The following is a 49960-nucleotide window of genomic DNA, read 5'->3' as shown; positions in this document are numbered from 1 at the left end:
CCCCCCCCCCCACGCCAGCCTGGCCGGCGGCCTGCAGGCCGGACCCGACATGGGCGGTCTGGACGTGCTGTCCTCCCTTGGCTCGGCCGTCGACTCCTCCGCCGTTGACCTCACCCCGCCGGACACCCCCGAGTTCCGCTGGCTGATGTCCTCGGACGTCTGCAAGCACTGCACGAACGCCGGTTGCCTGGACGTGTGCCCCACCGGAGCGCTGTTCCGGACCGAGCACGGCACCGTGGTGGTCCAGGACGATGTCTGCAACGGCTGCGGCACCTGCGTGGCCGGCTGCCCGTTCGGCGTGATCGAGCGCCGCAAGGACGGCATCGCCCAACCCAAGACGGACCGGTCGCCCGCACCGGGCGTGCACGCCGAGACGCCCTGGGCGGGGGATGGCAAGAACGAGAAGAACCAGAAGAAGGCCGCGAAGAAGGCCTCCAAGGAGCCGAAGGCCGCCAAGCCTAAGAAGAACAAGAACTCCGGCGTCGCGCAGAAGTGCACGCTCTGCTATGACCGCATGACGGATGGGCAGACCCCCGCGTGCGCCCAGGCCTGCCCCACCACCTCCATTCGCTATGGCGAGCGGGAGGACATGGTCGCCTCCGCCCAGGATCGCGTGGCTCAGCTCCACGCCCAGGGCCGCACGGAGGCCCGCCTCTACGGCGCGAATCCGAAGGACGGGGTCGGCGGCACCGGTTCCGTGTTCCTGTTGCTGGACGAGCCCGAGGTCTACGGCCTGCCACCGGACCCGAGGGTGCCCACCCGGGATCTGCCGCGGATGTACGCCCGCGCCGGGATCGCCATGGCGGGGATGGTCGCCGCCGCGGGACTGGCGTTCCTCGGTGGAGGTCGCCGGTGACGACCTCCGAGTTCGACAGCTACCGGCCGCCGGAGGAACCCCGCCGGCGCCGGCGTCGTGACCGCCCGGGAGGCCAGCAGAAGGCGGACGGCCGGGACAGCACGGGTAGTCCGGGGCAGGGCAACCGCCGGCGCCGCAGTGGTCTGGCCCCCTCCACCTCGGACGGTGGCCGCGAGATGGCCATGGTGCCCGAGCCGCAGTTCAGCGACACCTCCGCCCACTCCTACTACGGCCGGCCCATCGTCAAGGCACCGCCGTGGGACGAACGCGTCGCCGCGTATCTCGTGTGCGGCGGCATTGCCGGGGGATCCTCCCTGCTGGCCTTCGGTGCCCAGCTGACCGGTCGCGAGGTGCTGCGCCGGAACACGCGCATCACCGCGCTGGCCGCGGCCGGCGTCGGGGCCGTGGCCCTGGTGGCGGACCTCGGGCGCCCCGAACGGTTCTACAACATGATGCGGACGGTGAAGCTGTCCTCGCCGATGAGCCTGGGCTCCTGGGTGCTGGCCGGCTTCAGCACCGGTGCCGGGGTGGCCGCGGCGGCGGACGTGGACCGGATGCTGGGGGAGAAGCTGCCCCTGGGACCGTTGCGCGGGATGCTGCGGGCCGTCGAGGGACCGGCCGGCGGACTGGCCGCGCTGCTCGGGGCCCCGCTGGCCGGGTACACGGCGGTGCTGCTCTCGGACACGGCCATGCCCACCTGGAACGACGCGAAGGATGATCTGCCGTTCGTGTTCGTCAGTTCCGCCTCCATCGCCGCCTCCGGGATGGCCATGATCACGACGCCGGTGCGCGAGACGGCGCCCGCCCGGGCTCTCGCAGTCCTCGGCGTGGTGGCCGATGTGGTGGCCACCCGCTTCATGGAGGCCCGGATGGACCCGGTCGCGGTGGAGCCCCTGGAGACCGGCCGGCCCGGGATGCTGATGACCTGGAGCGAGCGGCTGGCGATCGCCGGCGGCATCGGCACCCTGTTGGGCGGTCGGCACCGCGTGGTGGCTGCCCTGTCCGGTGCCGCCCTGGTGACCGCCTCCGCGTTCACGCGCTTCGGGGTGTTCTATGCCGGCAAGGACTCCGCCCGGGATCCGAGGTACACGGTTGAGCCGCAGAAGCGCCGCCTGGCCGCCCGCCGTCGGGCCGGCATCACGGACGACTCGATCACGACCGTCCGCTAGCCGCCGTTCCTTCGATTCACCGGTGTCAAGGCGTACGGTGTTCCACATCACGCCATCTGTCCTCGTCACCGCAAGGAATCCCATGGTCACCAAAGACCCCACCAGCAGGCTCAACGCCCGCGTCATCGGCATCTGCATCGCCGCTGCGCTCGGCGGCTTCCTGTTCGGCTTCGACACCTCGGTCATCAACGGCGCCGTCGATGCCCTGTCCGAACAGTTCTCGCTCGGGGCGGGGCTGACCGGTTTCGCCGTGTCCTCGGCCCTGATCGGCTGTGCCGTGGGCGCCTGGTTCGCCGGGCCCGTGGCCAACCGGCTCGGCCGCGTCCCGGTGATGCTGCTGGCCTCCGTGTTGTTCCTGGTGTCCGCGATCGGCTCCGGACTGGCCTTCGGCGTCGGGGACCTGATCGTCTGGCGCGTGATCGGGGGCCTGGGCGTGGGAGCGGCCTCGGTGATCGCCCCGGCCTACATCGCCGAGGTCAGCCCCGCCGGGGTCCGCGGCCGCCTGGGCTCGCTCCAGCAACTGGCCATCGTCACCGGCATCTTCGTGGCCCTGCTCTCCGATGCGCTGTTCGCCAACCTGGCCGGGGGCGCCGCCGAACCGTTCTGGTGGGGGCTGGAGGCCTGGCGGTGGATGTTCATTGCGGAGGCCGTCCCGGCGGTCCTCTACGGGATCTTCGCCTTCCGGCTGCCCGAGTCGCCGCGATTCCTGGTGGCGCGGGGAAAGCTGGATCAGGCCGCCCAGGTGCTCTACGACTTCACCGGGGTGGAACAGGTCAACCTGAAGATCCAGGAGATCAAGAGCACCCTGGACTCGGAGAAGCGGGAGTCCCTGCGGGACCTGGCCGGATCCCTGATGGGCCTGAAACCGATCGTGTGGGTCGGCATCGCCCTCTCGGTGTTCCAGCAGTTCGTGGGCATCAACGTGATCTTCTACTACTCCACCACGCTCTGGCGCTCCGTCGGGTTCGAGGAATCCGATGCCCTGACCGTCTCGGTGATCACCTCGGTGACGAACATCGTGGTGACGATCATCGCGATCCTGTTGGTGGACCGGGTCGGCCGGCGGCCCATGCTGCTCGTGGGTTCCCTGGGCATGGCGGTCTCCCTGGCCCTGATGGCCGTGGCGTTCTCCTTCGCGACCACCACCACGGCCCCCGACGGCACCACCAGCGCCGAGCTCGGCGGAGCCTGGGCGACCGTGGCCCTGGTGGCGGCCAACGCGTTCGTGGTGTTCTTCGGGGCCACCTGGGGACCTCTCGTCTGGGTGCTGCTGGGGGAGATGTTCCCCAACCGGATCCGCGCCGGTGCCCTGGCGGTGGCGGCCGCAGCCCAATGGGCGGCCAACTTCGCGGTGTCCACCACGTTCCCGATGCTGGCGGATGCCGGTCTGAGTCTGGCCTATGGCCTCTATGCGGCGATGGCCGCGCTGTCCTTCATCTTCGTGTGGTGGTTCGTGACGGAGACCAAGGGCAGGGAGCTGGAGGAGATGACCGACTCGGTCATCTCACGGCGATCCCGGACCCGCTCACCGTCTCCCCGATGACCGGGTAGCCCGGCACCTCACCGACCACGAGCAGGCCGCCCGAGGTCTGAGCATCCGCCAGCAGCAGCAGGTCGTCCTCGGTGATGCCGGCCCCGGCGGTGAGATGCGGCCGCACCCAGTCCAGGTTGCGGCGCGTGCCGCCGGAGACGTAGCCGTCCCGCAGCGCCTCGGCGGCCCCCTCGATCAGGGGCACGGCGGCGCGGTCGATCACGGCACCGACGCCGGAGGCCCGGGCCATCTTGTGCAGGTGTCCGAGCAGTCCGAAGCCGGTGACGTCCGTGGCGGCGGTGCGGCCCGCGGCCAGGGCGGCCGCGGCGGCCTCCCGGTTCAGGGAGGTCATCGACTCGATCGCGGCCGGGGAGGGCTCGCCGGTCTGCTTCACCCGGTTGTTCAACAGCCCGACGCCGATCGGTTTGGTGAGGGTGATCGGCAGGCCGGGCTGCGCGGCGTCGTTGCGCAGCAGCCGGTCCGGATGGGCGGTGCCGGTCACGGCCATGCCGTAGATCGGTTCGGGGTTGTCGATGGTGTGGCCACCGATGACGGGCGTGCCGGCGAGCCGGGCCACGTCCAGGCCACCCCGGAGCACCTCGGTCAGGACCTCCATGGGCAGCACGCCCCGGGGCCAGCCCACGTGGTTGATCGAGACGACGGGGGTGCCGCCCATCGCGTAGATGTCTGACAGTGCATTGGCGGCGGCGATCCGGCCCCAGTCGTAGGCGTCGTCCACCATGGGGGTGAAGAAGTCCGCGGTGGACAGGACGGCGAGCCCGTCCCGGAGGAGCACCGCCGCGGCATCGTCACCGTCGTCCAGTCCCACGATGACGCCCGGATTCGTCTGACCGCCGAGCCCACGGACGGCCTCCTCCAACTCACCCGGCGGGATCTTGCACGCGCAGCCGCCGCCGTGGCCGTACTGGGTGAGCCGGATCTGGTGGATGTCGTCACGAGTGGTGGGGTTGGGCTCCATGGCCACACCCTAGTCCGCCGCCCGGTGCGTTGCTCAGGCCGCTGACCGGCCCGCCGTGGATCTGCTGGTAGTTTCAGGGACGGAAGCGTCTGTGTCCTGGTGGTCACCCCGGTCTTCAAAACCGGTGAGACCGAGTATCTCGGTCTGGCGGGTTCGATTCCCGTCCGCTTCCGCCAACGTCACCGCCCGCCCACCCGCCCGCACGGGCCGGCCGAGCACCATGACCGCAGGGCGGTACCGGAAGGAGAACCCGTGACCGCTGAACCACCGGGGCGCGCGGAGGATCCCCGGCGCCGGATCCCGCGCACGGACACCCTGTTCGCGCTGCCCGAGGTCGTCGACGCGCGGTCCCGCCTCAGCGAGGCCGTTCTCCGCTCCCTGATCACGCAGGCCCAGTCCCGCGCCCGGAGCGGGGAGATCACCCCGGAAGACGTGCCGCCGGCCGTTCGCGCCGCCGTCGCCTCCCGCACCGCCACCACCCTCCGGCCGGTCCTCAACGCCACCGGCGTGGTGGTCCACACGAACCTGGGCCGGGCCCCGCTGTCCCGGGCTGCCGTGGAGGCGCTCGTCGCGTCCAGCGGATACGTGGACGTGGAGCTGGACCTGGCCAGCGGCCAGCGGTCGAAACGCGGCACCGGCACCCGGGAGGCCCTGCTGGCCGCTCTCCCGGCTGCGGTCCACGAGGCCGTGCCGGAGAATCTGGACGCGCTCGTCGTCAACAACGGGGCCGCGGCCCTCGTCCTGGCCACCACGGCCCTCGCCGGGACCGGGGAGCTCATCGTCAGCCGAGGCGAGCTCGTGGAGATCGGGGCCGGCTTCCGGCTGCCGGACCTCATCGCCTCCACCGGCGCCCTGTTGCGCGAGGTCGGCACCACCAACCGCACCCACCGGGCCGACTACGCCGACGCCATCGGTCCACGGACCACCGGCCTGCTCAAGGTCCACCCCAGCAATTTCCGCGTCGACGGCTTCACCTCCTCCGTGGCGGTCGAGGATCTGCGCACGCTGGCGGACGAGGCGGCTATCGACCGCGACGACGGGCTGCCCGTGCCCCTCATCGTGGACGTCGGCAGCGGCCTCCTCACCCCGGACCCCCTGCTGCCGGACGAGCCGGACCTGGCCGGCGCCCTGACGGCGGGAGCCGACGTCGTGATCGCGAGCGGAGACAAGCTGCTCGGCGGGCCGCAGGCCGGGATCCTCCTGGGTCGCAGCCGCACCATCCAGCGGCTGGCCACCCACCCGCTCGCCCGCGCCCTGCGGGCGGACAAGCTGACCCTCGCCGCGTTGGAGGCCACCCTCACCGCCGGTCCCAGCCCGGTCGACCGGTCGCTGCACGCGGACCCCGCGCGCCTGCGCGAGCGCGCCGATCACCTCGCTGCCGCCGTCAGCGCATCGGTCGTGAGGCACGAGGGCCGCGTCGGGGGAGGGGGCGCCCCGGGCGTCCCCCTGCCCGGCTGGGCGGTCCGTCTCCCCGAGGACCTGGCACCGCTGCTGCGCACCGGGGAACCCGCCGTGCTGCCCCGCGTCCATGACGGCGCGTGCCTGGTGGACCTGCGCTGTATCCCCGAGCCCGACGACGGCCGGCTGGCCGACGCCGTCCGCGCCGCCCAGGCACGGCTCGCCAGCACGAGCGACCCCACCGGCACCGGCAGCACCGCCAGCGCCGGTAGCACCAGCGATAGGCCCGACCGGCACGACGGACCCGGGCACTGAGATGTACGTCGTCGCCACCGCCGGGCACGTGGACCACGGCAAGTCCACCCTCGTCCGCGCCCTGACCGGCATGGAGCCGGACCGCTGGGCCGAGGAGAAGCGCCGGGGCCTGACCATCGACCTCGGATTCGCCTGGACCACCCTGCCCTCGGGCGAGGACGTGGCCTTCGTGGACGTCCCGGGCCACGAGCGCTTTCTCGGCAACATGCTGGCCGGCCTCGGCCCGGCCCCTGCGGTCTGCTTCATCGTCGCGGCCGACGAGGGCTGGCAGGCCCAGTCCGCTGACCACCGGGACGCCATCGCGGCCCTCGGGATCGAGCACGGTCTCATCGTGATCACCAAGGCGGACCGCGCCGCGGAGCGGGTGGACTCCGTGCTGGCGCAGACCCGCGCCGAGCTCGCCGGGACCTCGCTGGCCGGGGCGCCGGCCGTCGTCGTGTCAGCGCTGTCCGGAGCCGGGCTGGAGGAGCTGCGGCGTCAGCTGGGCCGGGTGCTGGCAGACCTTCCCGCGCCCGCGATGGCGGGGCGCGTCCGGTTCTGGGTGGACCGCTCGTTCACCGTCAAGGGAGCCGGCGCCGTGGTGACCGGCACTCTGACGGCCGGGACGCTGGCCGAGAACGAGCGCCTCGAGGTGCTCGGCGCCGACTCCCCGCGTGCCGTCTCGGTGCGTGCCCTGCACAGCCGAAATCGCCCGCACGCCTCGATCGGTCCGACCCAGCGCGTTGCCGTGAACCTGCGTGGCACCACCGCCGAGGAGGTCCACCGGGGGGACGCCCTGGTGACGCCCGGAGCCTGGCCGGTGGCCGGCGCCGTGGACATCCGGCGCACCACCGGCACCGATCTCACCGAGGCGCCCGGGCGGCTGCTCGTGCACGTCGGCACCGCGACGGTGCCCGCTCGTGTGCGGCCCTTCAACGCACGTCACGCCCGGCTCACGTTCGAGCGGACCCTCCCGCTGGTGCCGGGGGACCGGCTCGTACTGCGCGACCCCGGCAGCCGTGCGGTGTTCGGCGGCGCCCGGGTGCTGGACGTGGATCCGCCGGTGCTCACTCGGCGCGGGGCCGGCACCCGGCACACGGCCTACCTCGAGACGGTGCCCGACGGCGGCGACGCCCGTCTTGAGGTCATGCGCCGGGGCGCGGTGCGAAGGGCATTCCTCCAGCGACTCGGCCTGGTGCCCCCGGAGGCGAGGCCGACGCAGGAGGGGACGCCGGGGGAGCGAACGACACGTCAGGGCGGGATTCCGGCCGACGTCCGGGTCTACGGCGACTGGTGGGTGCACGCACCCGTGGTGGACCGATGGGCCGTGCGACTGCGGGAGGCCGTGGAGGCGCTGGCGGACAGTGACCCCCTGGCCGCCGGGCTGAGCCGCGGTGCTGCGGCCGCTCAGCTGGACGCAGACGGGGACGGCAATCTCCTCGACGCCGTGATCGCTGAGGCGGGGCTGGAGCACCGGGACGGCTACGTCTGCCGGCCCGGTCTCCGCGCGGGTCTGGGCCCGGCGGAACAGGCCATCGCCGCCCTCGAGCGCCGTCTCGCGGCACGCCCCTTCGACGCGCCCGAGGGGCACGACCTCACCGCCCTCAACCTCGGCGCCAAGGAGCTGGCTGCCGCCGAACGCGCCGGCCGGCTCCTGCGGCTGGACGGGTCGGTCGTCCTGCTGCCCACCGCACCGGTCCTGGCCATGCGCGAACTGGCCCGGCTCGATCAGCCCTTCACCACCAGCCAGGCCCGTCAGGCACTGGGAACCTCCCGTCGGGTGGCGATCCCGGTGCTCGAGCACCTCGACTCCCGCGGCTGGACCCGTCGCGTGGACGGCCAATACCGCGAAGTGGTTCGGTAAGGCAAGCTCTGGTCGCCTGCTAGCGTGCACTGGAGTTATCTGGTCGGCAACGGTGAGGGGTACTGATGGAAGCGACAACGGTTGGGCTGGCGATCCTCCTGCTGGGAGTGCTCGCACTGGTGGGGATGCTGGTGCGCTCCACGTGGAAGGTGAGCCAGAAGCTGTTCCTGCCGGTGTCCATCATTGCGGGGTTCATCGGCCTGCTGCTCGGTCCCCAGATCCTGGGTCGCCTCGCGGGGTGGGCCGGTCTGCCGGCGTTGGAAGAGGGTGGGCTGTTCGGGGCAGGGGTCCTGGACATCTGGGGCGAACTGCCCGGCCTGCTCATCAGCGTCGTCTTCGCCACCCTGTTCCTCGGCACGCGCATCCCGTCGCCGCGGCGTGCAGTCCGCCTTCTCGGCCCCCAACTCTCCCTGGGCGTCACCTTCGCCAGTGGCCAGTACGTCATCGGCATCCTGCTGGTGGTCCTCCTGCTGGGTCCCGTCTTCGGCGTGAGCCCGATGTTCGGGGCCCTGATCGAGATCGGCTTCGAGGGCGGTCACGGGACGGCTGCCGGGATGGCCCCGGTCATGGCGGAGCTCGGCTTCGCGGAGGGCGGCGACCTGGCCCTGGCGATGGCGACCGTCGGCATCGTGTCCGGCGTCATCATCGGCGTGATCGCCGTCAACTGGGCCGCCCGCAGCGGCCGGTCCGCCGTCTTGGACGCCGCCGCCGAGATGTCCGCCTCGGAGCGCCGCGGCATCCATCCGAAGGGCGAACGCCCCTCTGGATCGACTCTGACGACCCGTGGATCGGCGATCGAGTCGATGACCTTCCACATCGGCATTGTGGCCGGGGCCATCCTCATCGGACAGGTGCTCCTTTCCGGCCTGCAGGCCCTTGAAGGAGCGCTGTGGGCGGACGTCGTGGAGATTTTCGCCTACGTGCCGCTGTTCCCGCTGGCGATGCTCGGCGGCGTCATCATCCAGGTCTTCGTGGACCGCTTCGACAAGGCGGAGATGATCGACCGCGGCATGATGGAGCGCATCCAGGGGATGTCCCTCGATGTGCTCATCATCGCCGCCCTGGCCACGTTGTCCTTGGACGCCATCGCGAGCAATCTCGAGCCCTTCATGATCCTCGCGGCAGCGGGTGTCGCCTGGAACGTCCTGGTCTTCTTCGTGTTCGCACCGCGGTATCTGCGCAGCTTCTGGTTTGAGCGCGGCGTCAGTGACTTCGGCCAGTCCATGGGGGTCACGGCCACGGGGCTGATGCTGTTGCGCATGGCCGACCCGGAGGCCAAGAGCCCCGCCTACGAGGCCTTCGGCTACAAGCAGCTGGTCTTCGAGCCGTTCTTCGGCGGGGGCATCATCACGGCTGCGTCCATTCCGCTGCTCGTGCAGTTCGGCCCGTACCCGCTCCTGGTCGGCATGCTGGTCCTCCTGCTCATCGCGATGCTGTCCGGATTCTTCTACTTCGGGCGACGGCCGGCCTTCGACGTGGGGAAAGCGGGTGCGTCGACGGGTCGAGAGACTCAGCCGACGGACTCAGCCGTCTAACCAGGCCGGTTCAGCCGCTCATGAGAGTTGGAGTCAGCCGAGCGGTGGGCGCCCGGTAGACTCTCCGGGGCGCAAATCCGTTGGCGCCACCGCGCACTCGTGCATCCCATCACGCCGTCGCATCGGCACCTGAACTCGAGGTCATCACCGCCGTGCTCCTGAACCCCGTCGTCGTCTCCGTCCTGGTGCTCGCCGCCCTGAGCCTGGCCCGGGTCAACGTCATCGTCGCGTTGCTCATCGCCGCCCTGGTGGCCGGGCTGATGTCCGGGCTGTCGGTCGAGGACACCGTGTCCACCCTGGTCGATGGTCTCGGCGGGCAGGGTGAGACGGCGCTGAGTTACATCCTCTTGGGCATCCTCTCGGTCATGGTCGCCCGCTCGGGCATCACCGAGAAGCTCATCCGCTGGATCCTGCCGAAATTGCGTGGCAAGCGTGCCATGACGCTGTTCGGGATTGCCGGGTTGGCGTGCCTCTCCCAGAACCTGGTCCCGGTCCACATCGCCTTCATCCCGATCCTGATCCCACCGCTGCTGACGGTGTTCAACCGGATGAAGATGGACCGCCGGGCCGTGGCCACGGCCCTGACCTTCGGGCTGAAGGCGCCCTACATGCTGATCCCGCTCGGTTTCGGCCTGATCTTCCAGAACATCATCCTGGACGAGATGGCCGCCTACGGCATGGACGTCGAACTCTCCCAGATCTCCCTGGCCATGGCCATCCCGGTGGCCGGCATGCTGGTCGGCCTGGTCATCGCGATCCTGGTGACCTACCGCCGTCCGCGCGAGTACCGGGATGCGACCACCGGCCTCGGTGCGGCCCTCTTCGGATCCGCCGGCGAGTCCGGTGGCCTGGCCGGCGCGGGAGCCGGTGCTGAGACAAGTGCCCGGGTCCGTGCCGAGAGCACCGGCTGGACCCGTCAGCACATCGTGGTGCTGATCGCCCTGGCGGTCACCCTGGTGCTCCAGATCGTCTTCGGCTCGCTGGTCATCGCCGCGCTGGGCGGCGTGCTGGTCATCTTCGTGTTCCGCGGCGAGCGCTGGCGGACCTCCGACGAGCTCGCCCACGGTGGCGTGACCATGATGGGCACCATCGCCTTCATCATGCTCGTGGCCTCCGGCTACTCCTCCGTGCTGACCGAGACCGGGGCCGTGGACGATCTGGTCAGCTCCGCGAGCGGCTGGATCGGGGACAGCCAGCTGCTGGCCGCCGTGGTGATGATGGTCGTCGGCCTGCTCGTGACCATCGGCATCGGCTCCTCCTTCGGCACCATCCCGATCCTGGCGGCGATCTTCGTGCCGCTGTGCGCCGCCGTCGGCTTCAGCCCCCTGGCCACCGCGGCACTGGTGGGCGCGGCCGGGGCCATCGGCGACGCCGGCTCACCCGCCTCGGACTCAACCCTCGGCCCGACCTCCGGCCTGAATGTGGACGGCCAGCACCACCACATCTGGGACACCTGCGTGCCCACGTTCCTGCACTTCAACGTCCCGCTGTTCTTCGGCGGCATCATCGCCGCGATGGTGCTGTAGGGCGGAAGGGGAGGACTGGTCCGCAGACATCGTGGCCCTCACCGCTCTCGGTGAGGGCCAGCCGGCCAGGGACCAGCACCCTTGGGCCGTGGATCAGCACCCTTGGCCGGTACCTTCCCGCCTGCCATAGTGGTCGCATGAAATCCGCCATGGAGTCAGACGGGGGGCGCGGGCGCCTCGAAGTCATCACCGGCCCGATGTTCGCCGGCAAGTCCGAAGAACTCATGCGCCGGGTCCGCCGTGCCACGATCGCCGGGCTGACGGTCATGGTGGTCAACCACACGCTGGATGCGCGACGGGGCGCCGGCACCGTGTCTTCGCACGCCGGCGGTGCCCTCCCGGCGACGTCGGTCAGCAGTGCGGCCGCGGTGCGTGACCTGGTGAACGGGCCCTCCGGATCAGCTGCCGGACCGGTACGTCCCCTCGACCTGCTCGCCATCGACGAGGCTCAGTTCTTCGGAGCGGACCTGGTGCCGGTGGTCGTCGAGCTGGCGGAGCGAGGCGTCACCGTGGTGGTGTCCGGCCTCTGCCTGACCTTCGACGGCCAGCCCTTCGAGCCCCTCCCGGAACTCATGGCCGGTGCCGAACAGGTGACCAAGTTGCTGGCGGTATGCGCGGTATGCGGAGCCGACGCGGCCTTCCACCGGCGCGTCGCCGGGCGCGGCACGGCCGGGTCGCCGAGCGCGGAGGATCGAGTACTCGGAACTGACACGGCTGCGCCTGGCCCCGAGACCACGGTTCCGGTCGCGGGGGAAGGTGCGGGTGCCGGCGTCGGGAATTCCCTGGAGACCACCGCCGAGCATGTGGGCGGGGCGGGACAATACCAGGCCCGCTGCCGCCGGCACCGCTGAGACGTCCTTGCGGCGCCGAACGCCAAGGTTTCGTTCAGAAAACCCTGACACCGTGGCTTGAATGAGTTTTGTCCGCAGAGCCACGTCCACCACGCTCGGCAAGATCCTCTCGTTCTTCGGGGTGAGCGCGCTCGCAGGACTCCTCGTGGCGGGGCTGTTCCTGCCGCTGGCCGTCACCGGCGGTGCCACGGCGTCTACGGGTTCGGACATGATCGAGCAGTTCCCGGCGGAGCTGCGGGAGGAGCCCGTCAGCGTGCCCTCCCGCATCCTCGCCGAGGACGGCACGGAGCTGGCCACGTTCTATGCGGAGAACCGCCAGCCGGTCGAGTTGGATGAGATCAGCCAGGACATGCAGGACGCGATCATCGCGATCGAGGACGAGCGGTTCTACGAGCACGGCGGGGTGGATCCGCAGGGCATCGGGCGCGCACTGGTCACCAACGCGTCCTCCGGTTCCCAGCAGGGTGCCTCCACCATCACACAGCAGTACGTCAACAACATGCTCATCAATGCGGACATGCTCCGGGGTGAGGAGCGGCTGACGATCTCGGGCACGAAGACCTATGCGGACAAGCTCAAGGAGATGAAGCTGGCGGTCTCGGCGGAGCAGCAGATGTCCAAGGAGGACATCCTGGAGGGATACCTCAACCTCGTGCTGTTCGGCGGCCGCACGTACGGTGTCGAGGCCGCCGCGCAGTACTACTGGGGCATTCCCGCCGCAGAGTTGGACATCGCCCAAGCGGCCACCCTCGCCGGGGTGGTGAAGTCCCCGAACGGCTACAACCCGGAGACGAACCCCGAGGCGTCGGTGGGGCGGCGCAACATCGTGCTGAACTCCATGTTGGCCCAGGGCAAGATCACCGAGCAGGAGCACGAGGAGGCGACCAGCGCGGAGCTCGGCCTGGATATCCACCAAGAGGCCACGGGCTGCATCTCCGCCTCCCAGGCCCCGTACTTCTGTGACTACGTGCACCGTGAGATCCTCGCGAGCGAGGCCTTCGGGCCAGACGTCGAGTCCCGCGAGCAGTTGCTGAACCGCGGCGGCCTGGAGATCACCACCACGCTGGACTCCGGCCTGCAGGACCAGGCTCAGCAGTCCGTGGAGAAGACGGCCCCCGCCGGGGACGCCTCGGGTGCCGGTGCCTCCCTCGTGACGGTGGAGCCGGGGACCGGCAACATCAAGGCGATGGCACAGAACACCAACTACTCGCCGGAGGAGAGCGAGGACGCCGGCAACACCGTGCTGAACTTCAACGTGGACGCGGCCCAGGGGGGCGGCAACGGCTTCCAGGGCGGCTCTTCGCTCAAACCCTATGTGGCGGCGTCCTGGCTCGAGAGCGGCCGGTCCATGTATGACATGGTGGACGCCTCCCAGGACCACTGGCCCCAGGGATCCGAGTTCAAGGCCTCCTGCCAGGAGGGGGGCTCGATCTCCATTCCCGATGAGGGCGGCTGGAAGGTCAACAACGTCATCGACAACATGAAGCGGGAGATGACCGCGGACTTCGGCCTCTACTGGTCCACCAACACCGTCATGGTCAACATGGCCGAGGAGCTGGACCTGTGTGACGTCACGGACCTGACCACGCGCCTCGGCGTGCACCGCGCGGACGACGGCGAGGCCCTGAACCCCGCCAACCCGTCCTTCATCCTCGGTGCCGAGGAGTTCGCACCCATGACGCAGGCCGCCGCCTACGCGGCCTTCGCGAATGACGGCCAGTACTGCGCCCCGCGCTCCCTGGTCTCCGTCACGGACGCCAGCGGCAAGGAGTACGACGTCGGCGCACCGGAATGCGACCAGGCGCTCGATCCCGAGGTGGTCGCCCAACTGAACGAGACACTCACCAACATCGCCCAGCGCACCGCGGATGAGACCGGTCAGACCGAGACCGTAGAGCAGGCGCCGATGGGCGGGAAGACCGGCACCAACAACGCACAGTCCTCCACCTGGTACATCGGGTACACCTCCGGGTTGTCCACGGCCAGCTGGGTGGGGCGCTACCAGGACCTGCAGTCCCTGGCCGGCGTACCCGTCAACGGGCAGCGCCACGAGGACTTCTGGGGCAGCACCCTCGCGGCACCCCAGTGGTTCGACTACATGGGCCAGACGGCGGAGCAGTTCCCCGCCGAGGAGTTCCGGGCGGCCCAGGACTCGCCGATCCAGAACCCGGGATCCCGTGACCGCTACCAGATGGGCGGAGACGGCACCGAGCCGGGCAACGAGCCCGAGCGGCCCGGAGACGCCGCTGATGGGACGCCGGACAACCCGGATGCGGACTCACCCTCGGGGCCAGCGCCCAGCGGGACGGCCCCGGCCCCGACGCCCTCGGAGTCCGGATCCCCGAGTCCGGCTCCCTCGGAGTCCGGATCGCCGAACCCGACGGCGTCGGGCTCGGGTTCGCCCGCGGCGCCGTAGTCCCAGGATGTGCGGGTCGCCTGACACCCGGCACCTGCCCCGGGCTATCCAGCCGTTGTCATGGGCACCGGCACCCTGTCGATCGGTGCATGCCGGCGGGCCAGGGCTCGAAACCTAAGCTACTCACGAGTAGTATCGTGGTGTCACACCCAGTCACCACCGCTCCGGGAGGACCACCGTGCGCCGCCGCATATTCGAGACCGAACATGAAGACTTCCGCGATGCCGTAGCCGAGTTCGTCAGCCGCCAGGTCACCCCGAACATCGAGGCCTGGGCCGAGGCCAAAGGCCTGCCGCGGGAGTTCTGGCTGCAGTCCGGCCAGCAGGGCCTGCTCGGACTGGAGGTTCCGGAGGAGTTCGGCGGTGGCTATCCGCAGGATTACCGCTTCAACGCGGTGGTCTTCGAGGAACTGGCCAAGGCCAGCTTCGCCATCTCCTCCTGCGTGGGCATCGACGCGGACATCGTGCCGCCCTACATCGTGGACCTCGGAACCCCCGAGCAGCACGCCCGGTGGCTGCCAGGCGTGGCGGAGGGCTCCATCGTCACCGCCATCGCCATGACCGAGCCGTCCGGCGGCTCCGACCTGGCCAACCTCAAGACCACCGCGGTGCGCGACGGCGACGAGTGGGTCGTCAACGGTTCCAAGACCTTCATCACCAACGGCTACTCCGCCGACCTGGTGGTGGTCGCCGCCCGCACCAGCCCGGAGAAGAAGGCCAAGGGCATCACCCTGTTCGGCGTGGAGGCCGGGATGGCGGGCTTCGAGCGGGGCCGCAAGCTGGACAAAGTTGGCCAGCCTGAATCGGATACCGCCGAACTGTTCTTCACGGATGTGCGCGTCCCGGCCGAGAACATCATCGGCCACGTAGACACCGGTTTCATCCAGATGATGAAGAACCTCCCGCAGGAACGTCTGGGCGCCGCCGTCTACGGGCTCGCCCACGCCCGTCAGATCCTGGACGAGACGATCGGCTACGCGAAGGAGCGCAAGGCCTTCGGGCAGTCGATCGGGGCCTTCCAGCACAACAAGTTCCTGCTGGCCGAGCTCGTGACCAAGGTCGAGGTCACCCAGGCCTTCCTGGATGACGCCATCATGGCCCATACCGCCGGCGAGCTCTCCGCCGTGGACGCGGCCAAGGCCAAGTACTGGGCCTCGGACGTGCAGAACGAGGTCATCGACCACTGTGTCCAGTTGTACGGCGGCTACGGCTACATGAACGAGTACCGGGTGGCCCGCGCCTGGAAGGACGCCCGAGTCAACAAGATCTGGGCCGGCTCCAACGAGATCATGAAGGAACTCATCGGGCGCGATCTCGGGCTCTGAACGGGCTCAGACCTGGTCAATGGGCCGCGGCGTACGACTCGGCAGCGGAGATCGAGAGCGGGAACTCCACCGGGGCGGCACCGAACAACAGCCGTCCCGCGGCCTGGGCCGCCTCCGTCACGATCTGCCGCACCGCAGGCGCCTCGTCGGCGGGGCCGTGCAGCACCACCTCGTCGTGGACGAAGAACACCAGGCGGGTCTCCAGGGGATGCGGACTCCCGTGGGCTGGGGTGGTGCTGTCGCGCAACCGCCGCCGGATCTCACCCATCCAGCACAAGGCCCATTCTGCCGCGGTGCCCTGGATGACGAAGTTGCGGGTGAACCGGCCGGCCGACCGGCGCACGGTCCGGGCCCGCGCCTCCGCCTCAGCCGTGGACACGTTTCCCGTGACCGCGAGCCACTCCGGCGCGGCCGGCGGGGAGGTGCGCCCCAGCCAAGTGGAGACCTGCCCGCCTTCCTCACCGCGTCGCGCGGCGCGCTCCAACAGGGCGATGGCCTCGGGGAACAACCGGCGCAGATGGGGCATCAGCGCGGCTGAATCACCCGTCGTCGCGCCATACATGGCACCCAGCAGCGCCACTTTCGCCCGGGAGCGCTCGCCGAGTTCGGAGCCGGCGCGCCGTCCCTGCTCGGCGACGGCCAGGTAGAGGTCGTGACCGGAGCCGGCCTCGGCCAGGGCTCGGTCCCCGGACATCGCGGCGAGGATGCGCGGCTCCACCTGGGAGGCGTCGGCCACGGTGAGCAGATGCCCCGGATCGGCTCGGACGGCGTCCCGGACCACCGCCGGGATCTGCATGGCGCCCCCGCCGTGGGCGGCCCACCGGCCTGTCACCACGCCGCCGACGGAGTAGGCCGGATGGAAGCGGCCGTCCCGCACCCACTCGTCCAGCCAGTGCCATCCGTTGGCCGTCCACAGGCGGTACAGGCGTTTGTACTCGAGCACCCCGGAGATCAGCCCGGACCGCCGTTCCGAGTCGGCGCCGCCCTCAGCGGCCCAGCCCTTCAGGTCCCAGGCCCGGGTGGAGGACACCCGGACGCCGGCGAGATGGAGCCCGCGCAACAGGTCCTGGGGTGAATCCGGGTTGAGGCCGGGCACTCCGAGGGTGACGGCGATGTTCTCCGCGAGCACCTGCAGGAGCCGGGGACGCTGTCCCTCCGCCGGACGCGGGCCCAGCACCTCAGCGAGCATCTGCTCGTGGAGGTCGCGGCGCCAGGGCAGGCCCTCGTGCAGGATCTCCGCCGCGATGAGGGCGCCCTGGGACTCGGCGGCCAAGAGGAGCTTGAGCCGGTGGCGGTGTGGAGATCCTGCCACCGCGGTCAGCTGGGCCACCAGTTCGCGCGCCAGCTCGGAAGCCGTGGGGGCATCCTGTCCTTGGCGACTGGTGGAGGGCAGGTCGAAGAACGTGCCTTGATCCGCCCGCGCGACTGGTGGCTCTACTGTCCACGGCTGGGGTTCCAGCACCGGGACGGAGACGGTCGGGGAGTAGGGGGTGCCGGTGGGCGGGGTAGTGGAGGTGGAGGTGGTGGATGAATCGGGGACGGCGGCGGTGGTGAGGATGCGCTGGCACAGGCCCAGGTCCCAGCACCGGCCGATCTCCACGCCGGCCTCGAGCAGCGGCCGGTAGTCCCGAGCGACCGAGGCGAACACCCAGCGCACGGTCTCGGGGTGCAGCCCGAGCCGTGCGGGCAGAGCGTGCACCAGATCGGGGAGCGCGGCGGCGGCGACCGGGGGAAGGGGGTCGATCCGGCTGTCGTCGACCAGCACGGGCAGCCACTGCCCGGAGTGCCCGGATCGCTCGGACCGGCTGTCCTGCGTCGATGGGCCGGATGGCCCGGCGTTCGAGCCGGGTGCCGGATCAGGGGCCGGGCCCAGGACGATGTGCATCCACCCATTCAACCCGACCTGGACCCCTCGACGGTCCTGGACGCCCCCGGCGCGCGGACGGCCGCGCTGCGGCGCAGTGACGGCCCGTCAGACGGTTGGTCAGTCAGTCAGTCCAGTCAGAATTCAGTCAGTCCAGTCCGGATCAGGTCGGTCCGAACGGTGCGAGCGCGAGCGGAGGAATTCGCCCACGACAGCGGCGCCCAGGTCTTCCGCCTCCGGTGCCACCACGCGGCCGTCCACCCGGCGGGCCATGGCGGCGAGGAAATCCACCAGACCCGGGTCGGACCCCAGCCGGAAGAAGGTGGTCTCAGCACCGATCCGGCCGACGCGGTCGAGTTCGGCGATGGTGGCGCGCAACGTTTCGCGGTCGGGCGGGTAGGAGAACCACGCCTCGGGGCCGGCACCGCCATGGTGCAGGAGATGCGCGGTCGGTTCGCCGTCGGTGACGATGAGCAGCACCGGCTGCAGGGTGGGGTGCTGGCGGAAGAAGCGGGTGGCCAGCATCAGCCCATGGTGCAGGTTGGTGCCCTGTTCGCGCATGGGCGGCAGGGCGGTGAGCTCGTCGATGTCCACGCGCTGCGCGTAGCGGCCGAACTGCACGAGTTGCAGCTGGTCGCCACGGAACCTGGTCGCGACGAGGTGGTGCAGGGCCAGCGCGGTGCGCTTCATGGGCACCCAGCGCCCCTCCGCCGCCATCGAGAACGAGGTGTCCACCAGGAGCACCACGGCCGCCTGGGTGCGGGCCTCGGTCTCCTGGACCTCGACGTCGGACACCTCGATCCGCAGGCCGGCCCGGGGATCGCTGCCCTCGGCGACCGTGCGGCTGATCGCGTTCGTGATCGTCTGGGTGACGTCCCAGGGCTCGACATCCCCGTACTGCCAGGCCCGACTCGAACCGGTGAGTTCGCCGGCAGCCCCGGCCCGTCGGGTATCTCGCTGGCCCTGTCGTCCCGAGAGACGGCTGGCGGCGTCCTTGAGCAGGGAGGTGCCGAGCTTGCGGACGGCTTTCGGGGAGAGCTTGACATCCCCGTCGGCGCCGCGTCGCAGCAGGCCACTGTCCCGGAGGGCTTTCTCCAGTCGTTCGAGGGTCCTGGCGTCAGCGGCGGCCTCGTCCCCGAGCTGGCGGGCCAGCCGGTCCACATCCACGTCTGACAGGGTGGAACCCGGGGTGGACTGGGAGAGCTGGTCGCTGAGCTGATCGAGTTCGGCCAGGTCTTGGAAGACCCCGGTGCCGTCTCCCAGGCCGAGCCCCTGGCCGCCGTCGAACTGTTCAGCCCCGGTCCAGTCCTCGCCGGGGCGCAGGCCTTGGAGGTTGGCGTCGAGACGGTTCAGCTGGTCCAGGAGGTCCGCGGAGCCGAAGGCCTGCGCGGCCAGGGCCATCAGTTCTTCCCGCTGTTCTGGGGACATGGAGCGGAGCATGCGCTGGGCCGCGGCGGAGCGCTGGGCGAGCGTGTCGATCAGTTCGTCGATGTCTTTCGGGCCTTCGGGGAACTGGTCGCCGTGCTGGTCCATGAAGTCCTGGAAGTCCTCCGGGGTGTCCTCACCGCGGGCGTGCTTGTCCAGCAGCTCGTTGAGGTCCCGGAGCATGGCGGCGATGGCCGTCCGGTCCTGATCGGTGGCGTTCTCCAGTGCGTTCTTCATGCCAGCGAACCGCTGGTCGAGCAACTCGCGGCCGAGCAGGTCCTTGATCTCCTCGAAGGCACGCCGTGCGGTGTCTGACTGCCAGTCGTAATCGGCCAACTCGGTGACGGCAGCGGCAGTGGAAGCGGGGAGGTTCTGCAACTGCATCTCCCGGAAGGCGCGGTCGGTGTCGTCCATCCGGATGTCGCGGGCCAGCTGTTTGCGCTCCTCGAGGACGGCCTCGTCCAGCAGCTTCTTCGCCTCCTGGAGGGTGCCGTCTAGGCGGTGTCGGCCGAGCAGATCGCGTCGCTTCTGCTGGACCCGACCGGCGAGCTCGTCCAGACCGGCCATCGTCCGTCCGCCGCGGCGCAGGAACTCGCGCAGGGCCTGTGCGGGGGAGTATCCGGCCATGACGTCATCGGCCACGGCGTCGAGTGCCTCGGAGAGGTCGATCGGCGGTGCGAGTGGATCGGGGCCGCCGTCGTAGCGGCCGTAGCGTGAGGACTGGTGGTGTCTCACGGTGACTCCTTCCCCCGATGCGGGGCCTCAGCCTTCCAGCGCCACTCTACGTCGTCCCGACGTCGGCGCCACCGGATTTTCCGGAATCGTTGCGTTGGTTCTGGGTCGCTGACGGTCTGCCCGGGTCGCTGACGGTCTGCCGGTGCCGCTGACGGTCTGCCGGTGTCGCCGTGGGGTGTGCGGCGGCCTTCTTCCTGCACAGGCGTCTCCGGCTCGGAGAGTTGTCCGCAGGCAACGGTAGTGGCGTCGTACCACGTCCGTGTGCTGTGTTCGAATAGATGTACTAGTCAATCCGATGGATGTCGAACAGGGGTTACTCCAATGTCGAGCGGTGTGGGTCTGCACCGTCATCGATTCTGACATTGGGGGGCGTGCTGGAACGGGATGAACGGAGGAGGTGGGGATGGTGTTGATCGATCAGGAGCAGGCATCCACTCTCGACCTGCCCCAACTTTTGGCGGCCGCCCGCGTGCTGGTGGAGGAGGTGGCGGTACGGGCCGCAGATCCGGACTTGTTGGGGTGGCTCGACCGTTGCACTGAGGAATCGGAGGTCGATCGGTCGGATCTATGGGGTCTCTATGTCCATGGCACTGACGAGGAGCCCGGCGAGTGTGTTCATGAAGCCGACGGGACTCCCGGCGAGACGGCCACCGATCCCCGTACTGACATCCGTTCTGCCCAGACATCGGCGGCGTCCTTGCCCGCCGTTCTGTCTCAGGTGGAGGAACTGTCCCGGTGGCTCGACGCGGCTCGGACCGGATTGGCGGGGCACGCGGATCGGATCTTCGACCTCCACGTCACCCGGCGTGAGGTATTGGGGATACCGGAGGGAAAGACCGCGTACCGCGATGGCGCGGACTATCTTCGGCAGACCTTGCGGATCCATCGGGTCGAGGCAAAGAAGAGAGTGGCGCGCGCACAGTGCGTGATGGCCAGCCATGACCCGAGCTGCTTGCAGCCCGATGCCGTGCTCGCTCCGAAGCTGCCGGAGCTGGCTCGCGCCGTGGCCGAGGCAACCATGGATCCGATCTCGGTGGACACCGTGGCGGCAACCCTGGTTGAGGCTGCCCGGGACGCCGGGCTGGCCGGTGCCGATCCGGACCTCGTCCACGGCCTGGTCACGGAAGGGGAACGGATCCTCGTCGGACACGCCTGCCAGTCGGATCCCGAAACCGTGAAGAAGGTCTGCTCGCACTGGCGCCAGCGCTTCGATGCGCTGGTCAACCCGGATGGCCTGGAACCGACGGACGCCCAGGCCAACGCAGCCCAGGGCTTGTTCTACCAGGGCAAAGGCCACGCCAACCTGCACCGGTGGCTGTTGTTGGCTACGGATCTCCAGCATGAGGTCCTGCAGACCATCGCCGCCGATGCCACCAATCCTCACAAAGACCCGTGCCACGGCGAGAGCGCTGGTACGGAAGTTGACGCTGGGGTTCGGAACTCAGCCGGCATCATGGGCGAACGCGAACGCGGACGCGACGGCGAGCGCGAGACCGGTCCCGGAGCCGACCCTGTTGCGTTGACAGGGGACGAGTGCGGTACGGGGACTCACCGTGTGGCCGACCCGCGAAGGGCTACCGCTGCGGAGCCCTGGGCTGGTCAGGTCGATGAGAGGGCGGCACTGGATTCACGCAGTCAGGCACAGAAGCGGCTCGATGCTCTGGTGAGTGCCCTGACCGGCGCCTTGGCCCTCACCTCGACACAGTCACCGGGGTCGAGAGATGGTGCGGAGGGTGCTCTGGGCACCGACCGGCCGGACATCGGCGGTGGGTCGCGGCCCCAGGTGTTGGTGACGATCGACTACCAGACCCTGGCCGGACAGTGCCGGGAGCGTCACGCGCCCGTTCCACCAGAAGCCACCGGTCACCTGCTCGCCCAGGCCGCCTATACCGGTCCGGTGAGTCCGGTCATGATCCGGCAGCTTGCCTGTGACAGTGACCTGATCCCGGTCGTGCTCGGTGGCAAGGGAGAGGTGCTGGATGTGGGGCGGTCTCAACGGCTTTTCACGCGCAAGCTCAGACGGGCGATCACGGCCCGGGACGGCGGCTGCGCGGCACCGGACTGTTCGATCTACGCCCCGTGGTGCGAAGCGCACCACATCCAGCACTGGGAATACGGTGGTCCCACCAGTGTGGACAACGGAGTCCTGCTCTGCTCACACCATCACCATGCCGTGCACGCCGGAGCCTGGGAGATCGAGGTCGTCGATGGGATTCCGTGGTTCATTCCGGCGCGCTATCACGACCCCACCCAGACGCCGCGCCGCAACCACTATTGGCGGACGGGCTCCAGTAACCCCACCCTCACCAACGGTCAGAGACGTCCAAGCCAGGCCGAAAACAGAGGCCCAGTGCCAGGGCCAGGCTCAGGTCAAGGCCCACGCGATGGCGAGGGCGAAGGCGAGGGCGAAGGTCATAGCGAAGGACACGGCAAAGAGGAATGCCGCATCGAAGGACGCGGCAAAGAAGAGGGACGCAGCGAAGGACACGTTGAAGGCGACGGCGAAGCAGACCAGCGGGGCGCGGCGTGACCTGGCTCGAGGGTGCCGGGGTGCCGGGGTGCCGAGTTGCCGAGTTGCCGGGTGGGCAGTGACTCCTATCCGTAGATGGTCTGGCCGTCGTCGGACTCCTTGGAGAGTTCACGGGCCAGGTACAAGCCTTCGAGAGCCAGCTCGATGGCGCCAGCCCGATGCCCGAGACTTCGCACCCGACTTCGCCCGGCGGCCGAGTCCGGTCTCTGCCCCGCAGCGGGATGTCCTGCTGGGAGATCGCCTGTGGTGCCGCTCATGGTGCCGCCTGTGGCGCTTCCTCCGGCCTCCGTCTGTGGGATGGACGCGCCGGTGACCGTGTCGCTCAGCCGGTGGGCGATCTCGTCGTACAAGGCCGGGTCCTCGAGGTCGGGCAGATCCGCCAGGAACTCGGCCGCGGTGACACGTTCGCCGGTGGTGGTGCGGTGGCCGTCGAAGGCGTCAACCAATGGTGCGAAGTCGAGGCCCGCGAAATGCTCCCGGGCGGTCTGGGCGGACGCGGTCCGCAAGAGGTGTTCGAGGATCTCGTCCTCTCGCCCTTCCTCACCCGACTCGAACTCGATCTTGCCACCGAGCACTTCCGCAGCGGATTCCAGGTCCACGAGGCGTGCCACCGGCTCGTCGCCTCGAACGGTTGCCCGATGGCGGGCTGCGGCGGCGACGGTCTCGGCACCGGCAATGGCGAAGCGGGCCGAGACTCCGGAGGACTGATTGACAGCGCTCGAGGAACGCAAGGCACGGGTGAACCTGGCCAAGATCTCCAGGATCACGTCCGGGACCTCCGCGGTCAGTCGTGCCTCCTGCCGGATCACCGCGATCTCGTGGGACAGCTCAAGGGGGTAGTGAGTGCGGATCTCCGCTCCGAAGCGGTCCTTGAGCGGAGTGATGATGCGGCCGCGGTTGGTGTAGTCCTCCGGGTTGGCGGAGGCGACCACCAGCACATCCAGGGGCAGACGCAGCACGTAACCGCGGATCTGGATGTCCCGTTCCTCCATGACGTTCAGGAGGGCCACCTGAATCCGTTCGGCCAGGTCCGGGAGTTCGTTGAGGGCGACGATCCCGCGATTGGACCGGGGGACGAGCCCATAGTGGATCGTTTCCGGGTCGCCCAGCCGGCGGCCTTCGGCCACGCGCATCGGATCCACGTCGCCGATCAGATCGGCCACGGAGGTGTCCGGCGTCGAGAGTTTCTCGACATACCGCTCCGAACGGTGCCTCCAGGCCACAGGCAACCGACCGCCGTCGCGCGCGGCCCGTGCCCGGGTCTCGGACGTGAGGGGTTCATAGGGGTGTTCGTTAAGTTCGGACCCGGTGATCACCGGCGACCATTCGTCGAGCAATCCGCTCAGGGTTCGCAGCAGCCGGGTCTTGCCCTGTCCTCGTTCTCCCAGCAGGACGACGTCGTGTCCGGCGATCAAGGCCCTCTCCAGCTGGGGAATGACCGTTCGGTCGAAGCCGTGCAATCCGGGCCACGGGTTACGACCGTCGGCCAGGGCCGCCAGGAGGTTGGCGCGGATCTCCTCCCGCAGGGATCGCTGTTCGTGGCCGGTGGCACGCAATTCGGCGAGGGTGCCGATCGGGGGCGGGGCGGTCGTGGGCGAGGTCGCCGCAGGCGAGGCGAACGTGGGCGGCGTGGGATCAGGATCAGTGGCCATGAGGCTCACGCTATCGGCGGCAACCCAGCGCGTACAGAGACCCACATCGTCCCCAGGCCTGCATCACCGGAGGATCTGCATCGCGCCTGGACCCTCCTCAGAAGGGCCATGACCGACGTCGGAGCACGACCCGTGGGGTGCAGGTGGACTGCTGGTCTCCACGCCGTGACTGTTCACGGTCGCCCGCTTAGGCTGGCCGGGATGCCACGAGACGAGACGCCATCATCCCCACCAGAGGCCCCGACCACTCTGATCCTGTTGGTGCGGCACGGCCAGACGCCGACCACGGGGACGGTGCTGCCCGGCCGTGCGCCCGGCCTGCACCTCTCAGAGGCCGGAGTGGAGCAGGCGGGCAGGGTCGCCGAGCGGCTCGCGGCTCTGCGGATCGATGCCATCTATGCCTCGCCCCTGGAGCGAACCCTCGAGACGGCGTTGCCCACGTCGGCGCGGACGGGGGTGCCCGTTGTGGAGGACGACGGGCTGTTGGAGGGGGACTTCGGTGACTGGACAGGAGCCCAGCTCGCCGACCTGTACCGCAAGCCCGAATGGAAGACTGTTCAGCAACGCCCCTCGGCGTTCAGGTTTCCCGAGGGGGAGAGCTTCGTGGAGATCAGGGACCGGATGGCGGCCACCCTGGATCGGCTACGGCGAGCCCATGACGGTGGGACGGCCGTGTGTTACTCCCATGCGGATCCTATTCGCGTGGCCGTTTCCGATGCCATGGGAACTCCGTTGGACCGGTTCCAGCGGCTGAGTATCGGCCCCTGCTCGGTCTCCGCGTTGTCCTACCAGGACGGTCGCGATCCCGTGGTGCTCACCGTCAACTCGACGCAGGACACCCTGGCTCAGCTCAGGGCGTCGTAGGCGTCCCGTCAGGGAAGGCCACAAGACATGGGCGAGATCGAGCGACGGGATGAAAAGCGTGATGCACGATGCGCTGAACGAGACATCGATCTGCTCGAACGGGGCTCTATCCGGCTCCTCGGCCAATTGGCCCACAGCAGTAACGAGACGTTTCTCGTCGAGGTGGTCAATGAGCCGGAGAAGAACAGCTCCGCACCCGTAACGCAGCGGAGCTGGGCGATCTACAAGCCGGAGTACGGCGAGCGGCCGCTGAGGGACTTTCCGCCCGGGCTGTACCGCCGCGAGCGTGCCGCCTACCTGCTCAGCGAGTCGCTCGGGTGGGGTGTGGTCCCGGGGACCGTCATCCGGGAGGAAGGCCCCTTCGGGGTCGGTTCGTTGCAGATGTTCATCGAACATGACCCGAGCGAGCATTACTTCACCCTGGTCGACGGCGGCCCCGCCCACCTCGACCAGCTACGGCGCTTGGCCGTCTTCGACCTCGTGGCCAACAACACCGACCGTAAGGCAGGACACGTCCTGCACGGCACTGACGGTCGCCTGTGGGGAATCGACCACGGTCTCTGTTTTGCGGCACCGTTCAAATTGCGCACCGTCATCTGGGATTTCGCCGGCGAGCAGGTCGACGCCGGCCTCTTGGCCGACGTCGCCCCGCTCGCCGATGAAGTGCCTGCGGCACTGGCCGAACACCTCACGCGGTTCGAGGCAACGGCGCTCCAGCAGCGGATCCAGCACCTGCTCGAGGAGCAGGTGCTGCCGGAGGATCCCACTGGGATGAGGTTCCCGTGGCCGAACCGGAGAGCGGCCACGAACCGGACAGCTGGTGTGGGCCGGAGAGCGGCCACAAACCGGACAGCTGGTGTGAGCCGGAGAGTCGGCGTGGACCGGGCTACAGCTTGATCTCCACCTCGGCTGCCCCGCGGAGCTCCTCCATCTTCTGGGTCAGGGCCTCATTCTCCTTCTGCGACTTGACCTGCTCTTGCAGCTGAGGCTTGAGCTCCTCGAAAGAGGGAGTCTCCGGCTGGGCGCTTTCGCCACCCTCGGCAGGGGCGCTCGCGCCTCCCTGAGCCTCGGATTGGGCTGCGATCGAGGAGTCGTAGAGCTCCTTGAGTTCTTCGTCGGAAGGCTCCGGGATGTCCATGGTCTCGATGGACTGGTCCAGCATCAACTGCTTCTGGGCGTCAGCGCGGACCTGGTCCTCGGGGTAGCCCTGCTCTTCAAACGTGGCCATCAGTTCGTCCACCGAGCCCAACTCACTGGACTTCGCGGTCTCCTCCAGGAAGGCGTTGACGTCCTCCTCGGTGGCCGAGTGACCTTGCTCCTCGGCGTCCTGGACCAGCAACTCCGTGCCCACCAGGGACTCGGCCAGCTGCTTCTTCATCTCGTCCTGGTTCATCTCCTGGCCGGACATCTGCGACTGCATGGCCATCTGCTGGAACTGTGCCTGATAGGCCGCAGTGAATTCCTCCCCGGTGATCTCCTCGCCGTTGACCGTGGCCACGACGTCAGGGACATTCTCCACGTCCGGTTCCGGCATGGACGGCTGGGCGTCCTCGGGAGCCGCCTGAGCACCTTCTGAAGCGGGCTGGGAGGCCCCGGCGCTGGCGCTCTGGCTGCCGTCAGCCTCGGCAGAGCCCCCGGCGTCGCCGCCGCCACACGCGGCGAGACCGAACAGGGAACCGACCAGGGCGACGCTGGTCAGGAGCTTCTTGCTCGTGCTGAATCGTGCACTGGATCGCGTGGTGAGTGGCACTGCGAATACCGTCCTTTCGATGGTGGCTTGGGCAACGTAGCAAGCGAGTCTGGGTGACGCGGTCAGGTGACAACCAGCCCATGTTCAGGTCCACTGGCCGCGACACCAGGCGACAGTCCCGCCGGCGCCGCGCTCCGCGGCAGAGAAGCCCTTGACGGGTCGACTGGAGCTCACTAATGTACAACCACATGGTTGTATATAGAGCAGCCGACGTCACGTCTGGCACTGAGGCTTCCTGGCGGCAACTGGACGAGGACGAGGTGGACCGAATCTTCCAAGCCCTCGCCGACTCCACCCGCAGGGACATCATGAGCCGGACCCTCACGGAGCCGCTGTCCGTCTCCGTGCTGGCCGAGGACTACGACATGTCGTTCGCGGCCGTCCAGAAGCACGTTTCCGTCCTCGAATCGGCGGGTCTCGTGAAGAAGAACAAGAAGGGCCGCGAGCGGCTCGTCAGCGGAGATCCGGACACCGTCCGCAAGGCACAACAGCTGCTGGACCGCTATGAACAGCTGTGGCGCCGACGGATCGGACGTCTCGACGCCCTGCTGGCGGACGAGTCGGACCCGGAGCCCGAAAGCCCCCTCGGAAAGGCATGATCATGCCCGTCACCAACGTTTCCAAAGATCCTCAGACCATGACGATGACCATCGTGGCCGACTTTCCCGTCCCCGTGCGCCGGTTGTGGGACGCCTATGCCGATCCCCGCCAGCTCGAGAAGTTCTGGGGACCCATGGACTGGCCGGCCACTTTCACCCGGCACGACATGTACCCGGGTGGCGAATCGCAGTATTACATGACCGGCCCAGACGGCGAGAGCTCAGCAGCCTGGTTCGAGTTCATCGCCGTCACCGAAGGTGAATCCTTCGAGGTCCTGGACGGCTTCAGCAAGGACGACGGGACCCGGGACCTCGGATCACCGGTCATGCGCATGGTGTTCGCCTTCGAGGAGACCACGGAGGGATCCCGGTTGGTCCACACCACCCACTTCAACTCCGCCGCCGACCTGGAACAGATCCTCGGGATGGGCATGGAGGAGGGCACGCTCTCGGCCATGAGTCAGATCGATGCGGTGGTGGCGGACCTGCAGTCCTTCGCTGCCGGTCAGGCCGTGAAGACGCAGCTCATCGGGGATCATCAGGCGCGGCTGAGCCGAGTCATCCGTGGCACCCTCGACCAGGTGTGGAAGGCCCACCACGATCCCGAGTTGCTCCGCAAGTGGCAACTCGGACCGGCGGGCTGGACCATGCCGGTGTGCGAGGTCGGCACAGCGGTAGGGGAGACCTATCGCTACGAATGGGAGCGCGAGGGCGGCGAGGACCGCTTCGGATTCACCGGCACGGTCCTCGAGATCGAGCCACCGCACCGGTCGGTCACCACCGAGGCCATGATTGGCCAGGAGGAGACCGCCACGACCAACGAGCTGACGCTCACACCGGTCGACGGCGGCACCCTCCTGTCCCTCCTCGTCACCTATCCGGACGAGGCCCTGCGGGAAACCATCCTCGCCACCGGCATGGCCGACGGGATGGAGACCAGCTATGCGCGGCTGGAGTCGGAGGTCTTGTCCGTCTGAGAGCTGTCGTCCTGACCGGGGGGTCCTGCCGTACCGGCCGCCTGGCGGACGCGCCGCCCGGTGTGCGGACCGACGCGCTGGTGGATCTCCCGCTGCCGTTCACGGCTGAGGGAGGACCACCACGTGTTGGCCGAGACAGGCCCGGAGTCCACCGCGTCGTCGTCGCTCTCCAGGCCGAACCGGTCGGAGATATCCGCCAGGAACGCCATTCGGCGAATGGCCTCGGTCCGCTGGACGTTAACGTGCAGCGCCTTGAAGACGGCGATGCACATCAGGACCATCAGGATGGTGAACGGCAGGCCGATGGTGATGGCCAGTGTCTGGATGGCGGACAGCCCGCCGGCCAGCAGCAGTGCTGCGGCCATGACGGCGGTGGCCACCGCGAACATCACGCGGATGCGGTTCGGGGGTTCGGGATTGCCTCCGGTGGCGATCATGGCCATCACGAGTGAGCCGGAGTCGGAGGACGTGATGAAGAAGATCGCCGAGAGCAGGATCGCGCCGACCACCAGGACAGCGCCGCCGGGCAGCTGTTCCAGGACCTGGAAGAGGGCCGAATTGACGTCCACGGAACCGTCAGGGCCGACCACCGAGGTGTACCAGTCGGGCCTGGTGTTCTCGTAGTAGATGGCCGTGCCGCCCAGGACACCGAACCAGAGCACGGAGATCAGCGTGGGCACCAGGATGACGCCGAGCAGGTACTCGCGGACCGTGCGGCCGCGGGAGATGCGCGCGATGAAGACGCCCACGAATGGTGTCCAGGACATCCACCAGGCCCAATAGAAGGTGGACCAGCTGGCCTGCCACGCATCTCCCTCTGCGCCGTAGAAGGCAGAGGAGTTGAGGGAGTTGCCGATGAAGTTCTGCAGGTAGTGGCCGAAGGTCTGGACCATCTCCTTGGCGAGGTACTGGGTGGGGCCCACGATGAGCAGGAACAGCACCAGGCCGGCTGCGATGACCATGTTGGTGTTGGACAGCCACTTCATCCCGCGGTTCACGCCGGACACCACGGACCAGATGACGAAACCGGTGACGGCGGCGATCATGGCGTACTCGACCCAGAGGTCGTCCTCGCCGACAAGACCCATGGACCGCAGGCCGGCAGCCATCTGGGTGACGCCCAATCCGAGTGAGGTGGCCACGCCGAACACGGTGCCGATCAGGGCGAAGCTGTCGATGGCATGGCCCCATCCGCCCCGGGTCGCCTTTTCGCCGATCAGGGGCTCGACGGCCCAGCGCATCGACAACGGCCGGCCGCGGCGGTGAATGGCATGGGCGATGGCCAGGCCGACAACGGCGTAGATGGCCCAGGGCTGCAGGCCCCAGTGCAGGTAGGTCAGCGCGAGAGCGTCCTCAGCCACAGCGCCCGTGGTGGGATCGGTGGCATCGAGGCCGGGCCGGGGCGTGGCGAAGTGGATGAGGGGCTCGGTCATGCCGTAGAAGACCAGGCCGATGCCCATGCCGGCCGCGAAGAGCAGGGCCAGCCAGGACATCGTCGAGAACTCGGGCTGGTGCTCGGGCCGGCCGAGCTTGATGTTGCCCTTGCGGGAGAACCCGAGATAAACGCAGAACACCACGAATCCGAACGCCAGGATCAGGTACCACCAGCTGAAGTTGCTGATGACGGTCTGCTGGACGGCCGATATCCCGGACTCCATGGCCTCGGGGAAGGCAATCGTCACACCGACGAACAGCACGATGATGATCAGCGTCGGCCACAGGACCCATGGGATGAGGCGGGTGCTGTACTGATTCTCGGTGCCGGAGTCGCCGCCCGTGCGCGGTGTCTCGTGTGGCGGTGTCTTGCTCGGGATTTCGTCGGTGTTCTCGCTCGTACCTGGCGGATTGCCGGCGGCGGATTCCATGGATGACATGGTCTCCAGCCTAAACCGGCGGATCATGCGGAACCTATTGAAGGGCTCACGGGGCTAGGCTCGGACCGTGTCTGACCATTCTGCAAGCACCCTGCACACCAGTCGCATCGGCGACGCCGAGACCGCCGGGGACAGCATCGTCTTCCTGCACGGACTGTTCGGCCGCGGAAAGAATTTCACCCGGATCGCCAAGGATCTGGCCCCGGAATACCTCAGCCTGCTGGTGGACCTGCCCAATCATGGCGAGTCCGAGTGGACCGACGTGGTCGACTACCGGCAGATGGCCGATTCGGTGGCCGAATCCCTGCGGGCTGGCGTCGCTGCGGACGGGCCCGTGGCCGTCGTCGGGCATTCCCTGGGTGGCAAGGTGGCCATGGTGCTGGCACTGCGGCACCCAGACCTGGTCTCGCGGCTCATCGTGGTGGACATCGCGCCCACCCAGGCCGGGGGAGCGGAGGGGGAGTTCGCACACCTGCTGGACAGCCTGGCTGCCGTGGACCTGAGCGCCATCGAACGCCGGTCCGACGCGGACGAGGCGCTGAAGGAGCCCATCCCCTGGGACACCACCCGGCAGTTCCTGCTGCAGAACCTGCGCAGCGGGCCGGACGGCTACACGTGGGAGCCGAACCTGGAACTGCTGCGGACCAGTCTGGACGCCATCGGCGGGTTCCCGGACGCGGGCGGGGCCACGTTCGAGCGCCCCGTGCTGTGGGTGGCCGGCGGCCGTTCGGACTACGTTCGCGATGAGAACACGGCAACCATGCGGGCCCTGTTCCCCAAGACCCACAAGGTCACGATCCGCGAGGCGGGCCACTGGGTGCACTCCCAGGCACCTCAGAAATTCGTCGAAATCCTCCGCGGCTTCCTGGAACATAGCTGAGAACACAGCTGAGAACCCAGCTGTTTTCCCACCACGACGTGGACCTGTGCCGCGACGCGGACCTCAGCCTGCGGCAGTCTCCGGGTTGAGTTGGGCCTGCGCCGCCTGCCGGTGTTCGGCCACGCCGGACTGCAGGGCGAAGAGTCCGTAGGCCACCGGGCCGGCCGCCATGATCTCAGCGCCGTGCTCTCCCAGCCGGGGCCAGATGCGCCCACCGCGGCGGACATACTCCTCCAGCGTGGCGGCGAACACCTCGGGGGGCGCCACGGCGTGGTGGATCGCGAAATCTCTGGCGGGGTCGCCCACGGACGCCGTCGTCCAATCCAGCACCGCAGTGATCTCCTCGTCCACCACGAGCGTGTGGGCCGGGTACACCTCCCCGTGGGTCACCACCGAGAAGGCCGGCCAGAAACTGTCCTCTGCCAGCCACGCCGACCAGCGGTCCTGCAGTGCGGGTGACACCTGGAACTCGGCTGCCACCTGCGCCATGTCCTGCGCCCACCGGGTCCTCACCTCGTCCGGAGGGAGGACCTCGACGCCGGCCGCGGCGGCGTCGGCGGGATCGATCGCATGCAGTTCGGCCAGGAACGCCCCGAGGGAGCGGGCATACCGCTCGGAGGTGACGTCGAGGTGCCAGAGGGGCGCGCCGTCGTGGTCCAGGGTAAGACCGGGTTCCCCCGGAAGCGCTGGATAGGCGATGAGGTCGGTGGCCTGGACGCGCCACTGGGGGACGGCCACGGACAACTGCGGTCCGACCAGGTCCAGGAGCCGGGATTCGACCTCGGCTCGCTTCAGGGCGTCCGGGCGACGCGGGACCCGGAGGACCCAGCGTTCCCCGGCGGAGTCGTTCGGGCTGGTGGCACTGGAGGACGCCGTGGTCGCCAGGGCCACGCGGAAGTCGAGGCCCATCTCATTGATGGTCAGTGTGGACGGGTCGAGGTCGAGGCCATGGGTGGCCGCGAGGTCCAGCAGTGATGTGGTCAGGTCGGGGCTGCGCATCCCTCCACCGTGGCATCCCCGGCCCGTCCTGTCACGGCCCGGGTCGAGAGGGACGGGAGGCGGAGGTGGCAACGTTCAGGCCGGGTGCATGCCGGCGATCCGGTCGAGTTCCACGGAGGTCGCCTGGTAGGCCAGTTCGGCCCGCTCCGCCGTGTGCTCGAGTGACATCAGCGCCTTGAGCCCACGGACCCGGGGCTTGCCGCCGGTGGGCAACACATAGACGGTGACCCCCTCGGGGACGTGCTCCAGGGCGTGGGTGAAGCTGTGCCGGCGGGTGATGTCCACGTAGACGCGGAGCGTCTCCACCATGGAGGTGGGGACCGTCATCTGCTGGTCGAGCTGGCCGGCCTGGAGCACGTAGATCGTCGTGGCCCCGCGGCGGACAGCCTGGCCCAGAGGTACCGAGGCGACCAGGCCGCCATCGAAGTAGTGCTCGTGATCGACGACGGTGGGAGGCAGGAGGCCTGGCACTGTGGCCGAGGCGACCACGGCAGGCACCAGCGGCCCCGTGTCGAAGGAGCGCTCCGCCGCCCGCTCGATCGAGGTGGCGACCGTGACGAAGGGCAGGTCGAGGTCCTCGATCTGGGTGCGGGGCGGGAAATGCATGGAGATCAGGTCGACGAGGGGCTTGGCGGACAACGTGTAGGTGCGGCCGCGGATCACTCGGCCCGCCTGGCGGGTCCAGGCTTGACCGAAGACGGCCCGGGCCTCGTCCGTCTGCCACATCTGGAGCATCTCGTGGGCGACGTCCGGGTGCGGGTCGCGGGCCACCACAGCGCCATTGATGGCCCCGACGGAGGTGCCGACGACGAGGTCCGGAGTGATGCCACGTTCGAACAAGGCTCTCAACTGCCCCACGTGCACGGCGCCGCGAACGCCTCCTCCCGCGAAGACGAAGGCGGTGCCCGACGATGTTGCTCTCACGCTTCGACTGTATTCCGGGCGTCCGGACGGTCCAAGGCTCCCGGTTCGACGCCGTGGGTCTCGGTGAGGAATCCGCCGTGGGGAATCCGCCGGGCTGCGCAGGATCGGAGGTGCGGCCCTCTCCTCGGGAGAACATGCTGGTGTCACAGCCTGAACCACCTCGAATGTGGGCGCCACACCGCCTCACCACTGGAACAAGACTAGAACTAGGAGCACTCATGAGTACCTCCCTCGCGACCTATATCTCCCTGCCCGGGCACACCGCCGAGGCGTTTGAGCACTGGCATGAGGTGTTCGGTGGCACGCTGGACCTGTTGCGCTATGCCGATGCGCCCATGGAGGGTATGCCTTTCGAGCCCGACCCGCAGGCGGTAGCCCATGTGACCCTGTCCCTGCCGGGCGGCGAGCTCGCCGGCGGCGACTCCATGGACGGCCAGGACTACCCGATCAGGGACACCGCATACTCACTGCTCTACACGGTGGAGAGTCCGGACCTCGCCCGGGAACTGATCGGCACGCTGATCTCCGGCGGCGGGTCCGAGAACATGCCGTTCGAGAAGGCACCCTGGGGCGACTGGTACGGCCAGGTCTTCGACCGCTTCGGCGTGATGTGGGCCTTCTCCGTCGAGTCTGCCGCGTCCAGCGACGCGGCCCGCTAGGCCGGCCGGTCGGCCTCGCAACGGCCCACTAGGCCGGCGGTTCGGATCCCGGGTCCTGAGCCGGACCCGGGCTCTGCGTCGTAGACCGGCGGCCCGGACGGTGACCGGCCACGGCGGCCCGGAGGGAACCGTCCTCGTGGCCGGCATCCTCCACGGCGTCGGATGACGTGCCGATCGGCAGCAGCCGGAGCAGAGGATGCAGCACGACCATGACGGCCAGGCCCCAGATCAACCCGATGACGGCCGAGCACAGCGTGTTCACCAGCCAGCCGAGGAACCCGCCCACGGCGGGCAGCGCGGCCACGGGGGCTTCGAGGGTATGGACCAGGTCATAGGGGGCATGCAGCCCCAGTTCGGCCGACTGCTGGAGCAGGATGTGCCCGCCGACCCACAGCATCGCGATGGTGCCGATGAACGTGATGGCGGCCAGGACCCGCGGCATGGCCTTGACCAGCATCTCGCCGAACCGCCGGGTTCCGGTGCCCTCTTTCTGAGCGAGGTGCAGGCCGACGTCGTCCATCTTGACGATCAGCGCCACGGCGCCGTACACGAGCACGGTGATCGCCACCGCCACCACGACGAGGATGAGGGCGCGGAACCAGATACTCTCGTCGGCGACCTCGTTCATGGAGATGACCATGATCTCGCAGGACAGGATGAAATCGGTGGTGATGGCCCCCTTGATCACCTTGTCCTCGGCCTCAGGCCCCTTCTCGGTGGCCGGAGTCTGCTTCTCGGCATGGTGGCCGCGCAGCTTGTGCCAGACCTTCTCGGCGCCCTCATAGCAGAGGTACGTGCCGCCCAGGATGAGGATCCACGGGATGATCCACGGGATGAACGCGCTGACCAGCAGGAGCGCCGGCAGGATGATCAGGAGTTTGTTCCGCAGCGAGCCCCAGAAGATCCTCTTGATCATCGGCAACTCGCGGGACGGGTCTGCCCCGGACATGTACTGCGGGGTGACGGCCGCGTCGTCGATCACGACGCCCACGGCCTTGGCGCCGGCCTTCGTGGCTCCGGCAGCGATGTCATCCACCGAGGCCGCCGCGATGCGGGCGAGGGCGGCGACGTCGTCCAGGAGGGCGACCAGTCCGCCGCTCACCGGTGGCCCCCGGACGGGTGGGCCGGGGGTACCGGGACTGGCGAGGCGGGCAGGGTCTCGCGGTCATCTCGCGTGATCGGCATGCTCAGAGCATACGACGACGGCGCACCAACCCATGACGGGGCCGGCAGGGAATAGCCGCGTCGTCCCGGGAGTTCAACCTTGGTAGAGTCACCACACGGCGTCATGGGACCACCGGTCCCCACCGATCCGTATCCGGCCACCCTGGACTTCTCGGGGCCTGCCGGGCGATCGGGCCACGACGCCGAGCATCTGCTTCCATGGACGCGAAACCGGTCGAGGCCTTCCCATGGATACATCTTGGAGGTCTTTTCGTTATGCCCGGCACTGCGCCCCACCCCTCGAGCGAGCCCACGACCGGGCCCGTGACTGACCCCGCGCCCGCCACTGACTCCGCGTCAGACGCCGTCCACCGTGAGGTGCCGTTGGCCCCCGGCGGCCGCCGGGCCCTGGTCGGTCGCCGCGTCTTCCCGACGCCGGCCGTGCGCCGCGTCGTCTACGCCGTCGTCTTCGAGGCGCTCGCCATCGGCTTCACCACGGTCATCCTCGCGCTGATGGGCAACCCGGCCGGCGCCAGCGCCGCCGTCGGGGTGTTGTCCTCCGTGGTGGCGTTGATCTGGAACATGGTGTTCAACACGCTGTTCGAGCGCTGGGAGCGGCGCTCGGGCCACACCGGCCGGCCCCTGCGCATCCGCCTGCTGCACACGCTGCTGTTCGAGCTCGGCCTGGTGATCGTCCTGGTGCCGGCCGTGGCCGTGCTGCTGCAGGTCGGTCTGTGGGAGGCCTTCCTCTATGAGGCGGCCCTGATCGTCTTCTTCCTCATCTACAACGCGGTCTACGCCTGGCTCTTCGACCGAGTGTTCGGGCTGCCTGACTCCGCTCAGTAGCGGTCAGGCTCAGTAGCGGTCAGCGCGCCACGGTCGGCGTCACGGCCGGCCCGCAGCGGCCACCGGGAGCCATCACGCCGCCGGCAGGCCGAGAAAGTCCCGGATGGCCGGCATCTCCCGGCGCGCCTGTGCCAGCCCGGCCTCGTGCGCGGCGGCGAGCTTGACCACGTCCTTCTCGCCATTGGACACCGGCATGGTCTCCGGCACGAAGAGGTAGGCCCGCCCCTGACGCTCGAGTTCGAACAACCGCTCCCGCGTCGTGTTGTACCGCTGCCACCGGGTGAGCAGCGCCTCGGCGATCGCCGGATGCCTGCGGAAGTAGCGCAGGTAGAACCGGGGAAACCGTTCCGGTGCCTTGACGTAACCGCGTTCGCGCGTGAGCACCGCCAGGAACCGGTCGTGGCCGGCGTCGACGGCGGCGGACAGGGGGATCCCACCGTCCGGGCCCAGGGCGCCGTCCACGTAGGTCCGCCCGTCCAGCCGAACCGGCGGCATGAGCACCGGCATCGTGGAGGAGGCACGGACCCGCACCATCAGGTCGGCCAGTTCCTCGATGTCCTCGCGGCCCCACCACACGGGCTGGCCCGACTCGGCGTCGAAGGCACCCAGCCGCAGGGTCGCCGGGTTGGCCAGGAAGGTCTCCCACGGGTAGGGGAGGGCCTGGTCCGGGAGGCCGGTCTCCTCGTAGATGTACTTGGCGTTGAACAAGCCGTCCCCGCGCAGGAACGTCTTCCAGTTGCCGAACTTCGGATCGGCGGCGAAGTCCACGAAGGAATGCCGTGCCCGCCACGGGTCCCGGGCCAGGTAGTTGGCCGTATTGGACGACCCGGCCGAGATGCCGGCCACGAAGTCCAGGTGGATGCCCGCCTCAAGCAGGGCGACCGCCACAGCGGACGTGTAGGACGCCCGCATCCCACCGCCCTCGAAGAGCAGTGCGGTATCGGTGACATTGCTGCGCAGTTCCACCTCGCCAGCCTAAACCGCTAGGTTGGAGCGCATGGCAACCACCGCATTCAAGTCCAGCCCCGTCAACACGGTCGGGGAGCTGCCCGCCGAGGGCACCCCCGCACCCGCCTTCACCCTCACCGGGTCCGACCTGGCACCGGTCACCCTGGAGTCCCTGGCCGGGCGCACGATCGTGCTGAACATCTTTCCCTCCATGGACACCGGCGTCTGCGCGCAGTCCGTCCGCACGTTCAACAAGGCGGCCGCGGACCTGGAGAACACCACCGTGGTGGCCGTCTCGGCCGACCTGCCCTTCGCTGCCGGCCGCTTCTGCACCGCCGAGGGCATCGACCACGTCACCACCGGCTCGGTGTTCCGTTCCACCTTCGGCGAGGACTACGGGGTCACCCTGGCCGACGGGCCCATGGTCGGACTCCTGGCCCGGGCCGTCATCGTGATCGACCCGCAGGGCACGGTGACCTACACCGAGGTCGTCCCGGAGATCACCACCGAACCGGACTACGACTCCGCCCTGGCAGCCGTCCGCGGCTGATCTGATTCCGCCCGGTCCATCACGTCCCGTCCTGATCACCGGAGTACCGTGAAAGACCTTGAGAACACGGGGGATCCCGACCGCCCGCCGGTCGGGGTCCCGCCCTTTCCGGACCGGCCCCCCGCCGTCGGTCCGATCTATGGCGTGCCCGCGCAGCAGTACCAGCCCGCACAGCAGCACCAGGCTCCGCATCCACCGCCACGCCGCCGACGCCGGAGCCCTGCCTATCGCCTGATCGTCGCCTCGGGATTCCTTGCCGCAACCATCCTGGCCGGTGGCGTGGGCCTGTTGATCTTCGAGGAGATCCAGGACATCGTGGCGGCACAGGACCACGGGCCGGCGTTACCGGCCACCGGCGGCGTCCCTCTCGGCGAGGCCCTGCAGCACAGCCACGACGGGATCCAGGTGGACTGGGAAGCCGGCCCGAACCTGAACGACGCCGGCCTGGACCAGGGCACCCGGGTCACGGATGCCCCGGGGGTGCTCATGGTGGACACCCAGTTGATGAGTGGCATGGGCACCGGCACAGGGGCCGTCCTCACCGATGACGGGCTGGCCATCACCAACTACCACGTCGTCGAGGACGCGTCCGAGGTCTCGGTGACCGTCGCGGACTCCGGTGAGGTCTACACGGCCACGGTGCTGGGACGCGATTCGCTGCACGATGTCGCCGTGCTGCAGATCGAGGACGCGCCCTCCCTGGCCACGGCCTCCATCAACACGGAGCTCCCGGACCGGGGTGAGCCCACGGCGGCCGTCGGCAACGGTGGTGGCCAGGGATACCTCACGGCCGTGACCGGTGAGCTGACCGGACTGGACGAGTCGATCGTGGCCTCCTCCGGTGCCCCTGATGACATGTCCCGGCTGTCGGGTCTCATCGAGACCAGTGCGGACGTGATCCCGGGCTACTCGGGTGGGCCCTTGGTGGACGGGGACGGCCAGGTCATCGGCATCACCACGGCGGCATCCCAGGGGGAGACGGCCGAGGAGGTGGACGGGTATGCCATTCCGGTGACCGTGGCCCTGGACGTGGTGGAGCAGGTCCTCTCCGGTGAGGAGACGGACTCCGTCAGCATCGGGATGGACGGCGCCCTGGGCATCGTGGTGGGCACTGAGCAGGAGCAGGCGGTCGTGATCGAGGTGACGCCGGGTTCCTCTGCCGATCAGCTCGGACTCCGGGAACGGGACATCGTCCGCACCGTGGACGGCCAGCCCGTGACCTCGGCCGCCGAGCTCTCGACAATCGTCAACGACCACAACGTGGGGGACATCATCACCGTCGAGTGGACCACCGAGGCGGGCGACGAGCGTTCGGGGGAGGCCACCCTGCAGGAGGCCGTCGTCTACTGACCGGCGGCCGGTCAGCCCCGCTGCACCGTGATCTCGTCATCCACATAGACACGGGCGGAGACGCGGAGTCCGGCCAGGGCCAAGACGACTCCGGAGCAGGCCAGCAGGATGAGCACCAGAATCCAGTTGCCCGTGGCCGCATGAATCAAGCCGACGGCCATCGGGCCGACGGCGGCCACGATGTAGCCGTAGGGCTGGACGAAGCCGGACAGCCGTGCGGTGACATGCGGCTGCCGGCTGCGCGCGGGGATCAGGGCGATCGCGGTCGGGAACGCGAAGCCGCCCAGACCCAGCAGGATGGCCCACCACAGGCCGCCCTCGGCCGGGGCCAGCAGCATCCCGGCCCAGCCGGCGGTGGTGGCGATGCCGAAGCCGATCATCCACGGGGCCAGAGTCCTGGACCGGTCGATCACGGTGGGCATCACGAGCCCGCCGACCACGCCCAGCGCCGCGACCACGGACAGCAGGGCACCGGCCAGAGTGGCGTCCAGTCCGGCGTCCCGGTACATCTGCGGCAGCCAGCCGAACTGGACATAGGCGTTCATGGACTGCATCCCGAACAGCACCATGAGGAACACGGCCGTGGGGGAGGACCGCAGCGGCCGGTCTGGTTCGTCCTTCGGCGGGGTGCCCGGGAAGTCGTGCCCTGTGCGGCGGGCCACCAGCAGCCACAACACCAAGGGCACGACGGCGGCCAGCCCCCAGAATCCGAGTGACCACCTCCAGCCCTCGGCCGGGTCACCGGCGGACAGGGTGGTGCCGGCCGCTTCGGCCAGAGGTGCGGCGAGGCCGGAACCGGCGGATCCGCCCACCGTGAGGAACATGCTGTAGAGGGTCATCAGGGCCACCGTGCGGCCACCGCCATGCCGTTTGATCCACGCGGGGACCAGGACGTTGCCCACGGCCATGCCGGCCAGCGCCAGGGCGGTGAACGGGATGAAGACCCAGATGGACGGGGCGAAGGGGCGCAACAGCAGGCCGACGACCATCACGATCAGGCTGAGCGCGATGGTCAGGGAGAGCCCCGCCCGGCGACCCAGGCTCACGGCCACGAATCCCACGAGCCCGAACATCAGCCCCGGCAGTGCCGTGATGACCCCGGCCACGGTGCCGTCGATCTCCAGGGACGCGGACACCTCGGCCAGGACCGGTCCCAGGGCGGTGGCCCCCGGACGCAGGTTGACGGCGATGAACACCACGGCCAGCACCGCCAGCGTGACGCCGATCGTTCCCCGCCCGGCCCGCGCATCCCGCCCGGTCCGTCCGTCCCGCGGGGCCGGATCGGCAGAGGATGCACCGGCCGAGGATGCGCCGGTCGTGGGTCCGCCAGGTGTGGGTTCACCAGGAGTGGGTGCGGCGGCGGTGCCGGGGTTGGTGCCGGGGTCGGTGGTCATGGGTCAGTTCTACAGCGTCGCGAACAGCAACAGCGAAACGGCCATGACGGCCATGCCGGCCACGAGCCCATACATGGCCAGATGGTGCTTCCCATACTCGCGCGCGGTGGGCAACAGCTCATCGAGGGAGATGAACACCATGATGCCGGCCACCAGGGCGAAGGTGAGCCCCAGGGTGAAGTCGTTCATGAACGGCATCAGCAGGGCGAAGCCGATCAGCGCACCGGCCGGTTCAGCCAGTCCGGAGAGGAAGGACCATCGGACGGCCTTGCGGCGGGATCCGGTCGCCTCGCGGATCGGCACGGCCACGGCCACGCCCTCCGGGATGTTGTGCAGGGCGATCGCCAGGGCCACGGGCAGTGCCACCTGCAGGTCGGTCAGTCCGGCGATGAACGTGGCGAAGCCCTCGGGGAAGTTGTGCACGCCGATGGCCAGGGCGGTCACGGTGCCGGTCTTCATCATCCGGCGGCGCTTCACGGCCGCAGCCGGATCGTGGACCAAGCCGGGCTCGTGCGGGTTGATCTGCTCGGGCACCAGCCGGTCGATGACGCCGATCAGCAGGATTCCGGCGAAGAACGCGGCACCGGCGGCCCACGGTCCGGCAGCCGGCCCGTTGGCCGCGGTCAGGGAGTCCAGGGCTTTGGGCATGATCTCCATGAAGGAGACATAGAGCATGACGCCGGCCGAGAAGCCCAGCGAGACGGACAGGAACGCTCCGGATGCGCGCCGCGGGACCACCGAGATCAGCCCGCCGATACCGGTGCAGAGGCCGGCGAGCAGTGTCAGCCCGAAGGCCAGCCAGAAGTTCTCCACCAGCCGAGTGTAGGGCGGCCCGGTGCCGACGCCGGCACGGGACATGGTGCGCGGAGCTTCATTACGCTGGGACCGTGCAAGCCTCCGATCTCCTCGAACTGGCGGCCTCCCGTGGAGCCTCGGTGCAGCTGGCCGTGATCCACCGCGGCCAGACCGTGGTAGACGGGGCCGTCCGCTGCCGGCCCGATGCCCTGGGCTGGCTGTTCTCCGCCTCCAAGCCCTTCACCTCCCTGTTGGTGCACCGGCTCGCCGGCGAGGGCCTGCTCGACCTCGATGCACCCGTGGCCACGTACTGGCCCGACTACGGCGCGGGCCGCCGGTGGCCGCGGAACGAGAGGACCTCGAAAGCCGGGACCACCCTCCGCGAGGTCTTGACACACCGCTCCGCCGTCCCCTCGGCCGGGCCCTATCCGGCCGCCGTGGTGGCCATGCACCGCACCGAGGCGTCCCTGCGGCGGGTGGCGGCAGGCCGGCGTCGGGACCGGAGATACGGTGCCGGGCCCGCCTACCAGCCTCTTGATTTCGGGTTCATCCTCGCGGAGGTGGCACGGCGGGCTGCCGGGCGGGCCACCGGAGTGGACGGAGAAATGGGTTGGGCGGGGCTGCTGCGGGAGCTGGTCCTGGAGCCGGCCGGACTCCAGGACGTTCATCCCGGTGTGCCGGACGCCGAGCTGCACCGCTGCCTGCCCTTCGACGGCTCCCTTCGCGCCGCCCCGGGCGGACCCGTGATCGCGGCCCTGCTGAACCGCCGGGTCGTCCGGCAGGCCCAGATCCCGGCCGCCGGGATCTCCACGACAGCACTGGAGCTCGCCCGGTTCTACCGGGATCTGCTCCAGGCCCCGGAGCGGGAGGCGCTGTGCGCGCCGAGCTCGGACGGGGGCCCGGACGGCTGGACCCGGCTGCCCACCCGCTGGGGCACCGGGGTGCAACTCGGCGGCACCGGAGCGGGATGCCCGCTGGGGGAGACCAGCACGGAACGGACCTTCGGGCACAACGGATCGGACGTCTGTCTGGGGTGGGCGGACCCGGACCTGGACCTGGCCGTCGGCCTGGTGACCGACCGGGCCAGCGGCCACCCGGCCGATCGGCGGCTGCTGGTGGATCTGTCCGACGCCATTCGTTCGCTGGCAGCGAACGACTCCGAGGACAGTCCCCGAATCGCGACTGCTTAAAGGGCGTCGCGCCGGCCGCCGCGATAACGGCTCAGACAGGGCCGCCCTGGACCGCGGGTCCACCGGGCTTCGGTAGGGTGAGTCGCATGTCCATCGCCCTCACGCTTGCCCTGCTGGCGGTCGGCCTCATCCTCACCCCACTGTTCTGCCGCTGGCTGGGACGCAACGCCGGCTGGCCGCTGGCCGCCGCCTACCTGGGCGCCGCGGTGCTCTATCTTCCGGCCCTGCAGGCGGGCGGCTCCGCCGGTACGGGGAGCGATTCCGGACCGGCCGCGAACACGTGGTCCATCCCCTGGATCCCGGCGTGGGGGATCGACCTGTCTTTCGCCGCGGACCCCATCTCAAGCGTCTTCACGCTGATCTCCCTGCTCATCGGTGCCGTCGTGCTGGTGTACTCCACCCGGTACCTCGACGCCGGGATGCGGCCCTCGGCGTACCTGAGCTTCTACCTCGGCATGGCCCTGTTCACGGTGTCGATGGTCGGTCTGGTCACCGCCGATGACCTGATGGTGCTGTTCCTGTGCTGGGAGCTCACCTCACTGGCCTCGTTCCTGCTCATCGCCCGCTCCGGTCGCTCCGCTTTCGCCCCGTCCATGCGCACTCTGCTGGTGACGTTCCTCGGCGGACTGGCCCTCCTCGTGGCCGTCGTCCTGGTGGCCGTGCGCGCCGGCACCACCGACCTCTCGGAGATCCTGGACCCCGAGGCCGCTGGAGGCCTGTGGACGTCCGATCCGGCGTTCACCACCACCATCGGACTGCTCATCGCGCTCGCCGCGATGACCAAGTCCGCCCAGTTCCCGTTCCACTCCTGGCTGCCGGACGCCATGGCCGCCATCACCCCGGTGTCCGCCTACCTCCACGCCGCCGCAGTCGTCAAGGCAGGCATCTTCCTGCTCCTGCGGTTCTCCCCGGCGTTCCATGACAACGCGCTGTGGTCGGTCCTGCTCGTCACCGCAGGCCTCGTCACCGCCCTCGTCGGCGGCTGGCGGGCGCTGCAGCAGCACGACCTCAAGAAGCTGATGGCCTACTCGACGGTCAGCCAGCTCGGGCTCATCGTCGCGGCCATCGGCACCGGCACGGAGGCCGGCATCGCCGCCGCCCTGATCCACACCATCGCGCACGCCCTGTTCAAGTCCGGCCTGTTCATGATGGTCGGGGTGGTGGACCACGCCACGGGCACGCGTGACCTGCGTCAGATGCCCGTGCTGCGCCGTGTCCTGCCCGGCACCTTCGCGGTGACGGTCCTGGGTGCCGGGGCGATGGCCGGCATCCCGCCGCTGCTCGGCTTCGTCTCCAAGGAGTCCATCTTCACCGCGCTCAACGCCTGGTCCACGGATTGGGTGGCCGCCGGAGCTGCCGCCGCAACCCTGCCCGCCTGGGCTGGCCCCGCGGCCCTGGCCGGTGCCGCCCTCGGATCCGTCCTCACGGTGGCCTACTGCGCCAAGATCGTGGTGGGCGGCTTCTGGGATCCCCGGCGTGCCACGGCACCGGAGCCCGCACCGGCAGCGAGTCACGCCCACAACGATGACGCCGGCCACGCGCCCGGCACCATCCTCGTGGGCTCCACCGCGCTGCCGATCCTGGCCTCCGTGGCCGCGTTGTTCGCCCTGCCCCTGCTGGACACCGCCGTTGGCGCGGCGGCCACGGCTGCCCTGCCCGGAGCGGAGGTGCACCCGCACTTCGTCCTGTGGCACGGTGTCACCCCGGAACTGCTGACCACCGTGGCCGTGCTGGCTGTGGGCCTGGGCACCCTGGCGTTCCGTCACCGTCTCTGGCCCGCCCTGGAACGGGCAGAGCTGCCCTTCAGCGGGTCCGGGCTGATCGAGTCCGCCACCGCGGCACTGGCGGCGCTCGGCTCAGGGGTCAACCGTCTCACCGCGCGGGACGCCGCCGCCTCCCACGCGGCCATGATGGTGCTGTCCCTGGCCGCCATCGTGGTGCCCGGAGTGCTCCTCCTGAACGCCGGCGGCTCCCTGCCGCCGCTGCAGCCGAACCTCAACCGGGCGTCGGACATCGTGCTGCTGATCCTGCTGGCCGTCTCGGCGCTGGGCGTGGCCATGGCCCGCTCCCGCCTCGGTGCCACCGTGGCGCTGTCCGCTGTCGGGATCCTGGTCACCGTGCAGATCGTCTCCCTCGGCGCCCCGGACGTGGCCCTCACCCAGCTGCTCGTGGAGTCCCTGACCGTCATCGTCATCATGCTGGTCCTGCAGAAGCTGCCGCGGACCTTCCGGCGCGTCCGCACCCGGCGCGCCGTGCCGGCCGCCCTCATCTCCGTGAGCGCCGGGCTGGCGACCGGCCTGGCCGTCTGGGGGCTGACCGGCCGCCGGGAGAAGTCGGAGGTCGGCACCTACCTGCTCGAGAACGGCCAGGACATCACCGGCGGGGTCAACATCGTCAACGTCATCCTGGTGGAGTTCCGGGCGCTGGACACCCTCGGGGAACTGGCCGTGCTGGGGATGACCGGGGTGGCCATTGCCGCCATTCTCTCCACCATCCGCAATCGCCACCTGGACCCTCAACTGATGCCGGCAACGCCCGGCGAGGACGACGGCTCCGGCGCCCCGGAGGGTCCCGAGCTGGGCACCCCGACCGCTCGGCGCGCCATTCTGGACTCGTGGGCCAACACCAGCCAGTTGCAACTGATGCTCAAGGTGATCCTGCCGATTCTCGCCGTGGTCTCAGCGATCCTCTTCCTCCGCGGTCACAACGAGCCCGGCGGTGGGTTCATCGCTGCACTGGTCGGCTCGGCCGTGGTCGGACTGCTGTACCTTTCGACCTCGAAGGACCGTCAGATCGGTCCTCCACGTGCCCCGTTGTTCCTCATCGGCGGCGGCGTGGTGATCGCCGTGACCATCGGCCTGGTGAACATGGCGTTCACGGGGACCTATATGGAACCCCAGCACGGTTATCTCCTGGGGCAGCACGTGACCACGTCCATGATCTTCGACGCCGGCGTCTACCTCGCCGTGATCGGCCTGGTCATGCTGGCCTTCAACGTCCTCGGTACGGCACCCGCCTCCGCCGAGCAGGAAGGCGGCGAAAGCACCCGGGAGCGCGTGGATGAGGCCTTCCTGGGTGAGATCGACACCCCGGCACCGGACACCCAGGAGGAAGCCGCACCCGTGACCAGCTCCATCCCCGTCCGGCCGCAGACGCAACACATCTCGTCCGGCGTCCGGCCCGAAGAATGGGGGCGGTGACATGTTCGACTCCATCTTCGTCCTTGCCATCACCGTCGGGGTGCTGACTACCGCCGGAGTCTGGCTGCTGCTGCAAAGGGACATGGTGCGCGCCATCTTCGGGCTCACCCTGATCTCCCACTCCGCGAACCTTCTGCTGCTGGCCAGCGGTGTACCCGGGTGGCGCCACGAGCCGCTCATGGACAGCACCTCCGTCGCCGAGTCCGCCGACCCATTGCCACAGGCCTTCGTGCTGACGGCCATCGTCATCGCCATGGCCACCACCATCCTTATGCTCGCGCTGGCGGTCATCGGGCGGAACGACGATCAGGAGAGGTCACCCATCGTCAGCGACCACGACGAGCCAGATGAGCCAGACGACCGGCCATCAAACCCGCCAGCCGGACAGCACGACGTCCAGTCAGGCATCAGGCACGACAGCCAGACCGCCAGCCAGCCAGAGCACCAGCCAGGGAACCAGCAGGGGGTGGACCACGCATGACCGACCAGTTCATCGGTTCCCTGCTGCCGCTCTTCGTGGCCGTCCCCCTGCTGTTCGCCGGGATCTCGGTGATCCTGCGCCGCCGGGTACTGGACCGCATCCTCATCATCGCCGTTCCGGTGCTGGTGCTGGCCTCCGCCGTCGCGCTGATGGTCCATCACCAAAACGCCCCGGTCCTGGCCAGCGCGATCGGCAGCTTTGAGGGCGGGATCGCCATCCCGTTCGTCTCGGACACGCTGACGGCGGTGCTGCTGGCGACGACCGGCCTGGCGACCGCGGCTTCGTGCTGGTTCCTCACCGCCTCCGGCGAGGACCGGCTGCGGTTCGTTCCGGCTCTCGCACTGCTGCTGATGTCCGGCGTCAACGGCGCCCTGCTGACCGGAGACCTGTTCAACCTCTTCGTGTTCGTTGAGGTCATGCTGCTGCCCTCTTATGCGCTGATCGCCGTGACGGGCACGTGGCGGCGGCTCGGGATCAGCCGTATGTTCGTGATCGTCAACCTCGTCACCAGCGCGATCCTGGTGATGGGCGTGGGCCTCGTCTACGGCTCGGCGGGCACCGTCAACCTGGCCGCCCTGGCCGGACAAGCCGGCGAGGACCCGCAAGTGGCCCTGGCCGTCACGGTCGTTTTGCTGGCCCTGGCCATCAAGGCCGGGGTGGTCCCCGTCCACGGCTGGATGCCGCGCGCCTACCCGGGCACCTCGGCGGGCATCATGGCGCTGTTCTCCGCACTCCACACCAAGGTCGCGCTGTACGCGATCTTCCGGATCTACTTCACCGCGTTCGCGCCGGGAGGCTCTGCCGGCCCGGCTGGAAACACGGTCACGACGTCGGCCCCCCACGGCACGGCGACCACGGTCGCGGTGGTGATCGCCGTCGTCGTCCTCGCCACCATGGTGCTGGGGGCGCTCGGGTCACTCGGCGAGAGCCGCTTCCGCGGGGTCATGGCCTTCCAGATGATCGCCGGTGTGGGCCACATCCTCATCGGCGTGGCCATCGCCTCACCGGCCGCCGTGGCAGCCGGCCTGTTCTACCTCATCCACCATGTGGTCACCATGGCATCACTGCTGACCACGGCCGGTGCGGTCGAGCAGACCTATGGAACCGGGATCCTCGGCAAGCTCTCCGGAATGCTGCACCGGGACCGTCTGGCCGCCGTCGTGGTCGCCCTCGGACTGCTGTCCCTGGCCGGCCTCCCGCCGACCTCGGGCCTGTGGGCCAAGCTGGGGCTGGCCGTCTCGGTGGTCGGTCCCGAGGATGGTGGCAACCCTGCGTGGTACACCCCGGTGTTCCTGACCGCGATCGTGGTGGCCTCCGTGGCGACCCTCGTGGCTCTGCAACGCTTGTGGGGCCGGTCCTTCGCCGGCGAGCCGCTGCGCCTGTACCGGCCGGTCCTGGCCGACGGCAGCCGGGACCGTGGTCCGGAGGAAGCGGTGCCGGACTCGGTCCGGATCCCGGGCCGATTGCTGGCTCCGGGCGTCGTGATGATCGGAGTCTCCGTGCTGCTCTTCGTCTTCGCCGGTACGCTGATGCCGTTCATCGAGACGGCGGCGGCCGGCCTGTTCGAGACCGGACCCTATGTGGAGGCGGTCCTGGGAGGTGGCATCGAATGAGTGATCATTGGCGCTTCAGCATCTGGAACATGGTCCGCTACCTGGTCTGGCTGATCGGTCAGGTCATCTCGGGGTCGTTGCTGGTCGCCCGGCGGACCCTCACGCCCGGCACGTTCGCCCAACCGTCGATCGTGAGTTTTCCGCTGCGGGGTACCACGGATCTCGAGGTGACGTGGATGGCCTCCTCCATCACCATCACCCCGGGAACCCTGGTGGTCGGCACGGCACATGGCACGGACACCGAGCCGGCCACGGTCTTCGTGCATTCCGTGTTCGACGCGGACCGGGACTCTGTGAGAGAGGGACTGCGGGACATGGAGGATCGTCTGTTGAGGATGACACGGGGCAGCGGCTGGGATGATCGGCCCGAGGTGCGAGCAGATGCTCAGGAAGGGCGGCGTCCATGATCTTCGACTCCATCCCGGACCTCGTACTTGCCCTGGCCATGGGAATTCTCGCCGCCGCGGTGATCCTGGGCCTCTGCCGGGTCTACTCCGCCACCTCGGCTGCCGAACGGGCGGTGGTCGGCGACCTCGTGTACTTCGCCTCCATCGGCATCCTGATGATCATCGGCGTCCAGACCGAATCGGCCATCGTCCAGGACGCCGCCATGCTGGCAGCCTTCCTGGGTATCCTGGCCACCGTGGCCCTGGCCCGCATCCTCACGAGGGGAGAACGCTGATGACCGCATTCGACGTCTATGAATTGGTGTCGGCCGTTTTCATCCTCGGCGGGGGCCTGTTCGTGTTGCTCTCGGCCACGGCCATGCTTAGGGCGAAGGACGCTCTGCAGATGATGAACGTGTTCTCTTCGGCCACCGGCATGGGACTGCCACTGGCGGTCCTTGGCGTCTTCGTCCACCTGACGGGCCGCGACGGTTTCGAATGGTGGACGCTGTTGGTATCGCTCATGACGATCGCCGCACTGGTGATCGTCTCCTCCATGGCCTCTAACACCCTGGCCCGTGCGGCATATCAGTCCGGAGCGCCCCTGGACCCCGCAACGCGTCCGCAGGACTTGGCTGAGTCGGGCCCAGTCCGGGAGGCAGACGGGAGGACTGCCGGGGCGGTAGCCGACGACTGAGCGCGGCGTTCATCAAGATCTCATCCCCGGCTCATCCACGTCTCATTCCGGCCCTGCAGGATATTCACAGGATCTTCAAAGGACGGAAGCAGACCCCATGGCTCAGCAGACACCGCAGGACAGGACAGGCGCTCAGGCGGCGCGTACCAGTGGCGGCCGCAGGGCCGTCGTCGTCGGTTCCGGGCCCAACGGGCTCACCGCTGCCGCGGTGCTGGCCCGGGCCGGCTGGGAGGTGGACGTCCACGAGCGCCACTCGGCCTACGGCGGTGCCTCGGCCTCCACCGACCTTCTGGGCCCGGGAACCATCGTGGACCTGGGGGCCGCAGGCCACTCCTTCGGCGTGGCCAGTCCCGTCTTCCGTGACCTGGGACTGACCGATCACGGCCTGGCATGGCTCCATCCGGAACACCCCATGGCGCACCCGCTCGACGGGCAGCCCGCGGCCCTCCTGCAGGACTCGATGGAGGCCACGGTCAGGGACTTGGGACGAGATGGAGCGGCCTGGCAGCGACTGCACGCACCCCTGGTCGGCAACATCGACGCCCATCTGGAGAACATCCTGGGCCCCTCCCTGGTCCGCCTGCCTCCGCACCTGATCAGCATGGCCCGGTTCGGGGTGCGGGCGCTCTGGCCGTCCGGAGCCCTCGGCCGCACGATCTTCCGCGACGAGCCGGCCCGCGCCCTGTTCGCAGGGTCCTCCATCCATGCCATCCTGCCGCCCTCACATGTGTTGACCTCGGCCTTCGGCCTGATCTTCGGGGCCCTCGGCATGACCCGCGGCTGGCCTGTCGCCCGGGGCGGATCCCAGGGAATCGTGGACGCGCTGGCCTCGGTCCTGCACGCCCACGGGGGCCGCATCCACCTGAACCACGAGGTCACCGACCTCGGTGAGTTCGCCGGTGCCGATGCGATCCTGCTCGACCTGACGCCGCGCCAGCTGCTGCAACTCCAGGGCGCCGACCTCACCGATCGCTACGCCGGCCATCTCCGGCGGTGGACATACGGCACCGGGGCGTCCAAGATCGACTATCTGCTCGACGGGCCGGTCCCATGGACGGACTCGAGGGTCGGTGGCGCCGGCACCGTCCACGTGGGTGGGACGCTCGCTGAGATGGAATACGCGGAGCGCGAGGCCAAGGCCGGACGGCTCCCGGAGAGGCCCTTCGTCATGGTGTGCCAGCAGCAGGGGGCGGATCCCTCCCGGGCCACCGGTGAGGCGGCAGGCAAGACCGTGCTGTGGACCTACGCCCACGTGCCCGGCGGCTATGACGCCCCGGTCGACGGCTTGATCGAAGCACAGATCGAGCGCTTCGCCCCCGGATTCCGGGATCGCATCGTCCGCCGGGTGGCCACCCCGCCGTCGGCGCTCGAGTCCTGGAACCCCAACCTCATCGGAGGGGACGTGGCCGGAGGGTCCATGGGCGGACTGCAGCAGATCCTGCGCCCCGCCCCGGTTCTCAGCCCCCACCGGACCTCCACGCCCGGCCTGTACCTGGCCTCCTCGTCCACGCCACCCGGCGGAGGAGTCCACGGCATGGCCGGACTCCATGCTGCCCGAGCCGCACTGGCCGACACCGCCGCCCACCGCTGACGCAGTTGGGGCCGCGCGGTGCCGGCCCTGCGGTCCGAAACCTCGCCGCACCTGTCGAACCCGCCGTCCCGGCACCTGGCTCCGCTGCACCGCACACGCCTCGAGAACCCGCAGTCCCGGCACCTGGCTTCTCCGCATCAAAGGCACCGTCCGTGCCCCCTTGCCCGCCGCACGCACCAGGTCTCAGCCGTACCCACACAGTTTCCGCCGTCCCCAACCGCACCAGCCCCTGCACCCACCCAGCCCCTGCACCCATCCCCGCACCCACCCACCTCCGCAC

40 protein-coding genes and 1 tRNA gene are annotated in these 49960 nt (G+C 69.2%); 29 read left to right on the top strand and 12 right to left on the bottom strand.

The genetic code is table 11. The annotated features are described in order from the left end of the window. From RUH65_RS04145 to RUH65_RS04135, 3 genes are all read left to right on the top strand, one after another. Positions 1-856 (top strand): 4Fe-4S dicluster domain-containing protein (locus RUH65_RS04145; RefSeq protein WP_313815936.1); only part of this gene is annotated, 856 nt, incomplete at its 5' end. Continuing rightward, positions 853-2025, top strand: coding sequence for an NrfD/PsrC family molybdoenzyme membrane anchor subunit (gene nrfD / locus RUH65_RS04140; RefSeq protein WP_313815935.1), 1173 nt, complete (start codon positions 853-855; stop codon positions 2023-2025). The genes RUH65_RS04145 and nrfD, both read left to right, overlap by 4 nt. 82 nt (positions 2026-2107) lie before the next feature. Beyond that, entirely contained in the window at positions 2108-3568 is a 1461-nt protein-coding gene (locus tag RUH65_RS04135) for a sugar porter family MFS transporter (RefSeq protein WP_313815934.1), read from the top strand. Here the strand turns inward: RUH65_RS04135 and selD are convergent. Continuing rightward, positions 3525-4535 (bottom strand): selenide, water dikinase SelD, encoded by a 1011-nt coding sequence (gene selD, locus RUH65_RS04130; RefSeq protein WP_313815933.1) that lies wholly within the window; start codon positions 4533-4535, stop codon positions 3525-3527. The genes RUH65_RS04135 and selD overlap by 44 nt on opposite strands. Positions 4536-4616: 81 nt before the next feature. Between selD and RUH65_RS04125 the strand changes: the two genes are divergently transcribed. From RUH65_RS04125 to RUH65_RS04090, 8 genes are all read left to right on the top strand, one after another. Further along, positions 4617-4711: transfer RNA gene (locus tag RUH65_RS04125), tRNA-Sec, on the top strand. Between the two features lie 76 nt (positions 4712-4787). Further along, the gene (selA, locus tag RUH65_RS04120) at positions 4788-6248 is read left to right on the top strand and encodes an L-seryl-tRNA(Sec) selenium transferase (protein WP_313815932.1); all 1461 of its coding nucleotides are present in this window, start codon (positions 4788-4790) and stop codon (positions 6246-6248) included. A gap of 1 nt (position 6249) precedes the next feature. Then, complete coding sequence (selB, locus tag RUH65_RS04115) at positions 6250-8091, top strand: selenocysteine-specific translation elongation factor (protein ID WP_313815931.1); 1842 nt, start codon at positions 6250-6252, stop codon at positions 8089-8091. Between the two features lie 65 nt (positions 8092-8156). Continuing rightward, on the top strand, positions 8157-9626 hold the full coding sequence (locus RUH65_RS04110; RefSeq protein WP_313815930.1) for a sodium/glutamate symporter: 1470 nt from the start codon (positions 8157-8159) through the stop codon (positions 9624-9626). Between the two features lie 152 nt (positions 9627-9778). After that, positions 9779-11152, top strand: a complete 1374-nt coding sequence (locus tag RUH65_RS04105; RefSeq protein WP_313815929.1) for an SLC13 family permease — start codon at positions 9779-9781, stop codon at positions 11150-11152. A gap of 137 nt (positions 11153-11289) precedes the next feature. Next, entirely contained in the window at positions 11290-12003 is a 714-nt protein-coding gene (locus tag RUH65_RS04100) for a thymidine kinase (RefSeq protein ID WP_313815928.1), read from the top strand. A 61-nt stretch (positions 12004-12064) separates the two neighbouring features. Beyond that, positions 12065-14419, top strand: coding sequence for a transglycosylase domain-containing protein (locus RUH65_RS04095; RefSeq protein WP_313815926.1), 2355 nt, complete (start codon positions 12065-12067; stop codon positions 14417-14419). A gap of 178 nt (positions 14420-14597) precedes the next feature. Then, on the top strand, positions 14598-15743 hold the full coding sequence (locus RUH65_RS04090; RefSeq protein WP_313815925.1) for an acyl-CoA dehydrogenase family protein: 1146 nt from the start codon (positions 14598-14600) through the stop codon (positions 15741-15743). A gap of 16 nt (positions 15744-15759) precedes the next feature. On the opposite strand, the gene RUH65_RS04085 is transcribed toward RUH65_RS04090, so the two are convergent. Both RUH65_RS04085 and RUH65_RS04080 read right to left on the bottom strand, forming a co-directional pair. Continuing rightward, positions 15760-17628, bottom strand: coding sequence for a bifunctional 3'-5' exonuclease/DNA polymerase (locus RUH65_RS04085; protein ID WP_313815923.1), 1869 nt, complete (start codon positions 17626-17628; stop codon positions 15760-15762). A 123-nt stretch (positions 17629-17751) separates the two neighbouring features. Beyond that, positions 17752-19767 carry a VWA domain-containing protein gene (locus tag RUH65_RS04080; protein ID WP_313815922.1) on the bottom strand — a complete coding sequence of 672 codons (2016 nt, stop codon included), beginning with the start codon at positions 19765-19767 and terminating at the stop codon, positions 17752-17754. 403 nt (positions 19768-20170) lie between these two features. Between RUH65_RS04080 and RUH65_RS04075 the strand changes: the two genes are divergently transcribed. Further along, positions 20171-22297 (top strand): DUF222 domain-containing protein, encoded by a 2127-nt coding sequence (locus RUH65_RS04075; protein ID WP_313815921.1) that lies wholly within the window; start codon positions 20171-20173, stop codon positions 22295-22297. Positions 22298-22362: 65 nt separating this feature from the next. Here RUH65_RS04075 and RUH65_RS04070 read toward each other — a convergent pair whose 3' ends face one another. Further along, positions 22363-23949: a sigma 54-interacting transcriptional regulator gene (locus RUH65_RS04070; RefSeq protein ID WP_313815920.1), complete on the bottom strand. Its 1587-nt coding sequence runs from the start codon at positions 23947-23949 to the stop codon at positions 22363-22365. A gap of 201 nt (positions 23950-24150) precedes the next feature. On the opposite strand from RUH65_RS04070, the gene RUH65_RS04065 reads away from it, so the two are divergent. Both RUH65_RS04065 and RUH65_RS04060 read left to right on the top strand, forming a co-directional pair. Beyond that, a complete protein-coding gene (locus RUH65_RS04065; RefSeq protein WP_313815919.1) occupies positions 24151-24813 on the top strand; it encodes a histidine phosphatase family protein in 663 nt (220 codons plus the stop codon). A 27-nt stretch (positions 24814-24840) separates the two neighbouring features. Beyond that, positions 24841-25710 carry an SCO1664 family protein gene (locus RUH65_RS04060; protein ID WP_313815918.1) on the top strand — a complete coding sequence of 290 codons (870 nt, stop codon included), beginning with the start codon at positions 24841-24843 and terminating at the stop codon, positions 25708-25710. Here the strand turns inward: RUH65_RS04060 and RUH65_RS04055 are convergent. After that, on the bottom strand, positions 25700-26563 hold the full coding sequence (locus RUH65_RS04055) for a SurA N-terminal domain-containing protein (protein WP_313815917.1): 864 nt from the start codon (positions 26561-26563) through the stop codon (positions 25700-25702). The genes RUH65_RS04060 and RUH65_RS04055 overlap by 11 nt on opposite strands. 188 nt (positions 26564-26751) lie before the next feature. Here RUH65_RS04055 and RUH65_RS04050 point away from each other — a divergent pair, with 188 nt between their 5' ends. Beyond that, positions 26752-27162, top strand: a complete 411-nt coding sequence (locus RUH65_RS04050) for a metalloregulator ArsR/SmtB family transcription factor (protein WP_313815937.1) — start codon at positions 26752-26754, stop codon at positions 27160-27162. Positions 27163-27200: 38 nt separating this feature from the next. Further along, positions 27201-28139, top strand: coding sequence for an SRPBCC family protein (locus RUH65_RS04045; RefSeq protein WP_313815916.1), 939 nt, complete (start codon positions 27201-27203; stop codon positions 28137-28139). Here RUH65_RS04045 and RUH65_RS04040 read toward each other — a convergent pair. Continuing rightward, complete coding sequence (locus RUH65_RS04040) at positions 28103-30013, bottom strand: BCCT family transporter (RefSeq protein WP_313815915.1); 1911 nt, start codon at positions 30011-30013, stop codon at positions 28103-28105. The two genes, RUH65_RS04045 and RUH65_RS04040, sit on opposite strands and share 37 nt — an antisense overlap. A 67-nt stretch (positions 30014-30080) precedes the next feature. On the opposite strand from RUH65_RS04040, the gene RUH65_RS04035 reads away from it, so the two are divergent. Continuing rightward, the gene (locus RUH65_RS04035; RefSeq protein WP_313815914.1) at positions 30081-30893 is read left to right on the top strand and encodes an alpha/beta fold hydrolase; all 813 of its coding nucleotides are present in this window, start codon (positions 30081-30083) and stop codon (positions 30891-30893) included. Between the two features lie 63 nt (positions 30894-30956). Here RUH65_RS04035 and RUH65_RS04030 read toward each other — a convergent pair whose 3' ends face one another. Both RUH65_RS04030 and RUH65_RS04025 read right to left on the bottom strand, forming a co-directional pair. Then, positions 30957-31892, bottom strand: coding sequence for a macrolide 2'-phosphotransferase (locus RUH65_RS04030; RefSeq protein ID WP_313815913.1), 936 nt, complete (start codon positions 31890-31892; stop codon positions 30957-30959). 75 nt (positions 31893-31967) lie between these two features. Next, on the bottom strand, positions 31968-32816 hold the full coding sequence (locus RUH65_RS04025; RefSeq protein WP_313815912.1) for a patatin-like phospholipase family protein: 849 nt from the start codon (positions 32814-32816) through the stop codon (positions 31968-31970). 218 nt (positions 32817-33034) lie between these two features. On the opposite strand from RUH65_RS04025, the gene RUH65_RS04020 reads away from it, so the two are divergent. Beyond that, positions 33035-33475: a VOC family protein gene (locus RUH65_RS04020; protein WP_313815910.1), complete on the top strand. Its 441-nt coding sequence runs from the start codon at positions 33035-33037 to the stop codon at positions 33473-33475. 28 nt (positions 33476-33503) lie between these two features. Here RUH65_RS04020 and RUH65_RS04015 read toward each other — a convergent pair whose 3' ends face one another. Further along, complete coding sequence (locus RUH65_RS04015) at positions 33504-34577, bottom strand: DUF808 domain-containing protein (RefSeq protein WP_313815909.1); 1074 nt, start codon at positions 34575-34577, stop codon at positions 33504-33506. A gap of 386 nt (positions 34578-34963) precedes the next feature. Between RUH65_RS04015 and RUH65_RS04010 the strand changes: the two genes are divergently transcribed. After that, on the top strand, positions 34964-35485 hold the full coding sequence (locus RUH65_RS04010; protein WP_313815908.1) for a PACE efflux transporter: 522 nt from the start codon (positions 34964-34966) through the stop codon (positions 35483-35485). 72 nt (positions 35486-35557) lie between these two features. On the opposite strand, the gene RUH65_RS04005 is transcribed toward RUH65_RS04010, so the two are convergent. Continuing rightward, a complete protein-coding gene (locus tag RUH65_RS04005; protein ID WP_313815907.1) occupies positions 35558-36451 on the bottom strand; it encodes a patatin family protein in 894 nt (297 codons plus the stop codon). A gap of 31 nt (positions 36452-36482) precedes the next feature. On the opposite strand from RUH65_RS04005, the gene tpx reads away from it, so the two are divergent. Together tpx and RUH65_RS03995 are read left to right on the top strand one after the other, a co-directional pair. Further along, on the top strand, positions 36483-36983 hold the full coding sequence (gene tpx, locus RUH65_RS04000; protein WP_115931671.1) for a thiol peroxidase: 501 nt from the start codon (positions 36483-36485) through the stop codon (positions 36981-36983). Positions 36984-37127: 144 nt separating this feature from the next. Next, positions 37128-38333, top strand: a complete 1206-nt coding sequence (locus RUH65_RS03995; RefSeq protein ID WP_313815906.1) for a S1C family serine protease — start codon at positions 37128-37130, stop codon at positions 38331-38333. A gap of 11 nt (positions 38334-38344) precedes the next feature. On the opposite strand, the gene RUH65_RS03990 is transcribed toward RUH65_RS03995, so the two are convergent. Both RUH65_RS03990 and zupT read right to left on the bottom strand, forming a co-directional pair. Next, the gene (locus RUH65_RS03990; RefSeq protein ID WP_313815905.1) at positions 38345-39727 is read right to left on the bottom strand and encodes an MFS transporter; all 1383 of its coding nucleotides are present in this window, start codon (positions 39725-39727) and stop codon (positions 38345-38347) included. A 9-nt stretch (positions 39728-39736) separates the two neighbouring features. After that, positions 39737-40540, bottom strand: coding sequence for a zinc transporter ZupT (gene zupT, locus RUH65_RS03985; protein WP_188805677.1), 804 nt, complete (start codon positions 40538-40540; stop codon positions 39737-39739). Positions 40541-40614: 74 nt separating this feature from the next. Between zupT and RUH65_RS03980 the strand changes: the two genes are divergently transcribed. From RUH65_RS03980 to RUH65_RS03945, 8 genes are all read left to right on the top strand, one after another. Then, positions 40615-41712: a serine hydrolase domain-containing protein gene (locus RUH65_RS03980; protein WP_313815904.1), complete on the top strand. Its 1098-nt coding sequence runs from the start codon at positions 40615-40617 to the stop codon at positions 41710-41712. 86 nt (positions 41713-41798) lie between these two features. Further along, positions 41799-44912, top strand: a complete 3114-nt coding sequence (locus RUH65_RS03975) for a DUF4040 family protein (protein WP_313815903.1) — start codon at positions 41799-41801, stop codon at positions 44910-44912. 1 nt (position 44913) lies between these two features. Further along, positions 44914-45393 carry a cation:proton antiporter subunit C gene (locus tag RUH65_RS03970; protein ID WP_313815902.1) on the top strand — a complete coding sequence of 160 codons (480 nt, stop codon included), beginning with the start codon at positions 44914-44916 and terminating at the stop codon, positions 45391-45393. After that, complete coding sequence (locus tag RUH65_RS03965; protein ID WP_313815901.1) at positions 45390-47006, top strand: proton-conducting transporter membrane subunit; 1617 nt, start codon at positions 45390-45392, stop codon at positions 47004-47006. Before RUH65_RS03970 ends, RUH65_RS03965 begins: the two co-directional genes overlap by 4 nt. Further along, the gene (locus tag RUH65_RS03960) at positions 47003-47413 is read left to right on the top strand and encodes a Na+/H+ antiporter subunit E (RefSeq protein ID WP_313815900.1); all 411 of its coding nucleotides are present in this window, start codon (positions 47003-47005) and stop codon (positions 47411-47413) included. Before RUH65_RS03965 ends, RUH65_RS03960 begins: the two co-directional genes overlap by 4 nt. After that, the gene (locus RUH65_RS03955; protein ID WP_313815899.1) at positions 47410-47688 is read left to right on the top strand and encodes a monovalent cation/H+ antiporter complex subunit F; all 279 of its coding nucleotides are present in this window, start codon (positions 47410-47412) and stop codon (positions 47686-47688) included. Before RUH65_RS03960 ends, RUH65_RS03955 begins: the two co-directional genes overlap by 4 nt. Further along, positions 47688-48089, top strand: coding sequence for a monovalent cation/H(+) antiporter subunit G (locus tag RUH65_RS03950; RefSeq protein ID WP_313815898.1), 402 nt, complete (start codon positions 47688-47690; stop codon positions 48087-48089). The genes RUH65_RS03955 and RUH65_RS03950 overlap by 1 nt, the downstream gene beginning before the upstream one ends. A 97-nt stretch (positions 48090-48186) precedes the next feature. Then, entirely contained in the window at positions 48187-49680 is a 1494-nt protein-coding gene (locus RUH65_RS03945) for an NAD(P)/FAD-dependent oxidoreductase (protein ID WP_313815897.1), read from the top strand. Positions 49681-49960: the final 280 nt, after the last annotated feature.

Origin of the sequence: Citricoccus sp. (genome assembly GCF_032154715.1) — a bacterium.
Taxonomy (GTDB): domain Bacteria; phylum Actinomycetota; class Actinomycetes; order Actinomycetales; family Micrococcaceae; genus Citricoccus.
This window is presented reverse-complemented; position numbering and strand designations above follow the sequence as displayed.

Bases quoted from the DNA above. Each gene is read 5' to 3' on its own strand.
- RUH65_RS04135 (WP_313815934.1), top strand. From the start codon at position 2,108: ATGGTCACCAAAGACCCCACCAGCAGGCTCAACGCCCGCGTCATCGGC.
- selD (WP_313815933.1), bottom strand. From the start codon at position 4,535: ATGGAGCCCAACCCCACCACTCGTGACGACATCCACCAGATCCGGCTC.
- selB (WP_313815931.1), top strand. From the start codon at position 6,250: ATGTACGTCGTCGCCACCGCCGGGCACGTGGACCACGGCAAGTCCACC.
- RUH65_RS04110 (WP_313815930.1), top strand. From the start codon at position 8,157: ATGGAAGCGACAACGGTTGGGCTGGCGATCCTCCTGCTGGGAGTGCTC.
- RUH65_RS04100 (WP_313815928.1), top strand. From the start codon at position 11,290: ATGAAATCCGCCATGGAGTCAGACGGGGGGCGCGGGCGCCTCGAAGTC.
- RUH65_RS04095 (WP_313815926.1), top strand. From the start codon at position 12,065: ATGAGTTTTGTCCGCAGAGCCACGTCCACCACGCTCGGCAAGATCCTC.
- RUH65_RS04085 (WP_313815923.1), bottom strand. From the start codon at position 17,628: ATGCACATCGTCCTGGGCCCGGCCCCTGATCCGGCACCCGGCTCGAAC.
- RUH65_RS04075 (WP_313815921.1), top strand. From the start codon at position 20,171: ATGGTGTTGATCGATCAGGAGCAGGCATCCACTCTCGACCTGCCCCAA.
- RUH65_RS04070 (WP_313815920.1), bottom strand. From the start codon at position 23,949: ATGGCCACTGATCCTGATCCCACGCCGCCCACGTTCGCCTCGCCTGCG.
- RUH65_RS04065 (WP_313815919.1), top strand. From the start codon at position 24,151: ATGCCACGAGACGAGACGCCATCATCCCCACCAGAGGCCCCGACCACT.
- RUH65_RS04060 (WP_313815918.1), top strand. From the start codon at position 24,841: ATGGGCGAGATCGAGCGACGGGATGAAAAGCGTGATGCACGATGCGCT.
- RUH65_RS04050 (WP_313815937.1), top strand. From the start codon at position 26,752: ATGGTTGTATATAGAGCAGCCGACGTCACGTCTGGCACTGAGGCTTCC.
- RUH65_RS04045 (WP_313815916.1), top strand. From the start codon at position 27,201: ATGACGATGACCATCGTGGCCGACTTTCCCGTCCCCGTGCGCCGGTTG.
- RUH65_RS04040 (WP_313815915.1), bottom strand. From the start codon at position 30,013: ATGTCATCCATGGAATCCGCCGCCGGCAATCCGCCAGGTACGAGCGAG.
- RUH65_RS04030 (WP_313815913.1), bottom strand. From the start codon at position 31,892: ATGCGCAGCCCCGACCTGACCACATCACTGCTGGACCTCGCGGCCACC.
- RUH65_RS04020 (WP_313815910.1), top strand. From the start codon at position 33,035: ATGAGTACCTCCCTCGCGACCTATATCTCCCTGCCCGGGCACACCGCC.
- tpx (WP_115931671.1), top strand. From the start codon at position 36,483: ATGGCAACCACCGCATTCAAGTCCAGCCCCGTCAACACGGTCGGGGAG.
- RUH65_RS03990 (WP_313815905.1), bottom strand. From the start codon at position 39,727: ATGACCACCGACCCCGGCACCAACCCCGGCACCGCCGCCGCACCCACT.
- RUH65_RS03975 (WP_313815903.1), top strand. From the start codon at position 41,799: ATGTCCATCGCCCTCACGCTTGCCCTGCTGGCGGTCGGCCTCATCCTC.
- RUH65_RS03970 (WP_313815902.1), top strand. From the start codon at position 44,914: ATGTTCGACTCCATCTTCGTCCTTGCCATCACCGTCGGGGTGCTGACT.
- RUH65_RS03965 (WP_313815901.1), top strand. From the start codon at position 45,390: ATGACCGACCAGTTCATCGGTTCCCTGCTGCCGCTCTTCGTGGCCGTC.
- RUH65_RS03960 (WP_313815900.1), top strand. From the start codon at position 47,003: ATGAGTGATCATTGGCGCTTCAGCATCTGGAACATGGTCCGCTACCTG.
- RUH65_RS03955 (WP_313815899.1), top strand. From the start codon at position 47,410: ATGATCTTCGACTCCATCCCGGACCTCGTACTTGCCCTGGCCATGGGA.
- RUH65_RS03950 (WP_313815898.1), top strand. From the start codon at position 47,688: ATGACCGCATTCGACGTCTATGAATTGGTGTCGGCCGTTTTCATCCTC.
- RUH65_RS03945 (WP_313815897.1), top strand. From the start codon at position 48,187: ATGGCTCAGCAGACACCGCAGGACAGGACAGGCGCTCAGGCGGCGCGT.